Source organism: Stanieria cyanosphaera PCC 7437 (assembly GCF_000317575.1).
GTDB classification, from domain to species: Bacteria; Cyanobacteriota; Cyanobacteriia; order Cyanobacteriales; family Xenococcaceae; genus Stanieria; species Stanieria cyanosphaera.
On record NC_019748.1, the window covers coordinates 1 to 57,671 of the forward strand.

The window sequence follows — 57,671 nt, forward strand, 5'->3', positions numbered from 1 at the left end:
ATTCTTCAATCATTAACTAAGTCGTAGAAACGTGACATTATCTTCTCATCAACTTTGGAATTTGGTTTTAGATCGTTTGGGACAACAATTAAATCGTCCTACTTTTGAAACTTGGATTAAAACTGCTACTGCCGAAGATTTGAAAGATAATTGTTTAACGATTTGCACTCCTAATCCTTTTGTCCTCAACCATTTACAAAAACACTACATCAAAATTCTCAGTGATACAGTTGAGGGTATTTTGGGTTATCCAGTCGAAATTCATTTAACTGTGGCACAAGGAGATAATCTTGCCTTTGGAGCAGATCAGGAAACTTTTGAAGCTTTTACCAACTATCAACAACAAAGCTATAGTCATCATCTGAAACTAACTCAATTAAATCCTAAATATACTTTTTATCGTTTTGTTGTTGGTCCGACAAATCGTATGGCACACGCTGCATCTTTAGCGGTAGCTGAATCTCCTGGACGAGATTTTAATCCCTTATTTCTTTGTGGTGGTGTTGGTTTGGGTAAAACTCATCTGATGCAAGCGATTGGACATTATCATCTTGAAATTAATCCTGATGCCAAAGTGTTTTATGTTTCAACTGAACAATTTACTAATGATTTAATCGCTGCAATTCGCAATGATAGTATGCAGAGTTTTCGAGAACATTATCGCACAGCCGATATTCTTTTAGTAGACGATATTCAATTTATTGAAGGTAAAGAATACACTCAAGAAGAATTTTTTCATACTTTTAATACTCTTCATGAAGCTGGAAAACAAGTCATTTTAGCAAGCGATCGCCCTCCGACTCAAATTCCTCGTTTACAAGCTCGTTTAAGCTCCCGTTTTTCGATGGGTTTAATTGCTGATGTCCAAGTACCTGATTTAGAAACACGAATGGCAATTTTACAAAAGAAAGCTGAATATGAAAATGTTCGTCTTCCTAGAACAGTAATTGAATATATTGCTAGTCGTTATACTTCTAACATTAGAGAATTAGAAGGAGCTTTAATTAGAGCGGTGACTTATATTTCGATTGCTGGTTTATCGATGACAGTAGAAAACATCGCTACAGTTTTGAATCCTGCAGTTGAAAGAGTAGCTGCTGCACCTGAAGTAATTCTTCAAGTAATCTCTGAAGTTTTTCAAATCTCTATAGAAGATCTTAAAAGTAATTCCCGTCGACGAGAAATTAGTTATGCTCGACAAATTGGTATGTATTTGATGCGACAACATACCGATCTCAGTCTACCTAGAATCGGTGAAGAATTTGGTGGCAAAGACCACACTACAGTAATGTATAGTTGTGAAAAAATTGCTAAACAACAAGAACAAGACCGAGAACTAAATCAAACTCTAGCTCAATTAAGCGATCGCATTAACTTTGTCAGTAAAAATCAATATCGATAATTTCCTTCAAACACAAGTTTTCGGTAGAGTAGGTAAAGAGCGAAGACAGACAAGTTTAATGATTTGCCCACTATAACTTATTTTAATTCAGATCATTATCAAATTAAATTGTTAATTATTTCCAAGATATTTCTAGCGAAAATTTACTTAAAAAATCAGTAATTACAACTATTTAATATTTGATTTTTTACCGCCGATTATTGTATCTCCATCTAATAATATTGGTCGCTCAGGGTTGAGCGTTGCTTCACATTGCGCGTTAGGTGAAGCGTATTTTAGATAATAAGTTGTGTATGATTGGGTTTTTTTGTCGATCACACGCCATCTTCAATAATAAATTTTTCACTATCTTTAGAGATAGTGATTGGCTGTGGTGATGCTTTTATAGCTTTGTTTTCTAAATTATCTTGAACTTCTAGTTGAGATTGTGTTGGTTTGACTTTTGAGATGCAGTATCCTTTTAAGGAGCTAGCAACCGCACTATGAGGAATGCCTACGGTTAAAATTATTAATATTTGTATTAAAAAAGTTTTTGATTCAGTTAGCTCTACTAAATTGTTAATTATTTCCAGCATATTTCTCTCGGTATTTTACCCTAATAAATCAGTAATTACAAGTATTTTTCTTTGATTTTCTGGGTAATTACTTAACTATAAACTACAAATATTTATTGAAACTATCTAACTACTAAAATTAACTAATACCACAATAATTAACTTTATTTAAACGCCAAGAATAACTATTGACATTCCACCCCCCCCCTAGTGTTATCAAAGATACAGGTTGATAGTTTAATTTATTTTTGTCAGTGATTTAAATCAAATTCTATTTCTTATCAACTATTGTTCGAGTAATCTAATTATTTTTTCAAGCTAAATTTTGGGCAATTAATAAATTATTTGGTCTGGTTTAGCTTGGTTAATTGGTAATTGTAATTCGATAATATTAACTTTAGTTTGTTTGTAGCCTTTAATGATAAGTATTGTCTTAACTTCATCTGTCATATTACAAGCAAAAAAGAGTATGCCTAATCCTAACAAAACTTGCTTTTTCCCCGAACCAGATGAAAGTCGTCGCTATGGCTTTGGTAGTGATTTTGTTGCTAACGAAAAATATTTAGCGGTAGGTCATACTGGTCTAAACAAAGTCATTATCTATACTTCAGATGATTCTGGTCAATGGAGTAGAACTAGAGAAATTCGACCTCCAGTAGATTTAGCTTTTGATAGAGAAGGTTCTACTTTTGGCAATGGTTTGGAGTTAGATGGAGATATTTTAACAATTTCTGCCAGAATCAGAAATCCAGATATTCCTAGAGATAATTTATCTCCATCTCAAGCAGCCAATACACCTTTCACATATTCTTACAGGAGATATTTAATCAACCTTAAAACAGAAACAGAAGTCCAACCTATCGATTTGCTGGTGCAAAGAGAACCAGAATCTAATTTAGTTCGCTTTAATCTGCTGCGTCAAGGAAAGATCGAGCAATTTGTCTTACCCGATATGGGCGAGGAACACTTTGGCACTCATCACGGTGCTAATAGCTTTTATGGTAGTAATGTTGCTGTGCATGAGAACTTACTGTTAGTTGGTTATTCATCTTCATATGATGAAACAGGTGGAGCTTGGCTATTCAACTTAGCTCAACCAGAAGCCGAACCTTTAAAGATGGCTGTCGGAGATGTTGCAATGGGAAGCACAGTAGCACTTTCTCAACAATTTGCTGCGGTTAGTTTTCATGGAATAACTTGGTATTTTCCTCGAAGTAATGCTCCCCGAAAATCACCCAAAACACTAATCGCAAACCTCAATAATGGTTCGACGACAGTGATTAATAGCTTTGGGGAATTATCTTTAAGTGGCAACATCTTAGCCGTGATGCGTCCTGGTCGTGGTTGTGGAGAAGTAGTTTATCCTATATTGGAAGTATTTCGTATTGATGAAGACACTACACCTCATTTAATTATCAGGCGAAAGAATGTCAGTAGAGCCAAAGTACAAAATGTTTTTTTAATCTTTCTTCACTATAACGGCTCTCGGGTTTGTATCGAGCCATTGCCTTGAAAACAACAATTTTTGATTCAACTTAAATACAAGGAGAAACATTAACATGGCTATCATTGGTAATGACGAACGTCAAGTTGTTCGACCAAGTGACTCAAATTTTACTACATTTCCATTACCTGCGGTTACAGCAATAGATACTACAATTAATATTAAGGGTGAAGATTTTAGGGGTTATGGTACTGGAGTAGTTATCAATCCTCATTATGTACTTACTGCTGCTCATAATCTTTATGATAGAAATTCTGGAGAATATCAAAAAAAAATAAGAGTCACTACTAGCGGGAAACAAAATAGTTTAGGAAGTCGAAAGATTGACGATCCCGACTTTCCAAACGATCCAGGTGCTAACGTTAATGTATCTACAGGTTTATTTTTTCCTACTGATTATATAACTGAACCCAATGATGAACAGGCGAAAAAACATGATATTGCTTTCTTCAGAGTTGATAATAATGACTTAATTTCACCTGCTCCATCTGTCGGTTTAATCGCGTTTATGGATCCCAGAACTGCAAAAGGAAAAGCAATTCAAACAGCAGGATATCCCGATGATAATGTTAGTAGTGATATACCTAACAACACTGGTAAACAATTAAGAGATTTAGTTCTTGCACCTGGCTCTTTCAATCAGTTTGGTTATATACACGCTCTAATTGGCAGACGAATGCTGTATAGCAATCATATTGATACTGCGTTTGGACAGAGTGGAAGTCCTGTTTGGCATACTCTAGAGGGAGATCAACCCCGCGTTTTGGGGGTTCACACTATAGGAACTTATCCTAGAAACTCTGGGGTACTCATTGATAAAGACATCTACGATAAAATCATCGAAGAAACAAAAGATGATTCTGGTATTATACTCGGCAACGATCTTCCAGAAAACGCTATTATTGGTAGCGATCCTTCTTTAGTTCCTGTTGACTTTCCTCCTTTCTTGTCTAATGGCAATGATGAAATTGTTGGTACTTATCGCAGAGAACGCATCTTAGGCAATGGTGGTAACGACAAAATAGAAGGTGGTGGTGCAAACGATCGCATAGATGGCGGTAAAGGAGAAAGAGACATTGCTATTTTCTCTGATAACTTTAGCAACTATGATTATTCAATTTCCGAAGATCAAAAAATTATCACCTTTGCTCACAATCAAGGCACTCAAACCGATGGTACAGACACCCTAAAAAACATTGAATTCGCCCGATTCAAAGATGGTATCGCATCCCTACCCCTAGAAGATGGAGAAAAAGATACCTTAATAGGAGCGCATATTTTCTCCGGCACCAATCTCAACGACCTCAATAAATTCGGTATCCTCTCACAAACATTACCCATCTCCATGCTCGATGGCAACGCCGAATATAGCGTCACCTTCTCCGCGATCCCCCCAGATACCCAATACAACATCGCCTTGATCATCGACACCTCCGCATCTATGGATGCAACAGAATTACAACAAGCTAAAGATGCCTACATCAGCCTCACTAATCACTTCATCAACACAGGTATTGCCGATGTTAGTAACTTCGCCGTCATATCCTTCAGTAAAAACGCCACCCTACACGCCAACTTAACCGCTAGCCAAGCAATTACTAAAATTCAAGGATTAACCAACGCACCAGCCATTGAAGGAACTAAATACAACGACGCTCTTTATAAAGGACTGCAATTCTTCTCCCAATCACCCTTAAAAGGCGTAACCAACCTTGCCTATTTTTCCTCCGATGGTAGATCCCAAATCAATTTTGCCGATCCCAATGACATTCCTTATCATCAAGATGCCATCAATCTCAGAAGTGTTGCCAACGTGCAAACCTTTGGCATCTATGATAGCAGCGATCCAGGTACGGTAAGTCAAAGTCAGTTAGATTTCGTCGATTCCGACAACACTGTTATTTTAAACAACGCCTCCCAACTAGAAACAGCACTAAGTAAATCAGGATTAATTAGTTACCTCGACAGAATTGAACTTCTCAATGACGGTAATGTGGTTCAAACCATTCAACCCAATCAACTAACCGATAGTCCATTAGGATTAAGCTTCACTGGTAATATTGAAAATCTCGATATCAGTTTCAACGCCCAAAATCAGATTACGGCAAAAGCTTATTTTACTAATGGTACTGCTCCCGCGACACTAGATTTCACCGTTGCTAGTGGTTTGGAAGAATCAACCTCCGATCCCCTCACTAATATTATTGCTGGTACTCCTGGTGACGATGTAATTTATCTTGGTGGAATTGATCTTGGTGCCAATGGAGATGCAGGAAAAGATAAAATTATTGGCAACAAATATGATAATGAGATCAATGGTGGTGATGGAAACGATAAAATTTTTGCTCATGAAGGCAATGATACTATTATTACTGGTAATGGAGCAGATCGAGTTGATGGTGGCGAGGGAGTTGATACCGTAGTCTATGGAGATCAACTTTTTGCTGCCAGTGTTTTGCGTCGAACAGGTGAAGCAATTAATGTCGATAATGCAGATAATTTAACCAACGTTGAGTTTATTCAGTATTCCGATTTCAGAATCAGTACCGAAACTCTCCAAATTACACCAATTCTCCAAGGCAATGACATTACTGTAGCAGAAGGTGATTCGGGTACTACAACCGCTCAATTTACCTTTAACCTTGCCACACCCGCACCAGTAGATGTACAGTTTGACTACAACACTGTAGATGGAGATGCCTTAGCAGAAGAAGATTATCTAGCTAAATCAGGCACAGTAACTATTGCTGCTGGGAATACCAGTGCCACTATTGAAGTTGAGGTGATGGCAGATACTGTAGACGAGTCTACCGAAGTATTTACCTTAAATTTAGCGAATATATCTGGAGCGACTTTTTTTAATCATCAGATAGAGTATTCTGTAATTGCCCAGATCGAAAACAAACCTCCAAATCTCACTTTAATCGGTGATTCAGCTAAAAATACTTTGGTTGGTGGTAATGGTAACGATAAACTCAATGGACAATCAAACGATGATTATCTATTTGGAGAAGCTGGCAATGATACTCTGATTGGCGGTAGTGAAAATGATGCTTTAATTGGTGCTACTGGCAACGATATCCTCAATGGTGTTACTGGCATTGATACTTTAATTGGAGGAGGCGGACATGATGACTATTTCATCGATCACATCAGCGACACTACCATCGAAGACACCAATGCTGGCTCTGATACTGTCCGAACTTCTATCAGTTGGACTCTAGCAGAAAATCTGGAAAACCTGATTTTAACTGGTACTAATCTCATTAATGCTACAGGTAACAATCTTAATAATCTGATTACTGGTAATAACGCCAATAATCTTCTTGCTGGTGGTGATGGCAACGATACTCTCAATGGTAATATCGGTGATGATACCATGATTGGCGAGCGTGGTAACGACACTTATCTAGTCAATAGTAGTCTCGATCTGATTAGTGAAACCTTGAATCAAGGAACAGATACCGTTAATTCCACTACAACCTACACTTTAAGCAATCATCTAGAAAACCTCACTTTAACTGGTAATAATCTCATTGACGCTACAGGTAACAATCTTAATAATCTCCTTACTGGTAATAACGCCAATAATCTTCTTGCTGGTGCAGATGGGTTAGATACACTAATTGGTAACGGTGGTAGCGATCGCCTTAATGGTGATCTAGGTGATGATAGTATGCTTGGTGGGATGGGTAATGATCTTTATCAAGTTGATAGTCTCGGCGATACCATCAGCGAGAATTCAGGAGAAGGTACAGATTCAGTTCATACTACTATTACTTATACATTGGGAGACAATCTAGAAAATTTAACTTTAACTAGTAATGCTGTTATAGATGGTACGGGAAACAACTTCAATAACAATCTGACTGGTAATGTTAGTGATAACATTCTTTCTGGTGGTGCAGGGAATGATACCCTCAATGGCAATAATGGAGATGATCTGTTAATTGGTGGAGTCGGCAATGATCGTCTTAGTGGTGGCAATGGTGCAGATCGTTTTCGATTGTTAGCTACTAATGAGCGTAGCGACACAATTGTGGATTTTGTAGTGGCTGATGATACGATTGAGGTAGCTGCTAGTTTTGGTGGTGGATTAATTGCTGGTAGTTCAATTGGTAGTAACGAGTTTGTGATTGGTTCAACTGCGTTGTCTAGTAGCGATCGCTTTGGCTACGATACTAGTAATGGTTTACTGTGGTTTGATGTTGATGGTACTGGTAGTAATAGACAAGTTAATCTAGCTACACTCAGTTCTGGTTTGAGTCTGACTCATGATGATCTGGTGGTAATTTGATTTTGATTGTTTTTACTTAACGCGCAATGCAAGGAGTAAACCTCTGGCGTTATTTTTTTACTCAAGTTCAGATGATAAACTTTTCTACATTTCAAACTAAGAAAGTTAGATTTCCACAGGTTGTGGAAATTTTACCAGAGTTTTCCACAGGCTTTCCCCAAAGAAAACAAAATAAATTGTTTAAAGTTAAGAAACTCTTAATTGTAAGTAACGACTGTTACAAAAGATTGACAATAGCTCTGTTAGCCTGTTAGTCATAATTTTCCTATATATTGTGACGAGGCTAAGGTGGGTTCGGTTTATATTTCCATAGTCGAGGGTAATCCTCACCTACGCTCTTTATTAGGTTGGCATTTACAGCAAGCAGGTTACACTGTTAAGCAGTCTGCCAATATTTATCAAGCTAGGAATACGTTTGACCAGTATCAACCTACTTTAATAGTTTTAGATTCTGATTTACCAGATGGAGATGGGTTAGAACTATGTAGTTGGTTACATCAGCAGAAACAACCTCTAATTCTAATGTTATCTGCTCGCAATAGTGAAAAAGATATTGTTAATGCTCTTAAAGCTGGCGCAGATGATTATTTGACCAAACCTTTTGGGATGCAAGAGTTTTTAGCTCGCGTCGAGGCATTAATTAGAAGGGTTAGAGTGAATGCTGTTCCTTTATATTTAGACTATAGTGACTTAAAAATTGATTTGGTACAACGTCGAGTTCAAGTTAAAGAAAACTTTATCGAGCTTACACCCCAAGAATTTAGTTTACTTTATGTTTTAGCTCAAGCTGAAGGAATGGCTTTAAGTCGTTCGGAGTTATTAAGGCGTGCTTGGCCTGATGCAATTGATAATCCCAGAACTATTGACACTCACGTTTTATCTTTACGTAAAAAAATTGAGCCTAATCCTCGTCAACCTTACTTAATTCAAACAGTTCGTAATGTTGGTTATCGTTTAAATCCCGATATTATCAAAGGAGAAACTTCTCTGTCTTGGGAAATAAAATCTTTTAATAATAACAATCATACTAACAATAACCACCATAATTCTACTCTTTCCACTCAATTAAATTGAATTATGACCACTCTTGAGTAGATTGAGTTTCAGCTATTAGTAATTTTTCTTGTAGTTTTTGCCAATTGACTGCATTGGCGACCACATCTTCAGTCAATTTTCCTGATTCTAAATATAAAATTCGATTAGCAAAAGATTTAATTAATTCTAGTTGATGACTAATTATCATAATTGTAGTGTGACCAGCCGAACTTATTTGCTCTAAAATTTCTAAAAGATGATTGGCAGTACCAAAGTCCAAAGCTGAGGTTGGTTCGTCAAGTAACAATAAATTAGGCTGCATAACCAAAGCACGAGCGATCGCGACTAATTGTTTTTGTCCTCCTGACAGTTGTAATTCATTGCGTTCTAACCATTGATCGGGAATTTTTAAGGCACTTCTCCAAGTCGTTACTCTACTACTAATTTCCGAGGTCGATAATTTTTGCAAAACTAAAGGGTAAGCGATCGCATCTTGAACAGTCATTCCTAATAATTTTGATTCTTGAGGAACTAAAGCTATTCTTTGCCGTAGTTGCAACACAGGGATTTCTGTAATTGATTGTTGTTCAAAGTAAATTGAACCTTCACTAGGACTAGTCAGTCGATTGATTAATCTAAATAAAGAACTTTTTCCTGCACCAGAAGGACCAATAATTGCAATGCGATCGCCATTATTAATTTGAACTGAAATATTGTCTAGCAACTGGGCAGAACCTACGGTCGCTTGTAAGCTAACTCCGTTTAACCGTAACATTTTCTTGACGGGATTGAAAATGCTATATTATAACAATCTTTTTAGATTTATTTAAGATTTTTATGCGGGTCGGATACAAATCGCAGCCATTTTGTGTTTAATTTTGTTATCGTGTTTTTAACAATTAGAAATATTTCTGAGGATGTCCTTATTTATGGTTGCTACTTCTAATCTTTATCAAACAGCAGCCCAAGACACCAATAACCTCAAGCGTGTTTGGCAAAATATTAATGCCGATAGTTGTCCCCTAACTTACAATTTCCATTTGCACACAGTTTGTTCCGATGGACAGTTAGAACCATCCGCTTTAATGGAACAAGCTGTTAAATTTGGACTTAAAGGTTTGGCCATAACTGATCATCATTCAATTCGTGGTTATCAGTTAGCAACTGAGTGGTTAAACCAACTCAAACAACAATCTTCTCAAACAAATTTACCTCAAATCTGGACAGGAGTAGAAATTACAGCCAATTTACAAGGAGTAGAAGTACACATTCTTGGTTATGGTTTTGCCCCTCAACATTTAGCCATTCAACCCTATCTTCAAGGCACAAAACCTCAAGGAAGCAAAGCTCAAGTAGATCTCGTTATCCGCACAATCCATCAAGCTGGTGGTTTGGCAATTTTAGCCCATCCTGCTCGTTATCGTCGTTCTGCCCAAGAATTAATTCCTGTAGCTGCTCATTTTAATATTGATGGAGTTGAAGCTTATTATGCTTATAATAATCCCACTCCTTGGCGACCAAGTCCAGTACAAACTGAACAGGTAAAACAATTAGCTGCTCAGTATAATTTATTAACTACCTGCGGAACTGATACTCACGGCTTAGATTTACGCAGAAGACTCTAACGAAAAAAGCCACTCAATTTTTTTCAATTTTAATTTTTAATTAAGTGGCTTGATATTTTCTGCAACAGAGGAATAATGAAGCATAATTTTAATTAAAATCGACCGCTTTCGATAGTCATTAGTAAAATGACACCCATGCTCATCAAAGCTAAAACTACAGCAAAAGCAATTGATTGTCCAAGATGATTTTTATATGAAGTTCTCATTTTTGGCTACCTCGATTAATTTAATTTGTTAATGATGATTAAAACTGAAATTGGAAATAAACAGGATGTAAACAAGAGGGGATCAAGTTATTTTTAGATAATTGGCTTTTAAAAAAATCTAAAATCTACTTGTAAATAGTAATGTTATCTAAATAATTAGAAAATTATCTAATAAAAGATATTTTTGTTAATCAAAATTAATTTAACTTAATTAATTTGGTCGTTTGAGTATTAATACTTGAAAATATATAACTATTTATGGTTATGGTTTGTAGCGATTCCCCATGACCATGACCAAGTTATTTGTAAATATTTATAAATTAAATTAATTTGTTAAACCATGTTGTAGAGCAAAACGCACTAATTCAGTACGACTATTAGTTCCAGTCTTACTAAATAAACGACTAACATATTTTTCTACGTTTCGGACGCTAGTTTCTAGTTCGCGGGCAATTTCTTTATTCATTAAACCTTGAGCGACTAAATCTAAGACACTTTGTTCTCTGGGAGTCAGTTCAATATCAATTGGAGAAGGTGTCGGGACAAGACGAGAACTCGAACCCAATTTTTCATCTAATTTTCCTTCAATTTCTTCTAATTTACGAGCAATAACTTCTAAATTAGAATTACCATTATTAGCATCAGCAGCAACCTGTCGTCTAATTAATAAATTTCTGACAATTGCTTCTAATTCTTCAGGATCAAAAGGTTTAGCTAAATAAGCATCACAACCAGCTTCATAGCCTTGAATGCGATCGCTAGTCATTCCTCTAGCAGTTAAAAAAACTACAGGAATTGGACGATAACGAGGATCTTCTCTTAACTGTTGTAAAAACTGATAGCCATTAACTTGAGGCATCATAATATCAGAAATAACGAGATCTGGGATATCAGCCTCTAATAATTGCCAAGCTTCTTTAGCATTACTGGCTACCCTGACTTTCCATTCTTCGTTATCTTCAAGATAAGCTTGGACTGATTCTCTAACCCCAGGTTCATCATCTACTAGTAAAATTTTTTGTAAATTAGACATAAAAATTATTTGCCTTGTAATAGGAATAAGAAAAAGGAGTATTGTCATGAAAAAATCATTTATCTTTTGAATATATCATTCTCAGAAATACTCCCCAATATTTTCAGTCTTACTGAAACGTCGAAAAAATTCCTATCCTAATCCTTCTACGATTGGATGAAAGTAAAAAGCTAGTCCTAAAACAGCGTAAGTTGCTAGTAGCAATCCTCCTTCTAACCAGTTAGACTTACCATCGGAACTGATTGAGTTAGCAATTAAAACAGCCACAGTTACAGCAACTAATTCAAAGGGATTAAAATCAAGATCCATCGGTTGACCAATCAACCATCCTGTAATCACCAAAACTGGGGCCACAAATAAAGCAATTTGCAGACTAGAACCGACAGCTACAGAAACAGATAAATCCATTTTGTTTTTCATCGCTACAGTTACGGCAGTAGCGTGTTCTGCTGCATTACCAATAATTGGTAAGACAATTACCCCTGTAAACAGTGCCGTCAAACCTAATGCGGAAGTAGCCTCTTCTAAAGATTCTACTAATAGTTCTGATTCTACAGCGACAGTCAGAGTAATCACTAATAAAATTCCAATCCATAACCAAAGATTTGGTTTGTGAGAAGATTCTGCTTCGGTAGAATCGCTTTCGATCTCTAAGTCAGCTACACCAACATCATAGAGATAGGCGTGAGTTTTCATGGAAAAGATTAGAGTTAAAATATAAACCAAAATCAAAACGATCGCAACAGCCACAGAAAGATGTTGAAGAGTGGCTTCACCAATTCCCGCAGAAGTATACTCAACTGCGGTAGGTAATAAAATAGCGATTACTGCCAAATTCATTGAAGATGCATTGAGACGTGCAGCAGTCGGTTGAAATTCCTGTTCTTTATAACGCAAACCTCCCAACAACATGGCAAAACCCATAACCAACAGCAAATTACTAATAATTGAACCAGTAATTGTTGCTTTGACTACATTAACTAATCCTTCTTTAAGGGCAATAAAAGCCAGAATTAATTCAGTAGCATTGCCAAAAGTTGCATTAAGTAGTCCTCCTAAATTAGGTCCAACTACAACAGCGATTTCTTCTGTTGCTGTACCCATATAAGCAGCCAGAGGAATTATTGCCAACCCTGCTGTAATAAAGACAATAGTGGCATCCCAGTGCAGAAAATGACCAGCTAGAGAGACGGGTACAAACAGCAATAAAACTAAAAAAATAGTGTTTTTGTTGAGCATTTAGAAGTTCCATGTCTTTTACCTATTCGTAACTGTAATAGCACGTTTAGGTAATATTTTGCTCTCTTGCCCTGGTTGTAATTATTTAATAATACTTAGTTATACATTCGATGGAAAAAAATCTGAAAATTTAACTGATTGCGTACAATGATTAAGATCAAGTCTGTTAACCTGTCTATAGTTATTCGCTTCTAATCTAAAATACTTAAATGTTTGCTACGAATAGCTGAGGAGGCAAGAACGAGACTCGGCGACGCGGAAATTGTGTGTAGCATTCTTTTTACTTTTGTACAGACGTTTCCTGTTCCCGAAGGGTGCGAAGCAACGTCTCTACTTTTTATCTTCTACTTTCCCTATCAATAACATAATTATTCAACAGGACATGATCTAAAACAGTCGCGCACGCGCAGCGCCTCGCTGGGAGCGAAATCGCTTTTCTTCTAATCTAAAGGAAATCTTAAATAGATTGCTTTAATTTTTTTTGTGCTTTACTGGGATGGTTTATTTGAATTTTTAGAAAAATGAATCGTCACAGTTGGACAATTTTTTGTTTAGCTTATCTAGTAGGTTTACTATCTACAAGTTGGTTGACTTTTTCTAATCCAGAGGTAGCGGGAGAAAGTTTATTTAAAGTTGGAATTGGATTAGGTGGATTGACTTTAATATCTGCTTGGATTGTTTACCGTTGTACTTCTATTCGTTTGAGAAAAAGTTTTTGGTTAGAGGTTTTTATTATTGCTATTGTAGCTGTAATTTATTTTCAAGTTAGAGTGCCTCAACCGAGTGTTAATGATATTAGTAATCAACTTCATAAAAATAAGAGTCAGATAGTAATTGTTTCAGGAAAAGTTTTAACTGAACCAAGATTAACCAGCGATGAAAAAGCTAAGTTATGGTTAAAAACAACTGAAATAGAAATAGAGAAAAATAGTAAGCAAGAAGTTACTGGTAAGTTATATGTAACTTTACCTTTGTTACAAGCAACTAGTCTTTATCCTGGCAAAAATATCAAAATTCAAGGTGTTTTATACAAACCTCAATCTCCTAAAAATCCTGGTGCATTTGATTTTAAAAAATATCTTAATTATCAAGGTTCTTTTGCTGGTTTAAAAGGCTGGAAGATAATTGAAGAAAAAAATCAAAGTGAATCAATTTGGGGTTGGTGGAAAATTAGAAGAAGAATAGTTCGTTCTCAAGTTCGTGGTTTAGGAAGTCCAGTAGGACAGTTGGTTAGCTCAATTACGTTGGGTAGAAAAGCAGTAGATTTACCTGAAGAGTTGGGTAATAATTTTATTCAAGTTGGATTAGCTCATATTTTGGCTGCTTCTGGATTTCATGTCGCTTTATTGTTGGGATTAGTTTTAAGAATAACTCATCATCTTTCAGGGCGATCGCAGTTAATGATAGGATTAATTTTTTTATTTATTTATATTTGTTTAACTGGATTGCAACCTTCAGTAATTCGAGCAACTTTAATGGGAACTTTTGTTTTAGTTGCTTTGGCAAATAATAGTCAAGTTAAACCTTTAGGTTCTTTATTATTAGCAGCAATAATAATTTTATTATTTAATCCTCTTTGGATTTGGGATTTAGGATTTCAACTTAGTTTTTTAGCAACTTTTGGTTTAATTGTTACTGCACCACAACTTTCTCGTTATCTAAATTGGTTACCACCAACTCTGGCTACAGCGATCGCGATTCCTTTGGCTGCCTCAATTTGGACTTTACCTTTATTAAGTTATGTATTTAATACAGTGGCAGTTTATAGTCTAATTATAAATATTTTAACTACTCCTTTTGTGACATTAATTAGTTTAGGAGGAATGATTAGTGCAGGGATCGGTTTATTTCTTCCTTGGCTTGGTAGTTTGCTTTCTAAAATAATTTATTATCCTACTATTTTTTTAATTGAATTTACTAATTTTTTTGTGAACTTACCAGGTATTACAATTGCTATTGGCAAAATTCCTTTAATTGTTTTAATTGCAATTTATACAATATTGATTTTACTTTGGCTTAACAAACGGTGGCAAAATAATTGGTATTTAGGATTAATCATAGTTGTAATTTTACTAGTATTTCCTATTAGCTATCGTCAATTAAATTTAGTTAAAGCTACGGTTTTATCAGCTAACCAAGAACAAATTATTGTAATTCAAGACCGAGGTAAGATAATTTTAGTTAATAGTGGCGAACATAAAACTATAAAATATACAGTTTTACCTTTTTTAACTACTCAAGGAATTAATCAGATTGATTATGCGATCGCTATGAATAGTTTCTCTGATCATAATGGTTGGACTGAGATTAATAACAAATTAACCATTCATAATTTTCTTAGCAACGAAAAAAATTCATTAGAAACTTTTAAAAAAACGACTAAATTAATTTCTTCTCCAGAAAATATTACAACTAAAAATTTTCGGATTAAACTTCTAAACAACCAACCCATTCTATTAGAGTTGAAAACTAAACAGCAGACTTGGCTAGTAATTAATCCAACTAAAACTGAAGATAATATAGCTATAATTAAATATTTACAAGAAAATAATCTCGCTCATAATCAAATAATAATTATTTGTTCTGGTAAGAAAATTGAACTTGAGTGCTTAAAAGAGTTAAAACCCCAAATTGCGATTATAACGACCAATGAAGTAGAAGAATCTACTAGACAACAATTAAACTCTCAACACACTCAACTTTATATTACTGGTCAAGATGGCGCAATTAGTTGGCAACCTCAATCAGGGTTTCAGACAACTTTAATAACTGAAACAGAAAAAAATACTTTTCTTTAGAAGACTAGTCAATTGTCAACAAATCTCTGTAAAATAACGAAGTATGCCAATTTTATGGAGAGATGGCAGAGTGGTTGAATGCGGCGGTCTCGAAAACCGCTTCGGGGTTACTCCTCGACGTGGGTTCAAATCCCACTCTCTCCGCTTCTAATCTAGCTTTCAAGCCCTTTGTGTCTATTTAAATAATTCGATTAGTTGTACTATTTTTATAGGGATTTTTAGCTCAAATTTAGATCATTAATAGACAACGATTGTGACCGTCTATGAGTAAGTTATGCTCTTTCCAAACAACCAAAGCATCGCGACAACCCTGTTCTCTCAGATTAGCTTCTAGTTGAGCTTTCTCTTCTCGAGACAGTGGCAGAATTAGAACTTTAAATTCTGGATCGATAGCAATTGATAAGCGAGGGGATGAACATGACAGTAATTGTATGCGATCGCGTATATACTCAATCTGTCGTTCTTTTTCTTGAATATTTCGCTGGTAATCATTGTTTTGATTGATGCAGCGAGTAATAACGGTGTCGATAAAATTCGCAACCTAATCGCCCAATCGAAGTTAGTATCAGTTAGTGGACACTATCGAGTATTCATTCTCGATGAAATTCAAATGCTCAGTCGCGTCGGACAAAATGCTTTTCTCAAAACTCTAGAAGAACCAAATCCTAACGTTCTGTTTATCCTAGCAACCACAGAACCCCACAAACTTCTAGATACTATTATCAGCCGTTATCTGCACTTACGATTCAATCGATTGAGTGTTGTAAAGCTAACCACAAGGTTAACCAGTATTGCTGCGGAAGAAAACATTCAAATTACAGAAATGGTTTGGTTTGATGAATGGGAATTGGTTCGCAAAGATATTGCCAGGGGTGAATTTAAAGTGTTTTAGTTCTTGAAAAATCCTAAATCTTAATCCATAGGGACGAAAAATTCATTTATTCTCGCTATGGATTCGATAAATTAAAGCACCAATTAAAATAGAGATGGTGATGTTCAATTAGTTAATGCTACTTTGACTAGCCTAAATTAAGGTTTTCACTCTCTGAGAATAAGAATGGCTCAAATATCTGTTATTTCAGAACATATTGAAATTACCCCTGGAGTATGTGGAGGTAAGCCTCGCATTGCAGGGCATCGAATTAGAGTGCAAGATATTGTTATCTGGCATGAAATGATGGGACTTTCTCCTGATGAAATTATTTATCACTATCCCAGTATTACCTTGGCAGATGTCTATGCTGCTTTGGCTTACTACTACGACCATTTAGAAGAAATCAGACAAAACATTCAAGAAAGCGAGGAATTTGCTCAAGAGTTAGCCAAAAAAACTCCTTCCCTACTCCAACAAAAATTAAGGGAACGAAATGTCACAAAGGATTAAGTTCCACCTGGATGAAAATGTGAGTAATGCCATTGCATTGGGGTTAAGGCGACGGAGAATTGATGTCACGACAACGAACGAGGTGGGTTTAATGGGTGCATCGGACGAAGAACAACTCGAATTTGCTTTGAGGAAAGGTAGAGTTATTTTTACTCAGGATGATGATTTTCTGCGACTGCATCATGCAGGAATTACTCACGCAGGGATTGCTTATTGTCGTCAAAGAAGTCGCTCCATTGGTGAAATTATTAATACTTTGACTTTAATTTGGGAATGGGTAGAATCAGAGGAAATAAAAAACAAAGTAGAGTTTATTTAATTAAGACAAGAACAGACTCGCGCTCGATGCGATCGCTGTTAATAAGAAATTGAGAACATAATGATTTGAAGGTTTTGTTTTTGCTTAGAGAGCCGTAAGGCTCTGTGATGAGCGATTTAACTTAAAACGATCGCCATGAAAGCTATCCTCAATATTCAAACCTTCAAAGAACATACTGCTCTAGCCAGTCGTACTATCAATTCTAAAAATAATCTTCGATCCCAAATGACAGGTTGATTGAGGGTGGTAGTCAATCAACAAGGTTTAGCTAACAAATTATAACTTATAGAACCCATTTGGGTTCTTTTTAAGCGTTAGCTAATCTTTTGAGCATCAGTCTGACAAAACAAAGGTTAATCTTGGTGGTAGCATTCTCAAGAGTTCTCTCAACAGCGCAATTATACAAGCGGAGGTTTCCTCCGCGTATCCGACATTCTGTCGCCCTTCGGGAAGCGCGCTCAAAATTCTTGACTAAACTTTTGCATCTTTCCATCCAGGAATTGGTTCTTTCTATGACCCACCTAGCTTTTACTGGGACAAAGCCTGTTTTTCCTTCCTTTTCCTTTTGAGCTTTCGCCTAAACCGTCGAAAGTTTAAACTTAATCTTGTTCATTATCTGAAGATAAATTTTTTTCAGCTTTTCCATCAGTTTTTCAGGGTTTTTACCAGAAGAGCGGACTTTACTATAAAATGAATCCTATTTTTCCTCCCAAAAAATCTAATGAGGAGGACGTGGTAAATCTACGCCCTTATTTCTCAATTTAATTTCTACTCAACCACTTTTGTCCATTTAAACGTTGCAACGTATACAACACCATTAAATCTAGAGTAATCTTCCGCTCGTCAATCATAAAAGATTCCAGGGTACTAGGTTTGCCTCCACTCGTAGCATAAGAAAAAGCTTTTGGTCCCGAAATATCTTCATCAAGAAAATAAATTTTAAATTGCCGTTGTCCATTTTGCCAGTTACCACTGACTTGCCAACATTGCTCATTGGCAGTTGCTATAGGTAAGCTTTGCTTGCTAAGGTTTAACTCTACATCATCAATCCCTTGTGCCGTTAAAGCTTGTTTGAGAGTAGGGTTAAAATGTTGTTCAATAAACTCAGTAAAAGGTTTATCTTCAACTGCGGGTGGTTTTTCTTTTTTAGGTTTTGCAGCCCCTGCTCCAGCAGCAGGTTTTTCTGATTTGAGTTTTGCTTCTTGAGAAGCAGGTGAAGGTTTTTGTTCTTCTGCTGAAGGTTGAGATGCCTCTGGTTGATTAGTTTCCTCTGCCATATTTCTTAACCTTATCATAAGCGCGATCGCACCAAGTATAAATTTGACCAATGATTACAGTAGTCTCTGTTGTTTAATCAGAGGCTGATCAACTCCGCAACCTAATGGTTTAATATGTGATGCGGATCGCTAAGTACTAGGTTATTTTATCAAAATTCCTCTAGCCTGATGCCTGACATTAATGATTGGATTGTCTCCTTGAAAAAGAAATATGAATCCCAAATGATATAACTGTATATTCCAACTACAACAATGACCAGCAGTAACTTAAATTGAGTTAGTTTACCAGTACTAGCGTACGTTAAACAATGTAATAAAAAAGGAGTTGTTAGATAAAAATAGCCTCCATAGCCAATTGCTATTAATAAAAATTTTAAGTAATCGTTAGGACAATATGTAGAAAATTTCAACCAAATAAATATACCGAATATACCTAAAAGAAATTGGATAAAAATACTATTGAAAACAGTAAAAAAAACTATTGTCTTGGGTTGTTTTTTCTGCATACAAGCTTTAATAAAGCAAAATGTTGTTTGCTATTTTTTTAAATAAGTTTATTTTCAGTAATTGTACATAGAAAAACTTAGACTTTTTTTAAAGAAATCAATAACTTTTTAATAAAAATATAAAGAAATAGTTAATTAACTTTTAGGGAAATTTAATCTGGAAGAAACTAAAAACTAATAGTCTTTTCTTTAACAACTTTTTCTAGCTAAAGCAGCAGCAGCTTTGTTATTTTGAGCATAGACAGTTTTACTTAAATAGTTTCCAATGCTTCACAGTTTTATCCCTCCAGAACGCTATTTTCCCTATCTCACCTGGACAGAAATTGCAGAGATGCCCGAGCGAGAAAACGTGGTAATTATTCAACCAATCGGTGCGGTTGAACAACATGGTCCTCATCTACCAATTATTGTCGATGCTGCAATTAGTATGGGAGTATTAGGTAAAGCTCTTCACCAACTAGATCTAAGTATTCCCGCTTACGCTTTACCTTGTCTTTATTATGGGAAATCTAACGAACATTGGGATTTTCCTGGCACTATTACTCTGAGTGCAGAAACTTTGTTAGCTGTGATTTGGGAAATGGCAGAAAGTATCTATCGTTCTGGATTTAGGAAACTTGTGTTAATGAATTCTCACGGTGGACAACCACAAATTATGGAAATCGCAGCTAGAGATATTCATCAAAAATACCCAGATTTTGCAATATTTCCCTTATTTACTTGGCGAGTACCCCACCTGGCAGCAGAATTATTAACTCCACAAGAGTTAGAGTATGGTATTCATGCTGGAGATGCCGAAACCAGTATCATGCTATCTTTACTGCCAGAACAAGTAAAAATGGAACGAGCAGTTAAAGAATACCCTGCCGAACTACCAGAAACAAGTTTATTAAGCATGGAAGGAAAATTACCTTTTGCTTGGTTAACTAAAGAATTAACGAAAAGTGGTGTGATGGGAGATGCGACAGTAGCGAGTCAAGCCAAAGGCGATCGCATTTTGGCTTCGGTTGCTCAGGGTTGGGTTAAAGTAATTCAAGATATTTATACATTTCGTCAACCAAATATCTCAAGTTAAATTTCCCTATTTTTATAAGTTACTTCTTGTACTTGCCCAGGCTGTCCTAAGATTTTTTTCTGTCCGTCATTAAAAGTAACCACTACTCCCCCTGCATTACCTGCCCGAAGAGTGATTTGTTCGTTACCTACCCAAGTACGATGAGTTCCTTTGGGTAAAATACCTTCAAAATCGATTTCGCCATCTACCATTACTTTTAACCAGCAGCGATCTTTTAATGTAATATCTACTACGACCGATTTGTCTGACTCAGAAACTACTTTAGAAATAGATAGAGATTGATTATTTTGGTTAGTATTTTCAATCGCGACAGAAGAACTATTCGGAATAAGTTCTTTTACTTGAGTATTTTGAACAATAGTAGGACGTTCAACTAATCCAGTAATAATACCTAAAGATGCTCCTATGACCGCAATGTAGAGTAAATATAAATGCGTCGAACGTAACTGAAAAGGAAACAAAGACCTTCCCCAGAAGGATTTACGCTTGACAACGGACTTAGGAGGAGCAAACACTCCACGCTTTGGCGAAGTCGGAATCGTCGTTAGATCAAGATCTATTTCAGCATGAATCGTGGCAGCAAATTTTTTAACCAAAGCTTGAATATAAATAGGTTCTGGTAATTCTTGAACATCGCCAGACTCAATCGCTTTTAATATACGAATTGAGATTAGAGTTTGAGATGAAATTGTTTCCAAAGATACTCCTCGTTCGAGTCGAATTGCTTGTAATTCGGCTCCAATTTTTTTTAGCTTTTTTTGTTGCTCTATCTGAATATTTGTGTTATCTTGCTTCATGAACTGCGCTCCTGCTTTAGTGCAGCTAAATTGTTAGAGTTGGAATCAATTGTTTTTTTGAGAAAGGCAACTTCTTTTTTTTGCAGATATCGATAATTACCTGGCAATAGCATAGGTTGTTTAGGAAGCTGTAAGCTGATCTCTCCAATAGCTGTTCGATGCAGTTTAAGCACTTGATATCCTAATTGCTCTGCAATTCTGCGTATTTGACGATTGCGACCTTCAGTGAGAATAATCTCGAGCAAGGTGTTTTCGGCGTTTTGCTTGACTACTCTAACTTGAGCAGGCAAAGTCTTCCTGCCAGATAGATAGATACCTCTGCGCCAAAGATTTAATTCGGCGTCAGTAGGATGTCCATCAATCCAAACTAAGTAAGTTTTTGGCAGGTGATAACGTGGATGTGTGAGGGTAAGAGTTAAATCGCCATCATTAGTTAACAGTAAAGCACCAGAGGAGTTAAGATCGAGTCTTCCAACTGGGTATATTCCCTGTCCTTCTTTTAGTGTAGCAGGTAGTAGATCGAGAACGGTAGTTCTATTTTGCGGGTCATTACAAGTTGAAACAACTCCAGCAGGTTTATTTAACAATAGGTAAACTAAGTCAGGACGATTAACAGGTTTAATTTTGCGACCATCTACTTCTAATCGATCTACTTTTAAATTTACTTTGTCCCCCAGTTTGACTACTTTACCGTTAAGACTAACTCGTCCAGCTAAAATCATTTTCTCTGCTTGACGACGAGAAGCAATTCCCCATTGAGATAATATTTTCTGGACTCGTTCTGTCATGGTTAAGGATTCTCCTACTAAGCGCGTAAATATAAATATTACAAAAAGACACTTATCTCTGATTTTGGGGAATCTACTTAATATATTTCCCAAAAATCCGATAAACTTAACAGTCTAAGCAAAAGAATGTCAGGAAATTATAAGTTTTACTACAGAGTGATTTAGATATTTAATGATTAGTAAAGTACTTTCCACAGCAGTAAGTTTATGGCTGAGATCCCAAGTAGAACGAATAGAAGAGTTAAAACTAGAAATTATTGGTAATAATCGGCAAATTTTGCAGGGCTATATTCCTAAAGTTTTGTTTTATAGTAATAGTGCAGTTTATCAAGGACTCCATTTACGTCAAGTTCAGCTACAAGCAGTAAATATAAAAATCAATTTAGCCGAAATCCTCAAAGGGAAACCATTAAAATTACTTGAACCAATTCCAGTCACCGGCAAAGTATTATTATCAGCAACTGATTTAAATGCTTCTTTAACATCCAGTTTGCTTTTAGATGGTTTGAGAGATGTATTGATTAATTTATTGAAGTCTCAAGAAATCGCTCCTTCCTCTGTCAATCTAGATGATTATCAAATTAGCTGGCAGAATATCGCTTTATTAGACCAAAAAATAATGATTGAGGGATGTGTTTGCGATCTCGGCAAAGCCGAGGCGCGTAGCGATCGCCACGGAAAAGTCAATCCTCTAAGTATATCTACTAGTTTGCAATTAGCTAATTGTCATACTTTATTATTGTCGCCTTTTGTAGTTGCAGGATTACCAGAACTACAAGTAATTCAATCTCAGTCTCTGGAGATTGATTTAGGGGAAGAAGTAGTCATTGAACATTTAGAGCTTGTCTGGGAAAGTTTGACTTGTGTAGGTAGTTTAACAGTTATGCCTTAGTACTCTGTTGATTTAGATTTAAAAATAATTGCCAACGTGAGTGTGGGATATGTCCCAATACTACGTCAATAATAAAATACTTTTTAGCCTTTTGTGCGATCGCTGTTGAGTTCAATTTTTTTATGACATAAATTAAGACGATTGTAGTACTTAAAAACTACCAACTTCAATTAATTCACCTCACCTGGTTGAATCATCAATCACGTACTTGTGGGATTAATGGCAATTTTAAGAATGTACTTAATCTGCGAATAAAGCAGTTTATTTTTTAGGGGAAAAATTAATCCCGACAAAAATAGTCGGGTATGTTTGACTCGTATTTTTACCTGTGATACTATCGAAGCCACTGTTGACGGAATTAATTAAATTAGGAATATTTAGTCATGACTCAGGCGATCGATACTAAACCTTCATGTTTTACACCCACCTTCACCAAGTTAGTTTCCAAAGAAGGTGGGGTTGAATATCCACTAGAAGCTTTAAATGTTTGTGAAGAAACCTTTTCTCCTTTAGAAGTTGCTTACGACTATGATGCAATTCGTCGTCAAGTCAGCCGCGAAACCATTCAAGCTGGTCCAAACTCAATTTGGCGTTATAAAGCTTTTTTACCCGTAGCTAGCGAAAACCCCATTGATGTCGGCACGGGAATGACTCCTTTAGTTAAGTCCAATCGTTTAGCTCGTCGCCTGGGTCTAAAAAATCTCTACATTAAAAATGATGCCGTCAATATGCCTACCCTGAGTTTTAAAGATAGGGTAGTCTCAGTTGCGCTCACTCGTGCTAAAGAATTAGGTTTTACCACCGTTTCTTGTGCTAGTACTGGTAATCTAGCAAATTCCACTGCTGCGATCGCTGCTCATGCTGGTTTAGACTGCTGCGTTTTCATTCCTGCTGATTTGGAAGCTGGCAAGGTTTTGGGTACACTGATATACAACCCTACAGTAATGGCAGTCAAAGGTAACTACGATCAAGTAAACCGTCTTTGCTCAGAAGTTGGTAACACTTATGGTTGGGGATTTGTTAATATCAATCTTCGTCCTTACTATTCAGAAGGTTCTAAAACCCTTGGTTTTGAAGTTGCCGAACAATTAGGTTGGAAGTTACCAGATCATATTGTTGCACCTTTAGCTTCTGGTTCTTTGTATACTAAAATTTATAAAGGTTTCCAAGAGTTCGTTAAAGTTGGATTGGTTGAAGATAAACCAGTTCGTTTCAGTGGCGCACAAGCAGAAGGTTGTTCTCCGATTGCTCAAGCTTTTAAAGAAGCAAGAGATTTTGTTGCACCAGTAAGACCTAATACTATTGCTAAATCAATTGCAATTGGTAACCCTGCTGATGGTATCTATGCTTTAGAAGTTGCTCGCAAAACCAACGGTAATATTGAATCAGTTAATGATGCTGAAATTATTGAAGGAATCAAACTGTTAGCTGAAACCGAAGGCATCTTTACTGAAACTGCTGGCGGTACTACTATTGCAGTCCTCAAAAAATTAGTAGAAGCAGGTAAAATCGACCCTGAAGAAACTACAGTAGTTTATATTACTGGTAATGGACTCAAGACTCAAGAAGCAGTCCAAGGTTATATTGGCGAACCTTTACTAATCGAACCTAAACTAGATAGCTTCGAGCGTGCGCTAGAACGTTCTCGTACTCTCGAACGCCTCGAATGGCAACAAGTTAGTGTTTAATTTTAAATTTCTCTATTTTCTTTTTTCTGATTTGTTTTGTAGTTAACTATGGCTGTAAAAGTATTAATTCCCACTCCCTTACAAAAATTCACTAACAATCAAGCAACTCTTGAATGTGGTGGTAGCAGTATTAGCGAACTGATCGATGCGCTAGAAAATAACTGTCCAGGAATCAAAGCTCGTATTTGTGATGAAACTGGTCAACCTCGACGCTTTTTAAACCTTTATGTTAATAGCGAAGATATTCGTTTCTTAGAAGGAACTAATACCACTTTAGCGGATGGAGATGAAGTAAGTATTGTTCCTGCAGTAGCTGGAGGCTAAATTATTTTTCTTAAGTTTAATAATTCCGTAACAGCAAGGTGGGTTAATAACCCGCCTTTTTTTGGTTGATTGTTCTTTCCAATACAAAAAGTTTTGTAATAATTCGTTATCTTAGGTTTGATAAATAACGCTAGCTAGCATATAAAAAAAATAGGCTTTTATTTTATACCTATAATTTGAATCTTCCTACTTGGATTACTTTATCCCGTTTACTGGGATTACCTGTGCTGCTCTATTTGTTGCAAGACCCTTCTTCAGAGCAACGGCTTTATGCAATGTTGATTTTTTTAGTAGCAGCAGGAACGGATTGGGTAGATGGTTATCTGGCCCGTAAATTAGATTTAGTTACAGAATTAGGCAAGTTTCTCGATCCCTTAGTCGATAAATTGCTGGTTTTAGGGACAATGTTGGCTTTAATTGAGCTACAACAAATACCAGCTTGGGGAGTCTGTTTAATCTTAGCTAGAGAATTAGCGATCGCAGGATGGCGGATTAATCCCAACTTAACAGGTAGCAGCACTATTCAAGGAGCCAACCTTTGGGGAAAGTTAAAAACTGTCAGTCAAATAATTGCGATCGCATTGTTAATTTCACCTTGGTCTGAAACTTGGCGAATTCTTTCCTTGACTGCTTTTTGGTTATGTGTAAGTTTGACTTTGATTTCTGGCGTAATTTATATTTTGCCACCACCAGAACAAGTAAAAAGCGCGCAGCGTCCTGAGTGAGCGCGAAGGATCAAAGTAAAAAGTTTTTTACTACTAATTAAACCGATTTGATGTGAACTCTTCATAAATCTAAACAGAAACAAATAAAAATATTGAGGTGCAATTAAACAATTGCACCTAGTCTTGATCTTTTAAGTGAGAGTTTTCTTGCTAATTATCTTCCCATTCCGACTGGATTATCTGGTCGGTGAGGAGGTACAGTAGTAGTACGCACTGTTCTAGATTTTCTTGCTCCTACAGAAGCTCCAATTAAAGAAGCAGCTAAACCAAGTAAAGAACCGATAATAAATGACCAAGCTGCTCTTGCGGAATAACCAGCAAGCTCACGAGCTTGATTAGGAGAAATATTTGGAGGTTGATTAGGAATATCGACTCCGCCTGGTTGTTGAACTTGGTTTAATAGTTCACCAGCATTAGAAGCTAAGACACCAAAAGCACCTGAAACCCCGCTAGCAAGTAACCAAGCACTAATAGCTAAAGTTGTTGCCCACAGAATCAACCCATGTAAAAGGGCAGTTTTGCTATTCATGGGACTACAGGTATTGGCAGCTACCCAACTTCCTAAGAATAGGGCAATTAACAAGCTAATAATCGACCAAATACCAACACCCCAACCAACTGAATTAGGATCGCTTCCTTCCGCTCTAGCTGACAAACCAATTGCTACACCTAAAGCACTTAAAATCAGTTGTGTTGCGATCGCAACAACAATTCCAGCAAAAATCGGCCCCCATCTAACGCGGTCGCGATCATTAACTACTGTAGCAATAGTAGGTTCAACTACACGATTTTCTAAAGGTTCTGCATAAGACATAATTATTTTGCTCTCTTTTTTTAGTTAGGTTAATTTTTTGTAATTTAATCAAGTAATGATCGATAATTTTATAGATATTGAGGTTTTCATATCTCTATCAAACGACATAAAAATATCCATAAATTGGTTTAGTTTTATGAAAATAAAGCAAAATAAGCTGTATCTTCTAGCTCATTAGCTTTTTCAACCTTAAAATAGCCAACTGTTAACAAAAAATTCCAAAAAATCGAGTAACTAAATTTCCTTTTTTAGTATTGTATATCGACAAAAAATAGCTTCATTTAGACGACTTGCTTGAATTAATTTAATTTAACTATTTAAGTAAAAGGGTTTTTAAACACTATTTTTTTTGACTTACTGAGGTTAATTATTTGTTATAAAACAATAAACATTAATAGTGATCCCGATAATTTAAATTAAATAAAAAAGTATTGCAATTCCTTTTTATCTCAATTAATAGATTGTTTTTATCTACTAAAAGTAAAATTAATTAAACTACACAACAAACTCTTAACAATTTTTTTTTAAAATCTTTGTAAATTTGAGTAAATTGCTGTCTTTAGAAATTTTTATACTTTAGCAAGATAAAATAAACCTATCAAGCAGGTCAGTTTCTTAATTCGGATTGTGCGTGAATAAAAAATTGTTTTATTGCATGATAAATTGAGCTAATTGCATTCAATACGAAATTCGATTACCGTAGTTAAAGGCTTTAATTAGGAATCAATACTTCTGTCTCCATCTTCCTGCCTCGATGCGCTTGATCTTGGGTTTAAGGATTGTATATAAACAGGATTTAGGATAAATTGTCATAAATAAAAGGGTAATCAAAAATTGCAAATATATTCTTGGCACAAACTATTAATTTTACTGCTATTAATTCTCGGCGCAATTATAGTTTTATTGCCTTTAGGTATAGTCTTAATAACTTCCTTGGCATCCTCTGACGTAATTCCAGGAACAGCTTCTACTACTTATACTTGGACTAATTATCAAGAAGCTTGGCAACGAGGTAAATTTTTATTAGCTTTTACTAATTCAACTATTGTGGCTTTAGCGGTCACTGCGGGGCAAATTTTTACTTCTGCTTTAGCTGGTTATGCGTTGGCAAGATTAAAGTTTAAAGGAAAAGAGGCAATTTTATTATTAATTTTAGCTACTTTAGTTATTCCTTTTCAATTATTAGTAATTCCCATCTTTGTCGTCTTAAAGTGGGGACATTTGATTAATACTTATTGGGCATTAATTTTACCAACTGCTGCAAATGGTTTTGGTATTTTTTTAATGCGACAATATTTTGTAACCATTCCTGTAGAATTAGAAGAAGCAGCCATGCTAGATGGAGCAAATCGCTGGCAAATCTTAACAAAAATTATGTTACCTTTATCTCGTCCTGCTTTGGTAACACTTTTTTTATTTACTTTTATTGGCGAGTGGAATGATTTATTCAAGCCTTTAGTATTTACTACTCGTCCAGAATTAAGAACAGTGCAATTAGCTTTAGCCGAATTTCAAGAAGAGTTTACCAACAGTTGGCCATTGTTAATGGCAGCAGTAGTAATTGCAACTATTCCAGTAATCTTATTATTTTTACTTGGTCAGCGTCAATTTATTCAAGGGATTGGTACAACGGGGATTAAAAATTAAACTATTGTTTTCTATCAGGATGCCCAAACCAGGAGCGGACGCGATCGCTGTATTTGTTTTGAAGTAGTTGTTCTACATCTTGCATATCACCATTTACAGCTACCCAATCATTAAGATCAGGAAATTCGCGTTGACAATTTTCACATTTTTTGTCACTGTAAAAACGAATCGGACACCAAAAAGATTCTACATTTCGCAACATTTCCGCTCCCAAAGCGTATACTCCCGTCATCCAGTCGCAATAAAGACACCAAATTAGGTCATGTCCTACTAATCCTTGAAATTTATGACGGCTGACGTTAATCCAATCACTATGTTTGTAGTTAGGAAATCCTAATGCCCAAATCAAAATGGGATATACAGTAACCTGAGCAAGACGAATCAAACAAAATGCTGGTACAACGATAATTGTTGACCACAAGGCAATGTGATTGCGCCACCAACCAATTTGCTGATTGAGAAAGCTAACTATTCGAGGTCCTCTAACAACATTGCGATGAACTAGTTCATGAACAAAAATCCACAGTTGCATCGTTGCAATTTGAACTGCTACAGCAGTCATGATTCCCCATATTCCGCCCCATAAAGCACCAATCAACCAAGGTATCCACAGCATTAGTGAAACAAGCAAGTCCAGTCCTGGTGCTTTCGTAATAGCTTCGATCAAATTTTTACCGAATAAACCTAAATTTGGCACGAATGTCAAACATAGAATGAGAGTAATTTCTAGGCTGAAAGTTACTAAGGCAACTATCGTAAGTGCATTCATTATTTTTTCTTTTAGATTTTTTTAATCATTTAACTGTCGAGCTTTTTAAGGATTTAACTATAATTTTGTTATAGATAAATTGACTACAAAATAAAATTAATTTTTTTTATTTCTTTCTGGTTTTATCTCGCAGTTAAATCAAAAATTTAAGGCAAATATACCTACACGACGCTAAAATAAGAATTTTTTTGAAAGATGAGTATTACTTATTCATAAAAGAGTTTTTGTATTAAATTAAAACTAGGAGGTTCTGATGAATTCTCTTACCAATTTAAATAGTAAATTACATCAAAATGTTTCTGTAGGAAAAAACATTAAGCGTACAAGTTATTTGACTAACAAGTTAACTAATTCAATGGTTAGAGTGATAAATTCTTTGCAAATGGCATTGGCAGAGAGTTATATTAACGGGCTAGAAATTCCTGACTCGACAGTAAAATCTATTTTGGATACTTTTATCCCAATTTTATATACCAAATTTCCTTCTTTTTTAGTTGCTTACGATTGGGTAATCCGAGAAAGCAATCAACTAGCAGAAGGTTCGCAAAAGTTGATGAAAATTCAGTATAATCTGCCGACAGAAATGTTCAAACTCATGTTAGGAGAAGGAGAATTAATTTATCCTAAATACAGCATGGCATTATGGGAAAAAGGCGCACTTAATTTAGAACAAGCTCAAATGCAGATGTTAGAAGATTTAATTACCAAATTGGGCATTCAAGATGGAGACGAAATTTTAGACTTAGGATGTGGATGGGGAAGTGCTGCTAACTATATTTTGTCTAAATTTCCTAATGCTACAGTAACTGGTCTTAATTTAAGTAGCGAACAATGTAAATATATGCGTCAAAAAATGCAAGACCGAAATAGTTATTTAAGTTCAGGTCGATTTAAGTTATTGGAAGCAGATTTTAATCAGGTTCAGCTTGAAAATAAATTCGACAAAATTATTACAATCGGATTTTTTGAACACGTCGGAAATTTAACTCAATCTTTCCAAAAAATGGCTTCTTTATTAAAAGAAAATGGCAAAGTATTTTTGCATATTATCTCGATTCGTTTTCCTCATAATGCCTATTGTCCTTTTTTAAATAAATACATTTTCCCCAATATGCGAATTTGGAATTTCGATGCCACTCTCAAAAGCGATCGCGATTTAAAAACAATTGATAGATGGTATATCAACGGCTCTAATTACGCTAAAACCTTAAGCAGTTGGTTAACGAATTTTGATGCTCATCAGGAAAAAATCAAAACTTTAAATTTTGGGATGGATTATGCTAAGTTTCGACGTATTTGGAGACTTTATCTAATTTGGTGTATTGCTTATTTTGAAGCTTGTAATGGTGAAATCTTAGGTAATGCTCAGTATTTAATGACTCAAGTATAAAATACTCTACTTGCTTGATTTGACGAATGATCTTTTGATGTTTTTGGCAATTTATATCAAGCCAGCTAAAGCTCCCGTTGTATCAACCTGATTAAGATTTCCGCTATCAGATTTCTTCTCTAGGAATAGCAACCAGCAACCAAGGTTTATTGGCTTCTCCAGGCTGTGTTTCGATCATTTTTTGTCCCTCAAAAAAATTGACTAGAGTTTTAAAGCTTTTAAAGCTTGTATTCCTCATATCAAGTCCAGGATCTGATAGTTTCATGCGATCGTGAATGACTGAGATATTACAAGGAAGTTTATCTGGATCGATTGTATTAAGCACTTCGATAAAAGCTTTTTTCGCAAGTTCATCATTTTCTTGTTGGTCACTTTTATTTATCTTTTGAAGAGAATTTTGTTCGGATTCATAATAGTCTTCTAAGTAAAGCAATTTATCGAATGCGTTTGATAAGATTGCTCGCTCTCGATCCTGCTTTCTACATACCAGCCAAACATCTTTGCCATAAGTTCTCAGCTTTTCTCCAATCACAGTAAAATCAGAATCACTGGTTAAAAATATATAGCGATTGATATTAGGATTATTTAAATAAAGAGACTCGAAAGCATCAATGCTGATAAAAAGATCGGCTCTATTCTTTTTTTCTCCAATGCGAATCGTATGAATCATGTAAAATCCAAGTTCTGACAGTTGTTTTTTAAAATCTGTATTAACAGAATCTAATAAGCCGTAAGCTCTTTTAATTGAAAAAACTGGTTTGATAGCAGAATGATTCCCTTGATTGGACTCTAACTCTAACTGTTTGATTAAAGCTTTCAATTGAAATTTACTACACGGTATGTTTTCAAGATCGATATAAATTGCCACAAATAATCTATTCATAAAAATTTGATTTGACCACAAAGTACCTAAAGATCGCGGTCGCATTGCCAATCAATAACTAATATACGGCAGCAAACTGGTTTTTGTTCCATTAAGGTGCAAAGCATCGCAAGCGATCTAGTGAACACCAACAATCAAAGGAGGAAAAAAGAGGAAAAGCGATCGCGCTTGAACTTGCATAAAAAAATAGACCTCAACGTAACTAGAGAGTGAAGACAAACAACAACAAAAACAAACAAAATTCTTTTAGAGGTCTAGAACAATGAAAAATACGCTTTAATCATCTCCACTCTCGCTTTAACTCTCTCTCCCGTAGCTGCATTTGCCGGGCAAGCACAAAGTAATGTTCAAGCTGGTTCTAATGCTGCTGTTACCCATGGCATTGGGAATGTTACTAACCAAGCTGTTTCTAACGATTTAACTCAAACTCAATTAGGTTTAGATGGTTACAGTATCGATCCTCAAATCCAACAATCGGTACAAGCTGGACAAAACCAAAGTGCTACTTCAGGTATCGGCAATGTAACTAACCAAGGTGTTTACAACAGTGCTGATCAATTACAATCTGACTTTGATTATCTTCCCTACTAAGAATTAAATCTAGCTTTCTTTTAAAATGAATTTACCGGCATTAATTGCCCCGATTATAGTTATTAATTTTTCCACTCAGGTCTAAAAAGTTTTAAGATTTAACTCTAGACCTCTATGACCGAAATCTGCCTAACGATACCTTGGCAGTGATTGGTCATTTTTTTATTAAGGAAAATAAGTTTATTTAACCCGAACTCAGGTTACTTAATTTAATTAAGTTAATTCACTTCTTGTCTTTTATTGACACTCAAACCACCAAGGATCGGGAACGGAATTTGTCTTTACCAAAAAAGCTTTTTTCCGCAGAAACCGCATTAATCCTGCCGAACCCATCCGTGAACCACCTAAACCAGAGTATTTGAAAGAATTTTTTTCTCCTTCATAGATTAAACCAGTAAGTGCTGCATCATTAATCGAAATGGCACCAGCATCTATCTGTTTGGCAATTTCTAACGCTTCTGATTCTTCGCCTGCAAAGATTGCTGCACTCAATCCGTAAATTGTATCGTTTGCCAAGTGAATTGCTTCTTTTACAGTAGAGAAAGCCATTACAGGCATAATCGGAGCAAATGTTTCTAGACTCATCACTTTCATAGAATGATTGACTTGAGTCAGCACTGTCGGAGTACACCACCATCCACCACCCTTTTTTTCTACTTGACCGCCACAACGAATAATAGCCCCTTTTTCGCACGCATCTTGTAAATGTTCGATGATAATAGCTGCTTGTCTCTCGGCAATAATGGGACCAATTTCTCCGCTTTCAATTGTAGGATAAGCTAATTTTAAACGTTCCGCTTTGGTAACTAGCTTATCTACAAACTCTTCAAAAATAGATTCAGCAACGTAAATCCGTTCGATTGAAAGACATGACTGCCCTGTATTAACTACCGAACCCCACAAAATTGCTGATGTGGCTAACTCTAAATTAGCGGATGACAGTACGATTGCGGGATCTTTGCCTCCTAATTCTAAAAAAGCTGGAATAAAGCGTTTAGCTGCTGCTTCTGCGACTTTGCGTCCTGTTGCTATACTACCTGTAAAGCAAACTAAATCTACATATTCGATTAAAGTCGCTCCAGTTTCGCCTCCCCCCTCAACAAAAGTTAAGACATCGCGTAAATCAGGGACTGCATTTATTGCTGTCATCAGAGGTTTTACAAAACGAGAAGTAATCTCACTAGGTTTGACGATAACTGCACAACCAGCTATTAATGCAGGAATGGTATCGATGGTAGACAGTAAGAGGGGAAAATTCCAAGGGCTAATTACCCCAACTAGAGGATAAGGAACTAAGGTTTGCTTTAGATGAATAAAGGGAATTGTGGTAGCTTTTTCAGATTCTTGTAATAATTCTGGAGCTAATCTACACCAGCGATCAATTCCTGAGAGAAACGAATTAATTTCTAAAACCGAAATTGACAATCTTCCCGTGTCATTTATTAAAGTTTCAGTAAGGTTCGTCCGCTGAGATAATATGGCTTGTTTCCATTGCTGTAAAGCTTCAATCCGACCTTCAACACCAATTTGCTGCCATTGAATTTGTCCTTGACGCAAATGCAAACATTTCTGTTCCAGCAAATTATTAGATGGTGGAACAATTTCATAATCAAGTTTTCCAGTTCGAGGATTACGAACTTGTATTGATTTATTCATTAACTATTATAATTATTAATCAATAAATAATGTTGAAATAAGCTAGTCTTTGTCTAAAAATTTCTCTATTTACTCCAATATTTTGTTCGGCAAAGAGAAAAACATCAATTGGATTTACTGGAAAAGAAAAACTATTTTCTTTTAGTTTATCTCTATCTTTTATGTTTTTGAAGCAGTCAGAGCTAATCCTTGTGCTAAATTTTTTGGCTCGTTGTTCAGAAAATCTTCAATTGCGATCGCGCTAAGGCAAAGATGAACAAAGATTAGAGAGAAAAGAACGTTTCAGTTTAAAAGATTTGCTAACCTTACTGCGATGCTTTATAACTAAAAAGGGGCATTGATGCCCCTGTGCTTAAATATAGAAGAAAGCTTAATTATTATTAGTATTATTAGTAAGGATAAGCAGGAATTCCATAACCATCTAAATCAACTTGAGTTTGATTAGCATTGTTGAAAACACCTTGGTTCGTCACGTTACCAATTCCACTAGTAAAAGATTGGTTTTGACCAGCTTGAACATTGTGTTGAATTTGAGGCTCTAAACCATAACCATCTAAACTAAATTGAGTTTGATTGGCATTATTGACAACGTTTTGATTAGTAACATTACCTGCACCTACACTAACAGCAGTGTTAGAACCTGCTTGAACATTAGTTTGAACTTGTTGGGCAAATACAGCGACGGGAGAAAGAGCTAAAGCGAGAGTGGAGATGATTAAAGCGGATTTTTTCATTTTTCTAGACCTCTGAAGTTTGATTTGATTTATTTTTCTCTTCACTCTCTAATTACGTTGAGGTCTATTTTTTTATGCAACTAAAATTATTTTTAAGTTTCCTCTCTCATATTTTCTGAAGTTTGTTTTCTCGCTTGTAAATTGAGACGAATCTCGTCGTGAACTTCTTTGGTAATGGGATAAAAATAAGCCAAAATTACACCAAACACTAAAGCAATAGTAGGTAAGGGACCAACTGCAATACGGATCGCCAGTAAAGCACTTTCTGGTTGAACGGGAATTTCTCCGCCTGGTGGTCTTTCGATAAATCCAGCCAAGTCTAAAGCTTGACCAACTAACAATAATGCTAAAGCCAGACCAAATTTTTGCAACAGTACCATAAAGCTATAAAAAATCCCTTCACGACGTTGACCAGTATTGAGTTCATCTAGTTCAATTACATCGGGAATCATTGACCAAGGAATTAAATAGGCTACCGAGACACCACAACCAGCCATAATGGCTAACAGATACATTAAACCGATTTGACCTGGTTGAATTAAAAATAAACCTGCTTGAGCGATAATCCAGATACCACTACCTAAAAAATAAACTGTTTTTTTGCCTACTTTCTCGCTGACATATTTCCAAAAGAAGAGCATAATCAAAGCAGTCCCTTGAACTGCGATCGCAACTAGGGGAAAGGCAGCTTCTGTTAAACCCATCCAACTGACGACAAAATAAATCAAGATCGAAGCAGTTAATTGTACTGCTAACCAGGAACATAAATAAATGCCAATGATGTAGAGAAAGGGTTTGTTGGTAAAGGCAATTCTTAACTGTTCTAAAATAGGGAGATTAGCACTTTGATCTTCGGCAATACGCTCAGAAACTGCTTGGGAATCAGACAAATGAGTTTCTGTCTTGCTCAAAATTAAGTTAATCCCAAACACGGCAAGTTCTAATCCGATTATGATTGCAACCATTGCGTCAAAAATTGATTGAAGATTAGCCAAGCCATAAACAATCACTATCCCAGCTATTACCGTTACAATTATCCCAACTATCTTTTTTTGTGGTTGATTCAGGATCGGATTGGCACCTCTTTCTTGAATTCCTAAAGTACACCAAAATAAAGCAATCACTGATAAAGCTGTACTAACTAAACCCAACAACCAATATTGCTGAACAGGATTATCAGGATAAGCTTGAAAAATAACGGTTGCCAGAATTAAAGACAGAATACTACCCCCAATTGAAAAAGCAAAGCGAAAACTACTTAAATCTGTCCGCTCGTTATAATCTTGAGTTAACTCTGGAGTCAACGCAGTATAAGGTAAATTTACTGCCGTATATGCCAAATTAAATAAAATTGCGATCGCGACATAATAAACATACAACCATCGATGATTAATTTCGGGATTGGGATCAAATTGAGGCACAATCCATTGCAAAAAAAAGAAAATCCCAAAAGGAATGATTCCTGCTAACATCCAAGGCAGACGACGACCCCAACGAGTTCTAGTGCGATCGCTTAAAATGCCTGTAATCGGGTCGTTAATCGCATCTGCAACTTTCCCAATTGCCAAAATACTTCCCGCCATACCCGCAGGTAAACCCGCTACATTAGTAAAGAAATATAACAAGAAAAATACTAAAATATTTGCCGTGATTGCAGGACCCATATCTCCTGCACCATAAGCAAGTTTAGTAGTAAAATTTAACTTTTCTCGATCCATTGAGTCCTGATTAATTACTGAAGTTGCTACTGTTATGACAGATCTATACGTTTCTTGGTCAGAATATCACCAAAAAATTGAAGCTTTGGCAGTCAAAATTTATCAATCAGGTTGGGAATTTAATCAAATTGTTTGTCTTGCTAAAGGAGGACTACGAGTTGGAGATTTGCTTTGTCGTCTTTATCGGCAACCGTTAGCTATTCTCTTTACTTCTTCTTATACAGGAAAAGATAATCGCACTAGAGGAAAAATAACTTTTTCTCAACACCTTGCTAGTATTAATTCCCAATTAGGCGATCGCATTTTATTAGTGGATGATTTGGTAGATTCAGGTGTTTCTTTGCAAGAATCAATTAAGTGGTTACAAAAAAATTATGAGCCAAATATTGTAGAAATACGTAGCGCAGTGATTTGGTACAAAAGTTGCTCGATTGCTACTCCAGATTATTATGTTGATTATTTACAAGACAATCCTTGGATTCATCAGCCTTTTGAACGTTATGAACAGCTTTCTCTAGCCGAACTCACTACTATACATAACAAAATCGTTTGATTTAATTCAATTAATCTTAATAATCATCGTAAACACTGAATAAGATGAGTATATTTACGGAAGACAGATTTAACTGTTTATCTTTATTCTAATAAATAATAAAAGAGGTATTGCTGGCAACAATACCCCCGAGACCGAATAGAACTGTGAAACAATATTATTATATCAATTGTGTCGTGAAAACAAGAGTTGATTGGCTTTCTGCCTAACCTCTCTCTTGTATTACATTGTAAAAGGAAATACTGTTTTTACCATATTTTTAGATTCTTTTTAGGTAAACCTCCGCTAGTTTAAACCTTGTACGTACGTAGTCGGAGGTTTTGTTAATTTTTGTTAAATACATCGAAATTAGGCGGTTTGGCAGGGTTAAAATAGCTCAAGTTGAGTGGGTAGTAGTTGCAATTGTTGCCAAGGTGAGGTTGGAATTGGTAGTTGTTTTCGTAAAAGATGATCAAAAGAACGAGCCATTTCAGGCGATCGCTCTTCTGAAGGACAGTGAACAAAAAAATAGATTTGTGTGCCTTGAGGTAACCAATGACTCAGACGAGTAACCCATTCTGCTAAATAAAGTTGATTGTATTGACTTTGAGGATGAGAGATAAAGCGAATTAAACTCACATCATTAGTTAGGGTTGGTTGCAAAGGAAGTTTGGGTTTACGGCGTAAAGAATTGAGTTGAGGATCATCAGGAGAGTTATAAATCGGACGAGTATCTAAATAAAACTCTAGTAAAATTTAATTGAGTAAGTAACTTATTAAGTCTTGCGCTATAGTTGCCAGAAAATCGGTTGCTGCTGGAATAAGCGGAGTAAGTAAACCTTGATGGGTGATGCTTTTGGGAAACTTAGGACAAAACCGAAAAGAGGCAGGAGTTTGTTCGCGCCACCGTTGTATAGTTGCTAAATTAGGAATAGCGTAGAAAGTAATATTAGCTTCAACTGCGGTAAAACGTTCACTATACAAACGCAAAAAATCTGAAGCACTGGTTTGGGAAGGATAAAAATTACCCACCCAACCCTGATAAGACGGGGTTCACAAGCCCCTGCGTTGAACGCAGGGGACGACCCCTCACCATACCGCACAACCAAGATAAAAATTTATCAATGTTTTAGTTAATTTATTGAGCAGCTACTGTACCATTGTTACCAAAGACAGGTACAGGTGGAACGATGATCGGTTCTATCCTGGGACAAGCGATCGCATGAACTTCACCCATATCTTTCATTACCGCATCCCGTAACTGTTCTCTAAGGTCTGGTACAACCGCTAAAGCTCTTGTCCAGTCTGGAATTTGCGCTCCTGCGGGGTCGGAAAAATATAATTCTCCAGCATCGATAATTACTTTTTCAAACATTTCCGTAATTACTTCTTCTTGATGGCGGTCGTATTGTAAATTATTAAAACGAGCATCAACAAAGTATTGGCGGGTATAATCTTGAGCTTCACGACGGAATTTTACTCGTAAAGCATGAATATGATCGCGACCAATCACAACTTGTTCGGTTTCTGTTAAAGTTCGCAATAAAGAACGCAGAATGTCCCGACACATTTTTTGTAATCCTTCTTGGGAAGAGTTACCAATGACTTGATGTTTATGATCAAAAATACCAAGATCGATCTGAGCAATTCTTTTTTCAGCAAGACTGCGATAAACTTCAGCTAACAAACCAATTTCTAAACCCCAATTACCAGGAATACGAATATTGAGGGCGAGATCACTCGTTAAGGCAAATTCACCAGAGAGAGGATAACGATAGGCACTTAAATAACGCAAATACTGACGATAACCAAACAATTCAGTTAAAGCAGTGAGTAGAGGAGTAACAAATAAACGAGCTACACGACCATTTAGATTGCGAGGAGAATCGCCTAGACGAGCATAATAGGCTTTATTAAAAGCAATGCCAAATTCCTTCTCTAACAAAGGAAATAGTAGCTTAAGGGGATAAGAACGATTATAAGTAACAATATCTGCATCATGAAGAGCGATCGCACTTGCTTGCAAAGATGCAATTCCTAAACCTAACCAAACCGCCCGACCTTTGCCTTTAAAATTGAGAATACTTAAACCGCGATCATTAAGATGTTCGAGAATTTGAGTAACTCTTGTACCATTTTCCCAAATTACAAAAGTTTGTTGTGGTAATTCTGAAAAGAATTGTACTGCTTTAGTATATTGTGCTTGGGTATCAGCATAAACACAAACAACAACAGTTTTAACAAACGCGCAAGTTTTAAGATGTTCGCGAATACCAAAAATAGCCGGTCTTTCTAACTCTTCGTATAAAGCAGGAATCAAAACTGCGGTAGGAGAATCTTCACTCAATTTAACTAATTGCTCTTCTAGAAAATCCAAGTCACAACCAAAATCATGAATGGTTGTAATTAATTCCTGTTTATAGTCCATAGCAATTCTAAAAGTTTTAATTATATATTGAATTATCTAATAAAACGTCAACAATAGAAGTTTACTAATATACAGAATCTTCACAGTAAGATTTTTAGAATTAGAATAAAAATCAGCTTAAACATTTTTGTTCTAACAAAATTTGATAAATTAGACTAACAGTAGATGTTGAACTTTGGTCTTCTAGAGTTTAATGTTGATCGTTTCCTTACATAGGTTGAAAAAGGCAATGGGATTTTTAAGTAAGCTATTTGGCAAAAAAGAAGAAGAAAAAGCAGCAGCAGCACCCAATCTCTCTGTAAAAACAAAAGCTAAAGAGAATTCTATTCCACCTGAAAAAGTTGGACTTGATGGCAACTTTGATGAAAGTGGTTTGGCAAAGCGGGTAGCTAAAGCGTTAGATGATGCCAATATTTCAGATACTGTAGGTTTGTGGGTTGCACAACGAGGAAGTACAGTGATTTTAAAATACAATGAAGATGCCAAAGATGTTTTAAACCAAGCAAAACAAGTTGCTAACGGTGTTGAGGGAGCGACAGCAGTAGAAACTGTACCTAACGCCTAATTAATTTGATTTTTTGACCAATAATTAAAATTGGGACTAAAGTATTTTTTATTTTAGTCCTTTATTTAAGACTAACAATTAATTATCTCCAAAACAAAGAGGTAATGGTTTTCCAATACCGTAACCTTGAGCGTAGTCAATACCTAATTCTTGTAATTTAGTAAAAATCTGTTGATTTTCAACAAATTCAGCAATTGTTTTAATATTCATAACATTACTAATTTTGCTGAAACATTCTACTGTAGCGCAATCGATTGGATCGTTAACAATATTTTTGACAAAACTACCGTCTATTTTTAAGTAATCTACTGGTAAACTCTTGAGATAAGCTAGAGAACTCATCCCACTACCGAAATCATCTAAGGCAAATAAACAACCTAATTCTTTTAACTCGCGGATAAATTGAGCTACTATGTGAAGATTAGAAATTGCTACAGTTTCTGTAATTTCAAAACAGATATTTTGTGGTGTAATGGGATAGGTTGCTAGTTGTTCTTTTAAAAATTCCAAAAAGCGGTCGCTATTTAAACTTGCTCCTGATAAGTTAATTGTATACATTGTCGGAGAAATTTCTTCAGCGATTTGACTTCGATAATGATCGGAATAATTGAGAAAAAAGTTTTTAATTACCCAGCGATCAATTGCTGGCATCAAGTCATAATTTTCTGCTGCTGGCATAAATACCATTGGGGAAATTAAATTACCTTCTTCATCCAACAGACGTAATAAAATTTCGTAATGGTTCAGGTTGTTATTTTTTAAGGAAACAATTTTCTGACTGTATAAAACAAACCGATCTTCTTCTAAAGCACTAATTAAATGGGAAATCCATTGTCTTTCGTCTCTTTGTCGATTTAATTCTTCATCATCAGCACGATAAACTTTGATACAATTGCGTCCTTTTTGTTTAGCTGCATGACAAGCTGTATCTGCCAAACACAAAAGATTGCTAAAATCACGACTATTTTCATCGATGGCAACCATACCAATACTAGCTCCAATCGTAAAAGTTTTGTTTTGCCATTGAAAGCGAAATTCTTCAATTAGTTGTCTAATAGTATTGGCAATAATTTCTGCTTGTTTTATAGAAGAATTAGCAAATAAGATACCAAACTCATCTCCACCAATCCGAGCCAAAATATCTTGACGATTAATCTTTTGTTTTAAAATATTAGCAATCTGGCATAAAATTCTGTCTCCCATGACATGACCGCACAGATCGTTAATCAATCTAAATCGGTCTAAATCGAGATAACAAAAAACTGCTGGTTTTGAAATAAGCTGATGATCAGCGATCGCTTCGATTACTTTTTGTTCTAACCCCTGACGATTGTATAATCCTGTGAGTAAGTCATGAGTAGTTTGCCAAGCAAGTTGTTCGTTTAATTGCTGAGATTGAGAATCATCACGAGCGATCGCATAAATTAATCCTAGTTGATTAGTTGAGGCAATTTGCCACTCTAAATATTTATAATAACCATCCTGACAAAGACAGCGATTTTTCCAGCGTGTAATGGCTTTACCTGTAACTAATTTAGCTAATTCTTCCAGAGTTTTAATTTGGTCTTGGGGATGAACTAAATTTAGAAACGATTGTCCGATTAATTCAGTTTGAGTATAACCAAGGATTTTGGTAATGGCGGGATTGATTTGCTTAAAATTGCCATCTATACCAATGATGCATAATAAATCTGAAGCAAGATTAAAAAAAGTTTCGAGTTGTCTAACTTGAGTAATTAATTCTGTAACAATAATAATCCCACCGACTTCTCCAGAATTTTCATACCAAGGAGAAATTTCCCATTTCAACCAATCAATTCTGCCATCACTATGTTCAATTAGATCTTCACTTCTTTGTTCTGTAGCACCCGCTAAACAACGTTGATAAATTTCTTGCCAATACTGAGAAACTTCAGGAAAAACTTCATAATGAGAACAACCAATCAAATTTTGCTGTTCGAGTTGATAATCTTTTAACCATTTTTCAGTCACTGCTAGATAACACATTTGACGATCAAGTATCGCGATCGCCAGAGGTGAATATTCAAGCAATAATTGAAACAATTTTATGGTATTTAACTGTTGAGACAACCCTGACTGCAACCAATTATTAATCTCATTCGCTTTCATCATTGAGCTTAACCTTATTGTTTTTATTACGGAAGCTTAATCATCTCAAACACAAAAAAAGCAATCTACCAATGGCTTAATTTTATTTACTGAGTCAAGGATTTTTTGGCATTTAGATTAGGTTCAAGTATTTAAGGGCAAAAGTGTTCTACGCCCTGTCACAGCCTATTAATTTTTGTTTTGATTTAATTTTTTTAAGTTTTTCTTAAGCTTTACCCCCTTTACAAATTTAATAATTTTGCCAGTTAATACAAACCGAAATTTCACTTATTTATGTTATTTAAACCAAATTTTATTGTCAAAAATTGTCCTAATAAATACTGTTTTTTCAGTAAAATAACCAAAATTAATCAAAGCGTCTATAAAAATCTTGTAAAGTTTTCTGTAAATTTAGCTAAAAAACGAAACAAGACTCAAGTAAAATCCCTGAGTCTTATTCAACAAAATCGTAAATAACTTTGTTTTAGTAATTACGAGCTAAATTATTACTACGACGATTACCACCAGAATAATTACGATTGTTGTTATTTTCTTTAGGACGAGCTTTATTAACTCGTAATTCTCTGCCCATCCACTCTGCACCATCTAGAGTTTCAATCGCTTGGTCTTCTTCTGTTTCGTTTGACATTTCGACAAAACCAAAACCCCGCATCCGACCAGTTTCACGATCTACTGGTAAATAAACTCTTGTCACAGTTCCATATTCAGCAAAAATACTAGAGAGGTCTTCTTGAGTAACCTCATAAGGAATATTACCAACATAAATTGACATAGATTGTCTCCTCAATCAGAAGTAGTTATCAGATTAATAGAGTTCGGAAACAACCTTGCCAATACCCATAGCAGAAAGCTCATAACCAATTGAAACAAACGCTGTACCGAAAAAAAACTCTTTTTCTAGTAGGTTAACACAGCTTGAGCTTACTAAAGAATGCAAAGATAGAGGACAATGTTAAAAAATGCAAATCGATAACTGATATGAAGATAAAAACTCTATTTTAAAAAATATTTAACAAGATCAAGGGGAGGTCTATGACAGCAAATGGAATCAAACACAATGAGTTACGGCAGCTTGTTCGCAGTCAATTAGAATTATTACTAAATCAGGGTAATTTAGAAGGTGCAAAAGCTTTATTGGTGCCGGTTAAACCTGTAGATATTGCTGAGGCGATTGAAGGTTTACCTGAATCTATGCAAGTAATTGCTTTTCGTTTATTATCTAAATCCGAAGCGATTGAAGTTTATGAATATTTAGATTCTGCTGTACAACAAGCTTTAATTCAAGAGTTTAAACGTCAGGAAGTATTAGATATTGTTGACAAGATGTCTCCTGATGATCGAGCTAAATTATTTGATGAACTTCCTGCCAAAGTGGTTCGTCGTCTCGTCGCGCAATTAAGTCCTGGTGAACGTCAAGCGACAGCTTTGTTACTCGGTTATGAAGAAGATACTGCAGGGCGAATTATGACCCCTGAGTATATTTCTTTGAAAGAGAGTTTAACTGTTAGTGAGACTTTAACTAGAATTCGTTCTTTAGCGAATGCTTCAGAAGTTATTTATTATCTTTATGTCACAGATGCTTCTCGTCGTTTAACAGGAATTGTTTCGCTACGAGATTTAGTAGTTTCTTCAACTGAAAAAACTCTAGGTGAAATTATGACTCGCGATGTGGTGTTTGTTCATACGGATACAGATCAAGAGGAGGTAGCTAGAACCATTCAAAGATACGATCTTTTGGCTGTTCCTGTGGTAGATCGCGAAGATCGCTTAGTGGGAGTAGTGACAGTCGATGATGTGATTGATATTTTGGAACAGGAAGCGACCGAAGATATTTATGCTTTGGGCGGGGTACAATCGGATGGCGATAATTATTTTCAAACTAATTTAATTACAGTTGCTCGTCGTAGAGTAGTGTGGTTATTTGTTTTATTAATTACTAATACAGTTACAGGTACGATTATTCGTTCTCAAGAAGAACTTTTGCAACAGGTTGTGACTTTAGCAGCTTTTATTCCTTTATTAACTGGTACAGGTGGTAATGTAGGGGCGCAGTCTTCTACTGTAATAATTCGCGGTTTGAATACTGAAGAAATTACAGATTTAGGACCAGGAAAAGTGATCTTTCGAGAAGCTTTGGCAGGTATTTTACTCGGAGGCATTTTGGGAATTGTAGCTACGGTTTGGGCTTATTGGTTACAAGGCAATTTCTTTGTTTCTCTAGCAGTGGGAATTAGTTTAATTGCGATCGCTCTTCTGGCTTCGGTGGCGGGTTCCGCTTTACCTTTTTTGTTTCGTTCTCTCAAGCTAGACCCTGCTTTGATGTCTGCACCTTTTATTACTACGGCGGTAGATGTTTTAGGTGTGCTAATTTATTTTAATATCGCTAGAGTAATTTTAGGACTATAAAGGATAAGCAACTTTTGTCAAGACTGTGATGGGACTCAATTCTTTTAACAGTTGCATTTGTTGGGGATCTCTGACAAATAAAGAACCAGCAAAACCAAGAGAATTAACGGCAATTGATTGAAAGGCTTCTTGCGATCGCGGAATGAGCAACATCCATTGACGGGTTGCGAGTAAATTATAGGCGGATGGTTGAACAATTTGCTGCGGTTCTATTTTTAAACCAACAGTTTTAAGCAATTTGTAGTAAGAATCTAATAGGATTTCGGCTGCTTCTGTAATCGCACAATCAGGAGCCATGTCCAAAAAAGCGATCGCATGATGAAAGGGAAAATGGGGAATTTTTCCTACCGCCTGCTCAAAAACAACATTGGCTAAGGCCGATTCTATTGGTAAATGAGAGCGATCAGGAATAAAAGGTAAAGGCACGAGTTGTAGATGTTTATGTGGTTGAGAAGCTCCTGCCACTTGACCGCCATTATAAAAAGCTAAACCATCAATTTCTGTTAGGCAAGTCCATAAAGCCGAAAAATCTTGTAAATTAAGTAAATTTTCTTGGGCTTCAAAAGCACGAGTAACAATTAATAAATGATGAGCAACAACATTAAATTTATTTAATAAACAAAGATGAGTAGCAGAAAGATCGCAGACGAATAGATCTTGTTCATAGGGAAGAAAGGGATTAAAATTTTTCTTCGTTTTTTGTTTTTGTTTGGCTTGTTCTTTTCTGGCTAAATTAGCTAAAGTACGAACTAAAAAATCAATTCCATTTTGTTGAATAAATTGATAATCGGTTTCAATTGATTGCAAGGCACCACAGTTGCGTGCATATTCAGTTTGTTGAACTATGTTATTCCATAAAGTTCCTGGTTCTAATAGCGGTTGTTCTGATAAGATAATTTTTTTTTCTGTCATTGATACTTAAGCGTAGTTTCCTAGAAAGAAAGTAAGCTTATTGTATCAAAATAACACCAAGTTCTACGCCATTTTGATTTTTATTGATTGAAATATTGATTTAACTCCCTGAGCTTTTTAATTAAAAAAATTAATTATTTAAATTGCTGAACAATGCCAAAACAATAAAATTTATAAACAAAAAAATTAAGCTGTAAATTATCAATTTTATTTGCTGTTCTATTTTGGTTACGGATTGCTTTGTACTCAGTAATTGATGATTGATTAAGACCTGCTGTTTATTATATTGCTGAATTTCATTTTCAAAAATTTTTAGCTCTGATTGATTAGGTTGATATTGCTTAATAAAAACATCTAAACCAGTCTGTACTTGCTGAGTTACTTTTCTTTGAAAAGTTTTTAATCCTGCCTCAAACTCAATTTTTATTTGGTTGATTTGTTCTTCAATGTCCCCTAAAAGTTGATTACGATTAAGTTCATTTTTAAAAAGAATTTCTTGTTCTAAGTTTTTGAAATAATTGTTAAACTTTTTTTCTAAATCAATAAGCTGATTTGAAGTACTTTCTTTATTATTGATCAAATGAAAAATTAGTTTTTCAAATAAACCTGGACTAAGTTGAAAATAGCCTCTTTGAACATATCGAACTGCCTCGGCTATTTCTTGCCAAGAATTACTTTTTAATAAATATCCACTTGCTCCTGTTTGTACCGCACAATTAATACTATTTTCATCATCATTACTACTTAAAATCACAACTTTTGTGGTTGGAAAACGTTTAACAATCAGCCGTGTCAGAGTAAATCCATCCATTTCTGGCATTTCTAAATCTACCAGTGCTAGATCTGGTTTGAGCTTCTCTACATATTCAATTCCTTTAAATCCATTATCAGCTTCGCCAATTACTTCAAAATCAGATTCAGCTTCTAAAATATTTCGTACCGTTTCTCTATAAAATTTTTGATCATCTACTATTAAAATACGAATCATAAGCAAGTATTTAAAAAATAATCTTATATTTAAATTCAAAGTTTTTCAAGAATTACTTCGCTACTTCAGAGAATACACTGAATAGAAGATTTTTTTCCTGCGTATTTTTGCGGAAAAGTAATTAATTATATGGACTTAAGTTAACAAGTATACGGAAAACTTAAAGCGGTTTTCACGCTTTAGGACTACAGCTTTCGAGCTATATTTTTGTTAATAGTTCACCAAGCACAAAAATTGCTGTATTAATTACTTAAAATCTCAGTCTTAAGTTTTAAAAATTAAGATTATTACAATATTTCCCGATTATTTTCCTATAGAAGCGATCGCGACATGATAAACTTTATCAATCTTTTCTATTTTAAATACAGAACAAGACTGGAGAAATGCCAGAAAAGAGTTCTTCAGTTTTAATTGTTTTAAAATTGTTGAAGTTGGTAGCCCATATTGTTTTTTAAATTCGTCACTCAGACGGGAAATATGAATACGACTTGATTGAGATTTTTGGAGTAACTCTTGCAAAATCTTTAGTAAAGCTTTTTCTAACCATTGAGGATTATGAAATTCTGGTTTTTCTTGATTTTGTAAAATAATTTTGTAAGTTTTCCCCATTGTTTGTGTAGCAAATAACTGAGAAGACTGAATGAATTTTGTAAAACTTGGTTTTAATTTTAATCGTTTTACAATTTGACTGCCACTTTCTCCATATTTTTTTTTCAATTCGTTACTAACCATGGCAATACTAACTTCTTGCTGGGGAGAAATATCTTGATTTTGTTTAATAATAGTAATAATTGCTTGTTCTAGTTGTTGTTGAGAAAAAATAGTTTGAGTTTGTTCTATTGGAACTAATTTATGCTCTTGTTCAAAGTTAAATTTGGAATCAAATAAAAACTGCAAAGGATTTTTTTTCCGTTCTTGCCACAAAGCTGTTAAGTTTGACAATTTATCTTGCATTTCGGTAGTTGTAGCATACTTCCAATTAATAATTTCTTCTAAAGATGTCATTAATTTGTCTAAAGAAGGAACAGAACTATTAAACTCAAATGAGTAAGAACTCACTGTATTGGTATGACGATGTTCAACTTGCAGACAATGATTTTCTCGATGCACCCGATGGATGATTAAACCTCGGTTTTGTAACTCGGTACAAAGATGAGTAAAAATTAGATCGTTAGAACAAATAAAAACTTCTTTCGTTTCAGGATATTGTAAAAAAATTGATGAGCCGATCGCAATCATTTTGCCATCTGCACTATTAGAACCTTCAGGAACATGAATTAATTGATAACCGCGATCGTGTAGTTCTAAATCTCTTTTTGCCATACTAGAAGTACGCCAGTTAGCAAAAGCAATTTTTACTTGTAGCGGTAGTTCACTAATTTCTTGTAAAAAGTTTTCTGTTGCTATGTCTAATCGAATATTTTCTGCATCAATTAATAGGATCGCAATGCCTTTTTTTGTGGTGGAAGCAGGAAAAAGTTGAGTAGATTTTAAAGCTTGAGAATTAATAGTTGCACAACTATTATGGTTTGAGACAGGGACTGCTAACAAAAACTGTCTACCGCAGACTTTACATAAATAACGCTGTCTACCTTTGATCCGACCATTTTTATGATATGAACTCGATTCACATCTAGGACATTTCATTTGCTACTACTAACAATCCTGTTTTTGTCCATGATAAATCGAGATTTTGTGATTCAAACTATATAATCATAATCTTTTGATCGCTATTGTAGCTAATCTTCAAAACTTTTTAAAATTTATTGGACTATTAATGAAGTCTCACAAGTCATAAAAAACATCGGATTTACAGCAGTTTTTAATTAGATAGATTAGATTGATTGATTGAGGAAATAGAAAATAAGGATTGCCGAACAACAACAATTATTAAGTTGGCGATTGAAAAGCGCAGAAAAAAAAATTAGTATTTCTGATTTTTAGTTTTAATGTCTTTTTGTAGTTATTTGTCAAGATAGAGTAAAAGCGTAATTTACTCTTATGTAAACTACATCTTGAAGTTTTATTAAGTAAAAAATTGCTGATTAACTTCAACAGTAGACCAAATCTTCTTTTAGTTAATGTAAAGAAAAGTAAAATTAAAAAAAAGCTTATAAAATACCTATGATACATTTTCTTATTGAAACACGATTCTCAATAAGTAATTAGAGTCTAGAACATTGATTAGCTCGTGATTTATTGATAATTATTATCAGATTTTTCTTAAGTTTTTTTTAATTTTTACAAAAAAAATTTCAATCAAACTTGGGTTTAACTAGAAGTTTTGTTTATTAATGAGTAGTCAATATTTAAGTACCACTATTGCAACTGCTACCAACATCTCCACTGAAATCAATCCCAAATTATTGATAATTATTAATTTTAATAAAACAAATAACAGCCAATACAATGTAATGCACCAGCGTTAATCTTGGGAAGACTATCTGGATAACCTAGAAATTTTGTAACCTAGAAAATACAATATTAAATTGGTAACTAGAAAATTTTAATGACAGAAACTTCCCAAACCATTTCTTTACCCAACCATGAAAGTGCGATCGCTTTAGCTGGAAGCAAAGAAGAAAATCTGAAATTACTATCTCGGCATACAGGAGTACAGACCATATTACGAGGACAGGACTTAATCTTGTTGGGAAGAGAGAAAGCAGTAGCACGTTGCGCTCAGATAGTGCAGTCTCTCAAACATCTTTGGGAAGAAGGAAAAACTATCTCAGAAGCAGATCTCATGACAGCTTTTCAAGCAGTAGATACAGGGCTTACGGAAGAATATCAAGAACTGCAGACTAATATTCTAGCTCGAACTCGCAGAGGAGAATTAATTAGGGCAAAAACCTTTAAACAAAGACAATACGTCAAAGCAATTCAAAACCATGATATTACCTTTGGCATTGGACCAGCAGGAACAGGGAAAACATTTTTAGCAGCAGTACTGGCAGTACAAGCCTTACTAAAAGACGAATGCGATCGCATTATCTTAACACGTCCAGCCGTAGAAGCTGGAGAAAGATTAGGTTTTTTGCCTGGAGATTTACAACAAAAAGTTAATCCTTTTTTGCGTCCTTTATACGACTCTTTATACGAATTTATCGATCCAGAAAAAATTCCCGATTTAATGGAGAGAGGAAAAATTGAAGTTGCTCCTTTAGCCTATATGCGAGGACGCACTTTATCTAATGCTTTTGTAATTGTTGATGAGGCACAAAACACTACTCCTTCGCAATTAAAAATGGTATTAACTCGTTTAGGATTTGGCTCAAAAATGGTTGTAACAGGAGATATTACCCAGACTGATTTACCTTCTCATCAAGATTCAGGTTTAATTGTTGCTAGTAAAATTCTTAAATTTGTCGAAGGAATTGCTTTTTGTTATCTTTCTCAAGCGGATGTTATTCGTCATCCTTTAGTCCAAAAAATTGTGGCTGCTTATGAAAAATTTGAGGCATGAAAAAATTAAGCAAAATTAATTGCAGCAGGAGCAAATTATCAAAGTAAACTAGACCAAGCCTTAGAATATGGTAACGTAACGAACCAAAAATTAAAAATACAGAACACTACTCTAGATTTACACCAACAGACAAATCAAAAGCAAAAAGACGCGGAAGATAGAGCAAGTGGACGAAAAAATCAACTAAAACACCAAGCTAAATCTCGTCCAGATTTGAAATCGGCAGTTTAACTGCATTTTGACAAAGTTGAGCTAGTTATCCCCAAAAGCGATCGCTTTCAATCTCTCAATTAAACCAATCAAAATTAACTTTTTTTGTCAGTAGATTGAATTAATTATCTGGATAAGAAGTATAGTAAATTTTTGACAAGTTTAAGGGAGTGTCGAATTAAGTATTTTTACTTACGGCAATCTCTCTGACTATGTTGGTCAATTATTGAGGAACAAAACAATTCTTATGGCTTGGATAGATCCATTAAAAGATGGCAAAAGTAGAATCGAATTAATTGATTCGATGGGCAGTGATTTAAGCGTCGTTAATGATGCTCGTGCCAGCTTTGAAAAAAGTTCACAACAATTAAGTGAAAAAGATATCAAATTGATTAATTACTTAATCAAACACCAACATACTTCCCCTTTTAGAGGAGTTGTTTTTAGTGCGTTCCGTTCGAGTCAAAGCCATCTAACAGCGTAAACTCGGTCAGGTCAATGTAGGTAGTCAAGGTAAAGTTATATTTACATAACTTCACAAACAAGAATATGGATTACCAAATAAATCTCGTAGAGATAACCGAACCTAGATAACTTAGCTAATCGTGATGGTGGAAAACCATCCCTTCAAGTGTCGAAGTGACAGCGTAACCCTTAATCAAAAGGCGTTTGGTAAACCTCTTGATTAAAGCAGGGTTAAAAGGCTTAGAACTGGGAGTCGCAATCTGGTCGCAGCCAAGCATAACTAACTATGATTACGCGAGGAATCCTTGATTGAACCATCGTTAGTTCCAAGTAGCCCAAGCGACTGAATAGGCTACGAGCAAAATGCTCAATCTCTAAAGTACTGGCAAATTTGAAGAGTTGAACCAGGGACACTTACATAGAGACGGTGGATAGAGGAAATCTAAGGTTAGTACAGAACGGATAGCTAGGAACGGAATAACCTAATCCAGGTTCTCAGAAATGAGAAGTAACCAGCTTAAACCTGAAATTGGGAGGGATTGCATAAGAAGCCAAAGCCTTTATGTAATGTGAAGGATATACGGGGCGTACAAGCTCTTGAACCAAGTTCAAGAGACAGCCCCTCGCTGACGTATGCACTGCGATAGATTTGAAAATTTTCGAGTAGCAATTAATAAGTTATGAACTCACAGAAGTATAAATGGAACGAATGGAAAGACATCGATTGGAAAATCGTTGAAACTGCCGTGTTCAAGTTGCAAAAGAGAATTTTCAAGGCGAGTCAGAGTGGAAACATAAAACAAGTACATCGACTACAGCGTTTACTGACAAACTCATACTTTGGTAAATTGTGGGCGACAAGAAAAGTAACCCAAGACAATCAAGGGACGGGGCTTTCAAGGTGCGGAAGTAAATTCCGCACACAGCCCCTCAAAAAAACGGCAGGAGTAGATGGAGTAAAATCACTAACTCCTAAACAAAGGCTGGAACTAGTGGAAAAATTAAAAATTAGTAATAAGAGTAAACCAACTCGCAGAGTATGGATACTAAAAGCTAATGGAAAGAAAAGACCACTGGGTATTCCCGTAATCGAGGACAGAGTAAAACAAGCCCTAGCCAAAATTAGTCTAGAACCTCAATGGGAAGCTCTATTTGAGGGAAACAATTATGGTTTCAGACCTGGGAGATCAGTCCATGATGCTATTGAGGCAATATTCTCCTGCATCAGCAAACAAGCTAAATATGTGCTTGATGCCGATATAACAGGATGCTTCGATAATATCAATCACCAAAAACTACTGAACAAAATAAACACGTATCCTGCTATGAGAAGGCAGATTAAAGCCTGGTTAAAAAGTGGGGTACTTGACAAGAACATCTATTCCAGAACAGATAAAGGCACTACACAAGGAGGAGTAATCTCACCTTTATTAGCCAATATCGCATTAAACGGAATGGAAAAAGTAGTTAAAGAAGTTGCCAGAGCTTCGCAACACTTAAAATTCCGAGGATACAGTGATAAGTACAAGGCAGAAAAGTGTGTCAACCTAATTAGATACGCTGACGACTTCGTAATACTATGTCACAACCTCGAAACTCTTAAAGAATGCGAGAAGGCAATCAAAAAGTGGTTGAAAGAAATAGGGTTAGAAATAAATGAGGAAAAAACCAGTATCACCCATACATTAGAAAAACATGAGGGTAGAGTGGGATTCGATTTCCTTGGTTTTAACATCAGACAACATCCACAGGGTAAAAAACGATGTGGAAATAATACGAAAGGTAAAAAACTGGGATTCAAGACGTTAATCACTCCCTCAAAGGAAAGTATAAAGAACCACACAGCAGAACTGAGAGAAATCATAAGAGGCATGAGAAATAGTACCCAACAACTTCTTATTGAAAGGTTAAATCCAAAAATAAGGGGATGGGCAGCATATTACTCAACCGTATGCAGTAGTGATACTTTCGGAAAAATGGGGCATATACTCTATCAACAGCTAAAAAGATGGGCAAAAAGAAGACACCCTATGAAAGGAGGTAAATGGGTAAAAGATAGGTACTGGCACACAAAAGGAAACAATCATTGGGTATTCGGTGTGAAAAAAGAGGGAAATTTCGAAAAAACTCTAATAAAACACACAGATACCCCTATTAAAAGACACACCAAAGTAAAACAGGAAACTAGCTACTTCGACGGAAACAAATATTACTGGAGTCAGAGATTATGTAGACATCCAGAAATGAACAAATCCAAAGCAACCCTGTTAAAGAGACAAAAAGGTAAATGCCCAATATGTAAAATGTACTTTAACGGCAATGATGTCATGGAAGTAGACCATATAATACCTAAATTCAAAGGAGGAAAAAATAGTTATGAGAATCTACAACTATTACACAGACATTGCCACGAAAAAAAAACAGCTATGGATAAAACTCGCTCTTAGAAAAAAGGTCTATCGGAGAGAAGCCGTGTGAAGGGAAACCTTCAGGCACGGTTTTGAAGACGAGTATAAGTGGTGACACTTATATTTAGTTCAACAGTTTAAAGTCAAAGCTCCTTTATATGTTTGTCGTCAGTGGTAGATCTAATATGTTACAAAGTAGTGAGATTGAAACAAATTTGCTTAGTACAAAAATTTAATCACACTACTTCAACATATCACCTGCCCCGTTTAGAAGAGATTCTAAATGTGTATCGCGTGAATTCAGAGAAAACCTACGTTCTTTTAATTGAGCGTGAGATGTGCCGAGGAAACCTCGACAATTTGTACGCCCCGCTGAGCTTACAGCATCAGGCTGGTGAGAATATGGCAACTCTGAGCCAAGCCGAACCAAAAACTCGTCTTTTGAGTAAACCAATACTTTGAAAGTAAGTTCGGAAGGTGCAACGACTATCCCTTTAGGGAGTAGGAGTCAAGAGGCTTCGAAGTGCGCGACATCTCAAGTAGATGATGATATAGTCTGAGCTTTATCGAAAGATAAAGAGGAGTAGCGGAATCGGTTACTCTGTAACAAATCTGGGAAACACGTCATAGCTAGTAATCACAACGATGAACAATTAGGCTGGAATGAAAAAAGTTTTCGCTATGTAGCCATTGATGATAGTGATGAATTTTATATTCCAGAAATTTTTCGACAACAAGCGAAAAGCAACAAACAAGCAACCGAAGGAAACTTGGAGACAGAAATTAATGCTCAAGCTCAATCAATTTATTTACAACAATGTCAAAGTAGCTATCAAGCTTATCAACAATTATTAGAACTAGGAGTTGGTAGGGAACAGGCCAGAGGAATTTTAGTTCCTTCTGTTTATACTGCTTGGGTATGGGTGTGATTCGTTTAGGTCAAAGCTGAGGCTAAATCTTGTAAAAAAAGATACTTATATGAAGTCCGCTTCAATAGTTCCACGTCAACGTTGACTGAGAGACGGGGAGAATTTTCTTCCTGTTAATCAAACGGACTTAATATCAGAGGCAACTCTGAACCAGCGTCAACCTAGCTTGGTACAAAGGTAATACCTAACGAATTGTTACAAACAACAAATAAGATTACCGAATAAAAGTACCTTGACAACTTCATAATTCATGGAGGTGAGATTCCTTCCCTCTGATGCCAGAGTGAAAGCATAACCCCCAGTGACTTGGTGTTTGGTAAGCCATAGGCTGAAGCGGGGTTAAAAGACCAACAGCTAACAGCCTAAGTTGGTACTTGGTCGAGCAAATTCTGACTATGATTACACCAGGAATATCCGTTAAAACCATCGTGAAAGCATAATAGCCAAATAAGGCTGTCAGGCTATGACCAAAAGGTAACTCTCTAACGTACTAGCAGTTTCCAAATGCTGAACTAGGGGCATATACACAGAGACGGTGGATAGGATAAATCTAAGGTCAGAAGTCAAATGAAATATGAGGAACGAAGTAACTCCGACATACCTCTCAGGTGGTCGGTAACCTGAGCAGCAACCAGCGCAAGGTATCAGGAGAAAGATTGAGTAAAAAGCCAACGCCGTTACGTAATGTAAAGGATATACGGGGCGTACAAGCTCTTGAACCAAGTTCAAGAGACAGCCCCTCGCTGACGTACTCACTTTGATGAATCTGTAGAAATCAAGTAGTAATTTAAGACGATGAACTCTAGGAAGTATGAATGGAACAACTGGCGTGAAATCGACTGGAAGGTCGTAGAAACTGCCGTGTTCAAATTACAAAAGAGAATATACAAAGCTAGTCAACGTGGTGATACCAAAGCAGTTCACAGACTACAAAAACTACTAACAAAATCCTATTTTGGGAAACTCTGGGCAATTAAGAGGGTTACTCAAGACAATCAGGGTACGGGGCTTTCAAGGTGCGGAAGTAAATTCCGCACACAGCCCCTCAAAAATACAGCAGGAGTAGATGGAATCAAATCATTAACTCCAGCAAAACGCCTTGAAATGGTCAATCATCTCAACATAGAAGGAAAATCTAAACCTACTCGAGGAGTATGGATTCCGAAACGGACATCCGACCTTCGGTCGCCCTACGGGAAGCGCGCATTTGAGGTTTCCTCAAATGACGTGTCCTCAGCAAATGGAGAAAAAAGACCTCTGGGAATACCCTGCATGAAAAACAGAGTAATACAGTGTCTAGTCAAATTAGCACTAGAACCAGAATGGGAAGCAAAATTCGAGCCTAATAGCTACGGATTTAGACCAGGAAGGTCATGTCATGACGCAATTGGAGCAATATTTAATGTGATCAGATACGAACCTAAATATGTATTAGATGCAGCTATTGCCAAATGTTTTGACAAAATCGACCATCAAAAACTGTTGAACAAATTAGAAACATATCCTGGAATAAAGAAACAGATAAAAGCGTGGTTAAAAAGTGGGGTCATTGACGATAATTGGTTTCCAACCGATGAAAGTACACCCCAAGGTGGAGTAATATCACCTCTCTTAGCCAACATAGCCTTACATGGTATGGAGATGGCAATCAAGAATCTAGCCAGGAATCTTGATCTGACAACAAGTACCGGTCAAGTTATTACAGATAGAAGGGTAAAAGAGAAAAAGCTACACCTCATTAGATACGCAGATGATTTTGTCATCTTACACAACGACATAAACGTCATATACAAATGTAAGGAGACAATTGAATCGTTTCTTCTGGAGATGGGTCTAGAATTAAAACCAAGCAAAACAAAAATATCTCACACCCTAAATAAATATCAGGGAAACATAGGTTTTGACTTTCTAGGTTTTAATGTAAGACAGTACAAAACTGGAATAAATCAATCAGCAAAAACTCCAGAAGGAGAAAGACAAGGTCACAAGACTATAATCAAACCTTCAAAGGATAAAATCAAAGCGCACATTAAGAAAGTTGGTGACATCATTCGTTCTTACAGAACTGTATCTCAGGAAGTATTGATTGATAAATTAAATCCAATAATTAGAGGTTGGGCAAATTATTATCGAACAGTTTGTTGTCAAGAAACCTTTAATTACTGTGACAATATCCTATATCACCAATTGAGGAGATGGGCAAAGAGAAGACATCCGAAGAAAAACGGCTATTGGGTATCCGATAAATACTGGAGGAGAGTAGGAAATAGGAAATGGACTTTTGCCACGAGCGAAACGAAAATCTTATACCACTCAGAAATTGAAATCCAGAGACATATTAAAGTTAAAGGCACAAATAGTATCTATGATGGAGACTTAACCTACTGGGCAACCAGAATAGGGAAACATCCAGGAGTAAGTACGAAAAAAGCCAAACTACTAAGAATCCAAAAAGGTAAATGTAGTCACTGTGGACTGTTTTTCAAGGATATCAAAGAAGCGGAAGTAGACCATATCATCCCAAAAGCATTAGGCGGAAAGGATGAATATAAAAATTTCCAACTCCTACATATCCACTGCCACGACCAAAAGACAATCAATGATTTACAACAAATCAAAGAAAATCGGACTAGAGTTCAATGAACGTTCATCGAAGAGGAGCGGAGTGAAAGGAAACTTTCACGCTCCGTTCTGAAGAGAGGTTTGAAGGGCGACCTTCACTCCTACTTTAATACAGTATCATTGCAGGCTCTTTTACACTTTATTGGGTTGCGTCAGGGTGCTGGCGCACAAAGTGAAATTGGAGCTTATGCTCAAGCGATTTTAGAATTAATTAGTCCTATAGTTCCAGTTTCTATTGAGGCATGGTCTAAATATCAAGACAAATTTTAAGACTTTTAACGGGCATTGAAGAGAAAAGTTTGTTTGTGCCTCGCGTCGAAAGCGAATATAGGTCAATCGTTCCCCAGCTAAAATCAAGAAAATACTGACGATAAAAACGTTAATAATCAGGGTTTGGCATTGTCGAACCTTGAATTTTTTTTTTAAGTCTGATTTTGGTTACTGCGCGCCAATTGGTGAGTTATGACCTAAACTAAAGTTGCTCTGATTGTGGATGATGCAATGCCAGAAGATTTGGTATTTAATAAAGATTCTAGTTGTTTTCTAGTAGACAAAGTAGAAGTAAAATCAGGCATTTCTTGCCAGCAGGAACGGCAAAACCAATAGATACTATCATGACGGATATGTCTTAACATCCGATGAGAACAGCAAGGACAAGTAGTATAAATAATCATTGTTTTTTAAACCAGAACTAAAAATAATGAACTGTTGCAGTTAAATTGTTTTTAATTATGCATTTGCATCACAAATAACCTCAACTTCACAGAGTGGAAGGAAGCCTTGGCTATCATATCCAGGGTCTCTTTCACTATCTACAAACTAGTTCTTAAACTTGAGGAAGCTGTGAAGAAAAAAGAAGATTAATTGAAGAAATGTAAAAAAAAGCTTGGCTTAATTTTTTGGGCTTTTACAGCAATGTTCAGTTGAATAAAACAGATACCAGTTATCAGTTATTACTTCTTACCTGTAGTCTACCAATCACGAAAACTGCTTTAACTGTTTACCATCCCAAAAAACCTGAAATTTGACTGGCTAAAGTTAAAGTATCAAAAGGCTTAGTGATCACGCCTTTAACTCCTGCTTCATAAAATGCTTTTCGATCAGAAATTTGAGCTTTAGCAGTGAGAAAAATGACTGGGATATGTTTTAATTTAGGATTAGTTTTAATTTTTGCTAAAGTGCTTAAACCATCCATTTCTGGCATCATCACATCAAGTAAAATTGCATCGGGTATTTGAGACTCAGCTAAAACAATTCCTTCTCGACCAGAAGCAGCAGTGATTACCTTCCAATTTGCTTCTAACTCTAAACTCAATTGAGTTAAAACTTGAATGTCTGGTTCATCGTCAATGAGAAGAATTCGTTTAGTAGACATTTTGCTAATGAATTAACTGATGAGCGAAATTTAGAGTTGTCGAAGCTAAATTCTAGATTAACAACTTTTGCTCAAATTTTTGAGTCCGATACTTGCACTAAGCTACTATGTTTTTTAATCTCAATTAGCTTTTGCTATGACAACCATTGACTAAAACGATATGCTCAACAAATATCTAAGTTACTAGCTTGTTATGATAAACTTGGTCAGAGCGATCGCTCTTCAATCGGGGAATTTTTTGGCATAGGGGACAGGGACATCCCAAAATTTAAGCTCATGAATTAAGAGCCTAATCGAATATTGTAGCATAACTTTGGATTTAGAATAACAGAGAGTTTTGCGGTGTAATCGAGCCAGATAATGTCTCAGACGAGTATTTTCACCTTCAACCTGCGTACCGCTCTTGTCATATAAGTTTTAATGCGTTTGACTCTGATACGGTAATTAACTCTGTTGTCAAGTAGAAAACCTATCTAGATTGATAGCTTGACAAAAATATTATATTGTGTAGTTAGAAGATAAATCTAGCTTTTATTTTATTTTTTCAAAATTGATGTCAAAATTA

The 57,671-nt window shown here is 35.7% G+C and carries 49 protein-coding genes, 1 tRNA gene and 2 pseudogenes; 27 read left to right on the forward strand and 25 right to left on the reverse strand.

Features of this window, described 5'->3' with window-relative positions; translation table 11 throughout:
• Positions 1–31 precede the first annotated feature (31 nt).
• The gene (gene dnaA, locus STA7437_RS00010; protein WP_015191303.1) at positions 32–1,402 is read left to right on the forward strand and encodes a chromosomal replication initiator protein DnaA; all 1,371 of its coding nucleotides are present in this window, start codon (positions 32–34) and stop codon (positions 1,400–1,402) included.
• Between the two features lie 314 nt (positions 1,403–1,716).
• On the opposite strand, the gene STA7437_RS00015 is transcribed toward dnaA, so the two are convergent.
• Positions 1,717–1,977: a hypothetical protein gene (locus STA7437_RS00015; protein WP_015191304.1), complete on the reverse strand. Its 261-nt coding sequence runs from the start codon at positions 1,975–1,977 to the stop codon at positions 1,717–1,719.
• Between the two features lie 448 nt (positions 1,978–2,425).
• Here STA7437_RS00015 and STA7437_RS00020 point away from each other — a divergent pair, with 448 nt between their 5' ends.
• From STA7437_RS00020 to STA7437_RS00035, 3 genes are all read left to right on the forward strand, one after another.
• Positions 2,426–3,469 (forward strand): hypothetical protein, encoded by a 1,044-nt coding sequence (locus STA7437_RS00020; RefSeq protein ID WP_041619040.1) that lies wholly within the window; start codon positions 2,426–2,428, stop codon positions 3,467–3,469.
• 46 nt (positions 3,470–3,515) lie between these two features.
• Entirely contained in the window at positions 3,516–7,757 is a 4,242-nt protein-coding gene (locus STA7437_RS24535; RefSeq protein WP_015191306.1) for a Calx-beta domain-containing protein, read from the forward strand.
• A 288-nt stretch (positions 7,758–8,045) separates the two neighbouring features.
• On the forward strand, positions 8,046–8,831 hold the full coding sequence (locus STA7437_RS00035; RefSeq protein WP_015191308.1) for a response regulator transcription factor: 786 nt from the start codon (positions 8,046–8,048) through the stop codon (positions 8,829–8,831).
• Between the two features lies 1 nt (position 8,832).
• Here the strand turns inward: STA7437_RS00035 and STA7437_RS00040 are convergent, their stop codons facing one another.
• Positions 8,833–9,567, reverse strand: a complete 735-nt coding sequence (locus STA7437_RS00040; protein WP_015191309.1) for an ABC transporter ATP-binding protein — start codon at positions 9,565–9,567, stop codon at positions 8,833–8,835.
• A gap of 154 nt (positions 9,568–9,721) precedes the next feature.
• On the opposite strand from STA7437_RS00040, the gene STA7437_RS00045 reads away from it, so the two are divergent.
• Entirely contained in the window at positions 9,722–10,417 is a 696-nt protein-coding gene (locus tag STA7437_RS00045) for a PHP domain-containing protein (RefSeq protein WP_015191310.1), read from the forward strand.
• 531 nt (positions 10,418–10,948) lie between these two features.
• Here the strand turns inward: STA7437_RS00045 and STA7437_RS00050 are convergent.
• Positions 10,949–11,656, reverse strand: coding sequence for a response regulator transcription factor (locus tag STA7437_RS00050; protein WP_015191312.1), 708 nt, complete (start codon positions 11,654–11,656; stop codon positions 10,949–10,951).
• A 132-nt stretch (positions 11,657–11,788) separates the two neighbouring features.
• Positions 11,789–12,895: a calcium/proton exchanger gene (cax, locus tag STA7437_RS00055; protein WP_015191313.1), complete on the reverse strand. Its 1,107-nt coding sequence runs from the start codon at positions 12,893–12,895 to the stop codon at positions 11,789–11,791.
• A 521-nt stretch (positions 12,896–13,416) separates the two neighbouring features.
• On the opposite strand from cax, the gene STA7437_RS00060 reads away from it, so the two are divergent.
• The 5 genes from STA7437_RS00060 to STA7437_RS00080 all read left to right on the forward strand — a co-directional run bounded on the left by STA7437_RS00060 (position 13,417) and on the right by STA7437_RS00080 (position 17,396).
• Entirely contained in the window at positions 13,417–15,693 is a 2,277-nt protein-coding gene (locus tag STA7437_RS00060) for a ComEC/Rec2 family competence protein (protein WP_015191314.1), read from the forward strand.
• Positions 15,694–15,749: 56 nt separating this feature from the next.
• Positions 15,750–15,837 (forward strand) — tRNA-Ser (locus tag STA7437_RS00065).
• A gap of 283 nt (positions 15,838–16,120) precedes the next feature.
• Complete coding sequence (locus STA7437_RS00070; protein ID WP_071882320.1) at positions 16,121–16,585, forward strand: DNA polymerase III subunit; 465 nt, start codon at positions 16,121–16,123, stop codon at positions 16,583–16,585.
• 165 nt (positions 16,586–16,750) lie between these two features.
• Positions 16,751–17,077: a DUF433 domain-containing protein gene (locus tag STA7437_RS00075; RefSeq protein ID WP_015191315.1), complete on the forward strand. Its 327-nt coding sequence runs from the start codon at positions 16,751–16,753 to the stop codon at positions 17,075–17,077.
• A complete protein-coding gene (locus STA7437_RS00080; RefSeq protein ID WP_015191316.1) occupies positions 17,061–17,396 on the forward strand; it encodes a DUF5615 family PIN-like protein in 336 nt (111 codons plus the stop codon). The genes STA7437_RS00075 and STA7437_RS00080 overlap by 17 nt, the downstream gene beginning before the upstream one ends.
• A 307-nt stretch (positions 17,397–17,703) precedes the next feature.
• Here the strand turns inward: STA7437_RS00080 and STA7437_RS27590 are convergent.
• Both STA7437_RS27590 and STA7437_RS00085 read right to left on the reverse strand, forming a co-directional pair.
• Positions 17,704–18,063 (reverse strand): annotated as a pseudogene (locus tag STA7437_RS27590) (hypothetical protein); the annotation flags it as partial.
• Positions 18,064–18,157: 94 nt separating this feature from the next.
• Positions 18,158–18,673 (reverse strand): DUF2996 domain-containing protein, encoded by a 516-nt coding sequence (locus tag STA7437_RS00085; RefSeq protein WP_041619045.1) that lies wholly within the window; start codon positions 18,671–18,673, stop codon positions 18,158–18,160.
• A gap of 771 nt (positions 18,674–19,444) precedes the next feature.
• On the opposite strand from STA7437_RS00085, the gene STA7437_RS00095 reads away from it, so the two are divergent.
• A complete protein-coding gene (locus tag STA7437_RS00095) occupies positions 19,445–20,254 on the forward strand; it encodes a creatininase family protein (RefSeq protein WP_015191319.1) in 810 nt (269 codons plus the stop codon).
• Here the strand turns inward: STA7437_RS00095 and STA7437_RS00100 are convergent.
• Both STA7437_RS00100 and STA7437_RS00105 read right to left on the reverse strand, forming a co-directional pair.
• On the reverse strand, positions 20,251–21,051 hold the full coding sequence (locus STA7437_RS00100; protein WP_015191320.1) for a helix-turn-helix domain-containing protein: 801 nt from the start codon (positions 21,049–21,051) through the stop codon (positions 20,251–20,253). The two genes, STA7437_RS00095 and STA7437_RS00100, sit on opposite strands and share 4 nt — an antisense overlap.
• The gene (locus STA7437_RS00105) at positions 21,048–21,839 is read right to left on the reverse strand and encodes a pseudouridine synthase (RefSeq protein ID WP_015191321.1); all 792 of its coding nucleotides are present in this window, start codon (positions 21,837–21,839) and stop codon (positions 21,048–21,050) included. The genes STA7437_RS00100 and STA7437_RS00105 overlap by 4 nt, the downstream gene beginning before the upstream one ends.
• A 172-nt stretch (positions 21,840–22,011) precedes the next feature.
• On the opposite strand from STA7437_RS00105, the gene STA7437_RS00110 reads away from it, so the two are divergent.
• The 4 genes from STA7437_RS00110 to pgsA all read left to right on the forward strand — a co-directional run bounded on the left by STA7437_RS00110 (position 22,012) and on the right by pgsA (position 25,468).
• Positions 22,012–22,731, forward strand: a complete 720-nt coding sequence (locus STA7437_RS00110) for an LmeA family phospholipid-binding protein (protein ID WP_015191322.1) — start codon at positions 22,012–22,014, stop codon at positions 22,729–22,731.
• A 383-nt stretch (positions 22,732–23,114) separates the two neighbouring features.
• The gene (thrC, locus tag STA7437_RS00115) at positions 23,115–24,419 is read left to right on the forward strand and encodes a threonine synthase (RefSeq protein ID WP_015191323.1); all 1,305 of its coding nucleotides are present in this window, start codon (positions 23,115–23,117) and stop codon (positions 24,417–24,419) included.
• Positions 24,420–24,467: 48 nt separating this feature from the next.
• A complete protein-coding gene (locus STA7437_RS00120; RefSeq protein ID WP_015191324.1) occupies positions 24,468–24,743 on the forward strand; it encodes a MoaD/ThiS family protein in 276 nt (91 codons plus the stop codon).
• 176 nt (positions 24,744–24,919) lie between these two features.
• Positions 24,920–25,468 carry a CDP-diacylglycerol--glycerol-3-phosphate 3-phosphatidyltransferase gene (pgsA, locus tag STA7437_RS00125; protein ID WP_015191325.1) on the forward strand — a complete coding sequence of 183 codons (549 nt, stop codon included), beginning with the start codon at positions 24,920–24,922 and terminating at the stop codon, positions 25,466–25,468.
• A gap of 154 nt (positions 25,469–25,622) precedes the next feature.
• On the opposite strand, the gene STA7437_RS00130 is transcribed toward pgsA, so the two are convergent.
• On the reverse strand, positions 25,623–26,282 hold the full coding sequence (locus STA7437_RS00130; protein ID WP_015191326.1) for a hypothetical protein: 660 nt from the start codon (positions 26,280–26,282) through the stop codon (positions 25,623–25,625).
• 834 nt (positions 26,283–27,116) lie between these two features.
• On the opposite strand from STA7437_RS00130, the gene STA7437_RS00135 reads away from it, so the two are divergent.
• Positions 27,117–27,929 carry a carbohydrate ABC transporter permease gene (locus STA7437_RS00135; protein ID WP_015191327.1) on the forward strand — a complete coding sequence of 271 codons (813 nt, stop codon included), beginning with the start codon at positions 27,117–27,119 and terminating at the stop codon, positions 27,927–27,929.
• A 1-nt stretch (position 27,930) separates the two neighbouring features.
• On the opposite strand, the gene STA7437_RS00140 is transcribed toward STA7437_RS00135, so the two are convergent.
• Entirely contained in the window at positions 27,931–28,698 is a 768-nt protein-coding gene (locus STA7437_RS00140) for a hypothetical protein (RefSeq protein WP_015191328.1), read from the reverse strand.
• 253 nt (positions 28,699–28,951) lie between these two features.
• On the opposite strand from STA7437_RS00140, the gene STA7437_RS00145 reads away from it, so the two are divergent.
• Complete coding sequence (locus tag STA7437_RS00145; RefSeq protein WP_015191329.1) at positions 28,952–30,088, forward strand: SAM-dependent methyltransferase; 1,137 nt, start codon at positions 28,952–28,954, stop codon at positions 30,086–30,088.
• 106 nt (positions 30,089–30,194) lie between these two features.
• On the opposite strand, the gene STA7437_RS00150 is transcribed toward STA7437_RS00145, so the two are convergent.
• On the reverse strand, positions 30,195–30,971 hold the full coding sequence (locus STA7437_RS00150) for an NYN domain-containing protein (RefSeq protein WP_071882358.1): 777 nt from the start codon (positions 30,969–30,971) through the stop codon (positions 30,195–30,197).
• Positions 30,972–31,250: 279 nt separating this feature from the next.
• Here STA7437_RS00150 and STA7437_RS27005 point away from each other — a divergent pair, with 279 nt between their 5' ends.
• The gene (locus STA7437_RS27005; protein ID WP_083856878.1) at positions 31,251–31,562 is read left to right on the forward strand and encodes a hypothetical protein; all 312 of its coding nucleotides are present in this window, start codon (positions 31,251–31,253) and stop codon (positions 31,560–31,562) included.
• 237 nt (positions 31,563–31,799) lie between these two features.
• Here the strand turns inward: STA7437_RS27005 and STA7437_RS00155 are convergent, their stop codons facing one another.
• From STA7437_RS00155 to STA7437_RS00165, 3 genes are all read right to left on the reverse strand, one after another.
• Entirely contained in the window at positions 31,800–33,218 is a 1,419-nt protein-coding gene (locus STA7437_RS00155) for an aldehyde dehydrogenase family protein (RefSeq protein ID WP_015191331.1), read from the reverse strand.
• Between the two features lie 389 nt (positions 33,219–33,607).
• Positions 33,608–33,952, reverse strand: coding sequence for a hypothetical protein (locus STA7437_RS00160; RefSeq protein ID WP_015191332.1), 345 nt, complete (start codon positions 33,950–33,952; stop codon positions 33,608–33,610).
• Between the two features lie 92 nt (positions 33,953–34,044).
• Positions 34,045–35,670, reverse strand: coding sequence for an MFS transporter (locus tag STA7437_RS00165; RefSeq protein WP_015191333.1), 1,626 nt, complete (start codon positions 35,668–35,670; stop codon positions 34,045–34,047).
• 34 nt (positions 35,671–35,704) lie between these two features.
• On the opposite strand from STA7437_RS00165, the gene STA7437_RS00170 reads away from it, so the two are divergent.
• Positions 35,705–36,223 carry a phosphoribosyltransferase gene (locus STA7437_RS00170; RefSeq protein WP_015191334.1) on the forward strand — a complete coding sequence of 173 codons (519 nt, stop codon included), beginning with the start codon at positions 35,705–35,707 and terminating at the stop codon, positions 36,221–36,223.
• Between the two features lie 366 nt (positions 36,224–36,589).
• Here STA7437_RS00170 and STA7437_RS27010 read toward each other — a convergent pair whose 3' ends face one another.
• The 3 genes from STA7437_RS27010 to STA7437_RS00180 form a co-directional block, all read right to left on the reverse strand.
• Positions 36,590–36,958 (reverse strand): DUF72 domain-containing protein, encoded by a 369-nt coding sequence (locus tag STA7437_RS27010; protein ID WP_322785865.1) that lies wholly within the window; start codon positions 36,956–36,958, stop codon positions 36,590–36,592.
• Complete coding sequence (locus tag STA7437_RS27015) at positions 36,959–37,234, reverse strand: DUF72 domain-containing protein (RefSeq protein WP_051036011.1); 276 nt, start codon at positions 37,232–37,234, stop codon at positions 36,959–36,961.
• Positions 37,235–37,340: 106 nt separating this feature from the next.
• On the reverse strand, positions 37,341–38,630 hold the full coding sequence (locus STA7437_RS00180; RefSeq protein ID WP_015191335.1) for a glycosyltransferase family protein: 1,290 nt from the start codon (positions 38,628–38,630) through the stop codon (positions 37,341–37,343).
• A 229-nt stretch (positions 38,631–38,859) separates the two neighbouring features.
• Here STA7437_RS00180 and STA7437_RS00185 point away from each other — a divergent pair, with 229 nt between their 5' ends.
• Entirely contained in the window at positions 38,860–39,195 is a 336-nt protein-coding gene (locus tag STA7437_RS00185; protein WP_015191336.1) for a hypothetical protein, read from the forward strand.
• A gap of 78 nt (positions 39,196–39,273) precedes the next feature.
• On the opposite strand, the gene STA7437_RS00190 is transcribed toward STA7437_RS00185, so the two are convergent.
• Together STA7437_RS00190 and STA7437_RS00200 are read right to left on the reverse strand one after the other, a co-directional pair.
• Positions 39,274–41,328, reverse strand: coding sequence for a GGDEF and EAL domain-containing protein (locus STA7437_RS00190; protein ID WP_015191337.1), 2,055 nt, complete (start codon positions 41,326–41,328; stop codon positions 39,274–39,276).
• 460 nt (positions 41,329–41,788) lie between these two features.
• The gene (locus STA7437_RS00200; protein ID WP_015191338.1) at positions 41,789–42,097 is read right to left on the reverse strand and encodes an RNA recognition motif domain-containing protein; all 309 of its coding nucleotides are present in this window, start codon (positions 42,095–42,097) and stop codon (positions 41,789–41,791) included.
• A gap of 260 nt (positions 42,098–42,357) precedes the next feature.
• Here STA7437_RS00200 and mgtE point away from each other — a divergent pair, with 260 nt between their 5' ends.
• Entirely contained in the window at positions 42,358–43,731 is a 1,374-nt protein-coding gene (mgtE, locus tag STA7437_RS00205; protein WP_015191339.1) for a magnesium transporter, read from the forward strand.
• Here the strand turns inward: mgtE and STA7437_RS00210 are convergent.
• The 3 genes from STA7437_RS00210 to STA7437_RS24550 form a co-directional block, all read right to left on the reverse strand.
• Positions 43,726–44,643 (reverse strand): ATP adenylyltransferase family protein, encoded by a 918-nt coding sequence (locus tag STA7437_RS00210; protein WP_015191340.1) that lies wholly within the window; start codon positions 44,641–44,643, stop codon positions 43,726–43,728. The genes mgtE and STA7437_RS00210 overlap by 6 nt on opposite strands.
• Positions 44,644–44,773: 130 nt before the next feature.
• The gene (locus tag STA7437_RS00215; protein WP_015191341.1) at positions 44,774–45,631 is read right to left on the reverse strand and encodes a response regulator; all 858 of its coding nucleotides are present in this window, start codon (positions 45,629–45,631) and stop codon (positions 44,774–44,776) included.
• 303 nt (positions 45,632–45,934) lie between these two features.
• A complete protein-coding gene (locus STA7437_RS24550; RefSeq protein WP_015191342.1) occupies positions 45,935–47,278 on the reverse strand; it encodes an IS1/IS1595 family N-terminal zinc-binding domain-containing protein in 1,344 nt (447 codons plus the stop codon).
• Positions 47,279–48,140: 862 nt separating this feature from the next.
• On the opposite strand from STA7437_RS24550, the gene STA7437_RS00225 reads away from it, so the two are divergent.
• The 6 genes from STA7437_RS00225 (at position 48,141) to STA7437_RS27020 (ending at position 56,001) form a co-directional block, all read left to right on the forward strand.
• The gene (locus STA7437_RS00225; protein WP_015191343.1) at positions 48,141–49,097 is read left to right on the forward strand and encodes a PhoH family protein; all 957 of its coding nucleotides are present in this window, start codon (positions 48,141–48,143) and stop codon (positions 49,095–49,097) included.
• A gap of 457 nt (positions 49,098–49,554) precedes the next feature.
• Positions 49,555–49,791 (forward strand): FAD-dependent thymidylate synthase, encoded by a 237-nt coding sequence (locus STA7437_RS00230; protein ID WP_015191344.1) that lies wholly within the window; start codon positions 49,555–49,557, stop codon positions 49,789–49,791.
• Positions 49,792–50,452: 661 nt separating this feature from the next.
• Entirely contained in the window at positions 50,453–52,219 is a 1,767-nt protein-coding gene (ltrA, locus tag STA7437_RS00235) for a group II intron reverse transcriptase/maturase (protein WP_015191345.1), read from the forward strand.
• Positions 52,220–52,806: 587 nt separating this feature from the next.
• Positions 52,807–53,109 (forward strand): FAD-dependent thymidylate synthase, encoded by a 303-nt coding sequence (locus STA7437_RS00240; RefSeq protein WP_083856838.1) that lies wholly within the window; start codon positions 52,807–52,809, stop codon positions 53,107–53,109.
• 795 nt (positions 53,110–53,904) lie between these two features.
• Positions 53,905–55,752: a group II intron reverse transcriptase gene (locus STA7437_RS00245; RefSeq protein ID WP_015191346.1), complete on the forward strand. Its 1,848-nt coding sequence runs from the start codon at positions 53,905–53,907 to the stop codon at positions 55,750–55,752.
• Between the two features lie 60 nt (positions 55,753–55,812).
• Positions 55,813–56,001, forward strand: coding sequence for an FAD-dependent thymidylate synthase (locus STA7437_RS27020; RefSeq protein WP_407696421.1), 189 nt, complete (start codon positions 55,813–55,815; stop codon positions 55,999–56,001).
• Positions 56,002–56,198: 197 nt separating this feature from the next.
• Here the strand turns inward: STA7437_RS27020 and STA7437_RS25270 are convergent, their stop codons facing one another.
• From STA7437_RS25270 to STA7437_RS25275, 3 genes and pseudogenes are all read right to left on the reverse strand, one after another.
• Positions 56,199–56,405 (reverse strand): hypothetical protein, encoded by a 207-nt coding sequence (locus tag STA7437_RS25270; RefSeq protein ID WP_015191347.1) that lies wholly within the window; start codon positions 56,403–56,405, stop codon positions 56,199–56,201.
• 326 nt (positions 56,406–56,731) lie between these two features.
• Positions 56,732–57,106: a response regulator gene (locus STA7437_RS00250; RefSeq protein WP_015191348.1), complete on the reverse strand. Its 375-nt coding sequence runs from the start codon at positions 57,104–57,106 to the stop codon at positions 56,732–56,734.
• Between the two features lie 222 nt (positions 57,107–57,328).
• Positions 57,329–57,502 (reverse strand): annotated as a pseudogene (locus STA7437_RS25275) (IS1 family transposase); the annotation flags it as partial.
• Positions 57,503–57,671 lie beyond the last annotated feature (169 nt).

What these genes read in the sequence shown, in the direction of transcription:
- cax (WP_015191313.1), bottom strand. Translation starts at nt 12,895, where the DNA reads ATGCTCAACAAAAACACTATTTTTTTAGTTTTATTGCTGTTTGTACCC.
- STA7437_RS00075 (WP_015191315.1), top strand. Translation starts at nt 16,751, where the DNA reads ATGGCTCAAATATCTGTTATTTCAGAACATATTGAAATTACCCCTGGA.
- STA7437_RS00095 (WP_015191319.1), top strand. Translation starts at nt 19,445, where the DNA reads ATGCTTCACAGTTTTATCCCTCCAGAACGCTATTTTCCCTATCTCACC.
- STA7437_RS00160 (WP_015191332.1), bottom strand. Translation starts at nt 33,952, where the DNA reads ATGAAAAAATCCGCTTTAATCATCTCCACTCTCGCTTTAGCTCTTTCT.
- STA7437_RS00190 (WP_015191337.1), bottom strand. Translation starts at nt 41,328, where the DNA reads ATGATGAAAGCGAATGAGATTAATAATTGGTTGCAGTCAGGGTTGTCT.
- STA7437_RS00245 (WP_015191346.1), top strand. Translation starts at nt 53,905, where the DNA reads ATGAACTCTAGGAAGTATGAATGGAACAACTGGCGTGAAATCGACTGG.
- STA7437_RS00100 (WP_015191320.1), bottom strand. Translation starts at nt 21,051, where the DNA reads ATGAAGCAAGATAACACAAATATTCAGATAGAGCAACAAAAAAAGCTA.
- ltrA (WP_015191345.1), top strand. Translation starts at nt 50,453, where the DNA reads ATGAACTCACAGAAGTATAAATGGAACGAATGGAAAGACATCGATTGG.
- STA7437_RS00110 (WP_015191322.1), top strand. Translation starts at nt 22,012, where the DNA reads ATGATTAGTAAAGTACTTTCCACAGCAGTAAGTTTATGGCTGAGATCC.
- STA7437_RS00080 (WP_015191316.1), top strand. Translation starts at nt 17,061, where the DNA reads ATGTCACAAAGGATTAAGTTCCACCTGGATGAAAATGTGAGTAATGCC.
- STA7437_RS00225 (WP_015191343.1), top strand. Translation starts at nt 48,141, where the DNA reads ATGACAGAAACTTCCCAAACCATTTCTTTACCCAACCATGAAAGTGCG.
- STA7437_RS00165 (WP_015191333.1), bottom strand. Translation starts at nt 35,670, where the DNA reads ATGGATCGAGAAAAGTTAAATTTTACTACTAAACTTGCTTATGGTGCA.
- STA7437_RS00230 (WP_015191344.1), top strand. Translation starts at nt 49,555, where the DNA reads ATGGCTTGGATAGATCCATTAAAAGATGGCAAAAGTAGAATCGAATTA.
- STA7437_RS00185 (WP_015191336.1), top strand. Translation starts at nt 38,860, where the DNA reads ATGGGATTTTTAAGTAAGCTATTTGGCAAAAAAGAAGAAGAAAAAGCA.
- STA7437_RS24535 (WP_015191306.1), top strand. Translation starts at nt 3,516, where the DNA reads ATGGCTATCATTGGTAATGACGAACGTCAAGTTGTTCGACCAAGTGAC.
- STA7437_RS00215 (WP_015191341.1), bottom strand. Translation starts at nt 45,631, where the DNA reads ATGATTCGTATTTTAATAGTAGATGATCAAAAATTTTATAGAGAAACG.
- STA7437_RS00120 (WP_015191324.1), top strand. Translation starts at nt 24,468, where the DNA reads ATGGCTGTAAAAGTATTAATTCCCACTCCCTTACAAAAATTCACTAAC.
- STA7437_RS00155 (WP_015191331.1), bottom strand. Translation starts at nt 33,218, where the DNA reads ATGAATAAATCAATACAAGTTCGTAATCCTCGAACTGGAAAACTTGAT.
- STA7437_RS00130 (WP_015191326.1), bottom strand. Translation starts at nt 26,282, where the DNA reads ATGTCTTATGCAGAACCTTTAGAAAATCGTGTAGTTGAACCTACTATT.
- STA7437_RS00015 (WP_015191304.1), bottom strand. Translation starts at nt 1,977, where the DNA reads ATGCTGGAAATAATTAACAATTTAGTAGAGCTAACTGAATCAAAAACT.
- STA7437_RS00145 (WP_015191329.1), top strand. Translation starts at nt 28,952, where the DNA reads ATGAATTCTCTTACCAATTTAAATAGTAAATTACATCAAAATGTTTCT.
- STA7437_RS00085 (WP_041619045.1), bottom strand. Translation starts at nt 18,673, where the DNA reads ATGGCAGAGGAAACTAATCAACCAGAGGCATCTCAACCTTCAGCAGAA.
- STA7437_RS00040 (WP_015191309.1), bottom strand. Translation starts at nt 9,567, where the DNA reads ATGTTACGGTTAAACGGAGTTAGCTTACAAGCGACCGTAGGTTCTGCC.
- STA7437_RS24550 (WP_015191342.1), bottom strand. Translation starts at nt 47,278, where the DNA reads ATGAAATGTCCTAGATGTGAATCGAGTTCATATCATAAAAATGGTCGG.
- STA7437_RS00140 (WP_015191328.1), bottom strand. Translation starts at nt 28,698, where the DNA reads ATGAATGCACTTACGATAGTTGCCTTAGTAACTTTCAGCCTAGAAATT.
- STA7437_RS25270 (WP_015191347.1), bottom strand. Translation starts at nt 56,405, where the DNA reads ATGATTATTTATACTACTTGTCCTTGCTGTTCTCATCGGATGTTAAGA.
- STA7437_RS00020 (WP_041619040.1), top strand. Translation starts at nt 2,426, where the DNA reads ATGCCTAATCCTAACAAAACTTGCTTTTTCCCCGAACCAGATGAAAGT.
- STA7437_RS00060 (WP_015191314.1), top strand. Translation starts at nt 13,417, where the DNA reads ATGAATCGTCACAGTTGGACAATTTTTTGTTTAGCTTATCTAGTAGGT.
- mgtE (WP_015191339.1), top strand. Translation starts at nt 42,358, where the DNA reads ATGACAGCAAATGGAATCAAACACAATGAGTTACGGCAGCTTGTTCGC.
- STA7437_RS00050 (WP_015191312.1), bottom strand. Translation starts at nt 11,656, where the DNA reads ATGTCTAATTTACAAAAAATTTTACTAGTAGATGATGAACCTGGGGTT.
- STA7437_RS00250 (WP_015191348.1), bottom strand. Translation starts at nt 57,106, where the DNA reads ATGTCTACTAAACGAATTCTTCTCATTGACGATGAACCAGACATTCAA.
- STA7437_RS00200 (WP_015191338.1), bottom strand. Translation starts at nt 42,097, where the DNA reads ATGTCAATTTATGTTGGTAATATTCCTTATGAGGTTACTCAAGAAGAC.
- STA7437_RS00210 (WP_015191340.1), bottom strand. Translation starts at nt 44,643, where the DNA reads ATGACAGAAAAAAAAATTATCTTATCAGAACAACCGCTATTAGAACCA.
- STA7437_RS00045 (WP_015191310.1), top strand. Translation starts at nt 9,722, where the DNA reads ATGGTTGCTACTTCTAATCTTTATCAAACAGCAGCCCAAGACACCAAT.
- STA7437_RS00105 (WP_015191321.1), bottom strand. Translation starts at nt 21,839, where the DNA reads ATGACAGAACGAGTCCAGAAAATATTATCTCAATGGGGAATTGCTTCT.
- thrC (WP_015191323.1), top strand. Translation starts at nt 23,115, where the DNA reads ATGACTCAGGCGATCGATACTAAACCTTCATGTTTTACACCCACCTTC.
- STA7437_RS00150 (WP_071882358.1), bottom strand. Translation starts at nt 30,971, where the DNA reads ATGAATAGATTATTTGTGGCAATTTATATCGATCTTGAAAACATACCG.
- STA7437_RS00180 (WP_015191335.1), bottom strand. Translation starts at nt 38,630, where the DNA reads ATGGACTATAAACAGGAATTAATTACAACCATTCATGATTTTGGTTGT.
- STA7437_RS00170 (WP_015191334.1), top strand. Translation starts at nt 35,705, where the DNA reads ATGACAGATCTATACGTTTCTTGGTCAGAATATCACCAAAAAATTGAA.